We start from the raw sequence: 43,934 nt of genomic DNA, 5'->3' as shown, positions 1-43,934 counted from the left end.
AAAGCCGCCGTGTCAGCGTATAGGCGTCACTCCTTTGTCGAGGGCATAGGGAACGGCGGCCTTGATGTTACTCAAAACCGCCGCAGTACCCTGAAAATCCATTATGGGCGCACGAAGCTACCTGCCCTGCAACGGTTTTTTTCTTTCCCCGTCTGGCGGGGCAGGATAGCTTGGCTTATTCGGTTTATTCTTGCTCTTGTGCGGCTGCCTCTTTCAGCCGCGAAAAGCTCTCATCGCTGATGATGTGTTCAATTCGACAGGCATCGGCCTCTGCAATCCTGGGGTCAACGCCTGCGGCGATAAGCTGCTCGGTAAAGAAGCAATGGCGCTCGTAGATTTTTTCGGCAACCTCACGGCCTACATCGGTCAGATGGAGAAAGTGATCTTCGTCCATTGTGAGAAAGCCGCCGTCCCGCAAGGTAGCCACTGCATGGCACACGCTTGGCTTTGACACCTCCATGTGCCGGGCCACATCTACGGAGCGTACCATACCGAGTTTCTTTTGGAGAACAAGGATGGTTTCCAGATAATCTTCCCCGGACGCATGAAGTTTCATCAGTACCTCCTTATTGCAAGCTAAACACTTAACTTCCAATTTGCAGAAGCCGTCTGCAAATCGACCAGCCTGTGATATAGCCCGTTTTCCTTCATAAGTTCCTCATGGGTTCCATTTTCGACTACAATGCCATCCGACAGCACGACGATGTTATCAGCAGCTTCAACTGTTCTCATTCTATGGGCGATAATAAGAACCGTCTTTCCCTTGACCAGCTTTGAAATTGCATTTTGGATTTCTGTTTCATTGTCTACGTCAAGAGAGGCAGTAGCTTCATCCAGGAGAATAACAGGAGCATCTTTCAAAAGAGCGCGGGCGATAGAAAGGCGCTGGCACTCACCGCCAGATAATGTTGAACCGTTTTCTCCGATCACCGTCTGATAGCCGTCCGGCAATTTTGAAATAAATTCATCACACTGAGCCGCTTTCGCTGCGGCAATCACTTCTTCGTCCGTAGCGTCTTTCTTGCCAACACGAATATTCTCCATGATGGTGTTGTTAAAAAGTACGACATCTTGAAAAACGATAGAGTAATTTTTCATCAGCATGGTTGAATTGAGTGGGGCAATATCGGTTCCGCCTAAAAGTATTCTTCCTCCATCCAGCGGATAGAATTTTGCCGCCAGCTTTGCAACGGTACTTTTGCCTCCACCAGATGGGCCGACTAATGCTGTGACTTGTCCCTGCTTTGCGGTAAACGAAACATCCCGCAGCACTGGTTTGCCTTTTTCGTAAGAAAACCGGACATGGTCGAAAGTAATATCGTATCCGTTTGTACGGATCTCTTTCTCTCCGGTTTCTTCCGGGTAATTTTCAATTTCTTTCAAGCGGTTCACTTGAAGCTGTACGGAAAACAGCTCTGCCATATTTGCCATTGCCCCGGAAAGCGGATCATACAGGCGGGAAGCAGCAATCAAAAACAGGATATAGGTAAACAGGGATGTATCTCCATTTACCACAAGACTGTTACCCACAACAATTACCGTTGCCAAACCGAGCCGCAGGAACATCTGTCCAGTTGTCAGCAGGCTTGCTGTCGTCATTTCAGAGGAAATCTGTGCCTTTTCCGCAGCATCCATCTTCGCATCCAGTTTGCGGAGATAATCTTCCTCCTGATTGCAGGCTTTTATATCCTGTACGGTTTCCAAACATTCCTGAATGCCTTCGGCCAGTTCTAATCTGGCGTTCATGTGTTTTTTGCTAAGTTTTTCCTGACATTTCCGGGACAGGATTACGATTGCAAAGGAAATCGGAGCTACCCAGAGAAGCGCCAGCCCCATCTGCCAGTTGAAGATCAACAGACCAATACAAACAATACCAGTTGAGATAACAGCTCCAAAGAATTGCGGAACTGTATGGGAAAATGCGTGTTCAAAATTTGCACAGTCCCCCATAATGGTGCTTGTCAGATCAGCAAGATCGCGCTGATGGAAAAAGGTCAGCGGAAGAGTACGCAATTTTTCCGCAAGACCAATGCGCCGCCTTGCGCTTTCGTCATAGGTTCCGAGATATGTTGCAGTGTACTGGCAATAGTGGAATATAAAAACAACGGCTAAAATCACTATTCCAATCACCGTATAAACGATGGCGCTGATTTCCGGTGCATTCGTTCCCAAAACAGGCGCAAGAAGTTGATTGAGGACGATGGCCAGAAGAATAACCGGAAACATAAGACTGATATTTGCCAGTACGGAATAAATAATTCCTTTCAGCAGGTCTTTTGCACCCTGATCGCTTAACGCATACTTGTTCTTCAATGCTTTAATCATGCTGTTCGCCCTCCTTTCCGACCTTCCATGCAATCGATGTCTGGTAATCCTTCCACATGGAGGAATAAATTCCATTTAAGTTTAATAGTTCTTCGTGTGTTCCCCTTTCTGCAATCTGTCCATCCTTAAAGACCAGAATGAGATCTGCATCCTGTATCGTAGAAAGCCGGTGGGCTATCATCAGAACAGTTTTATTTTGGGTCAACCGCTCAAAGGCAAGCTGTATCTGATGTTCGTTCTCGGCGTCTGCAAATGCTGTGGCTTCGTCAAGCACGATAATAGGAGCATCTTTTAAGACTGCTCTTGCCAACGCAATCCTCTGGTTTTCGCCGCCTGAAAGATAAGTACCTCCTGTTCCAACGAACGTATCAAGTCCATCCGGGAGCCGGTCAATAATATCTTTGCACTGTGCTTCATTGGCCGCTTTCATCACTTCTTCCCTGGTGGCGTCTGGACGGGCCGCCTTAATATTATTAAGTAAGGTATCTTTGAACAGACGGGTATTCTGAAACACAAAAGCAACTCTTTTCATCAGTTCTCGTTTTTCAATATTGCGGACATCCACGCCGCCAATCGTAACGGAACCTGACTGAACATCATAAAATCGGGGGATGAGGCTTGCCGCCGTACTTTTACCACTGCCAGAAGCTCCAACAAGCGCAACCGTTTTCCCTGCTGGAACCACAAAGCTGATATGGTCTAAGACTTTTTCTTGGGCACCTGGATAGGAAAAAGATACATCCGAAAACACAATCGAAGCGTCTGCCGGAATCATAGGATGCTCCGGCTCCTTTAATGGCTTTTCCTGCAAAATTTCGTCCACTCGGCTGACTGCGCTTTTTGCGGCCATAAGCTGCTCACTGGCAAACATGATACGGTTCATCATAGTTGCACAGACCGGGGTAAACAGACTATAAAACAGGAAATCCAGTACAACATTTTCATAAGCCGCCTGTCCGCTGATCCCAGATAGAATAAACATAACCACCGGAATGAGCAAAACAAATGTGCCGTTCAGCGTTACTGTAAATCCGGTAAGAGGAATACGACATTTCAAAGCATACCCGGAAGCAAATTTCTCATATTCTTCTATCGCTGCATGGAAATTTTTGAAGGAGTAAATTGTCTGCTGAAACACCTTTACAACAGGGATACCGCGAATGTATTCCACGGCCTCTTTGTTCATTGTTTCCAATGCGGTCATATACTTGCCCATAAACTGTGCATTATCTCCACCCATCATCTGTTTCAAAAAGATGACGCTGATCCCCATAGGTATCAGACAGCAAATTCCCAGCCGCCAGTCAAAGAGGAAAATCAAAACAATAACCGCAACCGGCATGACGGCTGCACCGGTCAAATCCGGGAGCTGATGGGCCAGGAACCCTTCTGTAAGTCCTGCATTATCATCAATGATTTTCCGCAGCCGTCCACTGGCATTTTGTCTGAAATAGCCCAACGGCAGTGTCACAATATGGTGAATTGCTGTTTTCCGCATATTGGTCGCTGTACGAAACGCCGCCAGGTGGGTACAGTTCAAAGCGATGAAATAAATTAAAATACTTGCTGCTGCAAACACGACTGCTATCCACGCATAACGAGTACTTTCCGTTGCAAGAGATATATCCCCCGCAGCGAATGCCTGGATCAAATCACGGATAACAAGCCATATACAAACAAAAGGCAGCATAGACAAAATGGTACTAATCCCGGAGAGGACACAGCCCAAAATGGTCAGAACATGGTAATTCCCTGCGTAACTGAACATTCTGGACAGCTCTCCATTTTTTTGCTTATCCATAAGCAAGGCTCCTTTCGCAATAATAGGCGGGTTAGCCTTTTCTAACTCACCTATTATCATAAAATCATTCAGTTGTTTTTGCCACTCCATACAGGGCGCGCCTATCCAATCAGACACATAACTCACTGACACATGAGACAGGAATATAACCGGGGCAGACTTCCTTGCAAGGGAAATGTTTCTGCATGACCTTCATCAATGAAGTGAAGAACTCGATTACAAGTCATAGAGGCAAATTCATAGTCATGGGTAATGATTAAAATTGTCTTTCCTTTTTGAGCCAGTGCCTTCAAATGCTCGGATATTCGCACCATATTTTTGTAATCAAGACCGCTGGTGGGTTCATCTAAAATCAAAATGGGTGTATCTATCCAATCAGATACAGCAAGAGTGAGCCGTTGCTTCTGCCCGCCGGAAAGGGTAGCCGGGTGCCTTTCTTTCCACTCAAACAGACCATACATTTTCAGCAGATCATCCCTCTGCTCCTGCGTACTGCCTTTTCCGTTCAAGAGCAATTCTTCCTCTACGCTGTCCCCAAACAACTGGCAATCTGTATTCTGCATAACAAAATAGGCAAAGTTCTTTCGTTTGCCTTTCGGAACATCTTTCCCGTTATATAAAATCTGTCCTGCTTTTTCTTTTTGCATTCCGCAAAGAATGTTTGACAAAGTGGTTTTTCCTATCCCATTATGGCCTACAATCGCAATCAGATCACCGGCATACGCCTGAAAAGATATATCATGGAAAACCGGATGTTTACGGTAGGAAAAGGCCAGCCCCTTTACTTCCAAAGTCACATCCGTTTCTTTTCTGGAAGGAATGCCTACTTCAATGTGGCGTAAATCCGCTGCCCTTATTCCGATATTTTGTCTTTTTGCCTCCGGCATGGAAAGTAATTCTTCAGGTGTCCATTCTTCTTTTATGCTCCCGTTTTCCATGTAGAGGAAGCGGTCTGCAAGGCCAGTAAGATAATAAAGCCTGTGTTCAGCAACAATGATTGTGTGACCTTCTGATTTCAGCTCACGCATCAGATTTTTCAGCGCCTCAACAGAATACATATCCAGATTGGCCGATGGTTCGTCAAACACATAAATTTCCGGATTAACAGCGTTGACGGAGGCCACCGCTATTTTCTGTTTTTCACCGCTGGACATGGGATAAATTTCTTTCCCGCGTAGCATATCTCCGTTAATGCGTTTGATAGCATTTGAAACCCGCCCATCCAATTCCTCATAAGGAACGCCGTAATTCTCACAACCGAATGCAATTTCATCCTCTGTAATGCTGGCAAAAAACTGGCTCCGGGGATCTTGAAAAATCGAGCCCACTTTTTTCCCGATTTCATACAGAGGATATTCAGATATGCTCTGCCCCAACAATGTGATGCGCCCTTTCATCGTCCCTTCGTAAAATTGTTCAGCTAATCCGTTTATCAGCCGTGTTAGTGTTGTCTTTCCACAGCCACTTCCGCCAGTCAGTACAAGGAACTCGCCTTCTTTTACATCAAGGTCAATATGATGGATACTTTCTGTTTCCGCTCCCGGATATTCAAAAGATACATCTTCAAACTGGATAACGGATCGTCTTGTCTTGAAATTTTCCATTACGCTACCGTCCTTTCCAGCACAAAATAGAGCGCTGTTACGCAAACAGCAATCACGCACATAATCCAATCCTGTTTTTGAAATTCTATCTTTCTGCGGCAGGTATGTTTCCCCGGATTGGATATTCCTCTGCTTTCGGCAGAAGCAGCAAGTTCTTCTGCTATTCTGGACGAGCGGAAAATAACAGGTGTAACAATATACTCCATCGCGTCCAGAGGGTGTTTCCATGACAGTAGTTTCCGCAGCCGAAGGGCGGCAAAAACATCGGAAAACTCGCTACGGACGGTGGGAAAGAAGCGCAGCATAAAAGTCACGGGTAAAGCAATTCCATCGGGAGCATGGATTTTCTTGAAAACGGCCACTACTTCTCCTGGTGGCATACCAATCACAGGCTGCGCCGCCATAACCATCATTAAAATACGAAGCACCATGAACAAGAACATTTCCGGCATAAGAATCGTAATGCCTTGTCCTCCTGAAATCAGCCGCAGTACAATAAAAACACCGCAGACGATCAAATATTTTATAGTCTGCCTGCCAAAGCCCTGAATAATCAGATACACACTTAAAACTCCCAAAAGCGTGTATATCAAAATGTCGCTTGTGAGCACCGCCACAAGCGACATAGTGAGAACTATGACAAGCAATTTGGTTCGGAAATCAAATTTCATGTTCATAGCTTATTTAATCGCGCCACTCTTTCTGAAGTGCTTCACAATCAGTTTATTGCTAATCATACAGCCGAGAACGGCCAGAATAGCGGTGACAGCCAGGCTCAAAATAACATACTTCGGATCAGTGTAATACTGGGTCTGAACCTGAACCTGTTGCTCGCTGACACCAGTGGCGAGGAACGCATCTCTGAAAAACCAGATTTCTGACATACCATGTGCAGCACGAACCAACGCTGTGATTACCCACGAAATAGACACACGCTTAATGTCATGGTAAGCATTTTTTCCGCACATGGAAAGTTCTGCAATGATACCGCCGCCCAAAAACCACGGAATCATAAACGGCCCCATCATCAGTCCAGCAATAATCGCCCACATGATATTGTAGACAAGGGCAGGGCCATGCTTGCCGACTTTCATGCACATGTAAACATAAAACGGAGCAAGGATAAGTGCTGCGCCAGCGGCATTGAAAATCATGGAGTAGAACAGAGAAGCGCCGGTCAGGGTTGAGTAAACCATAAATACAACGAACATGACCGCGCAGAAGATACCGATGATAGCCGCATCTTTGACAGTATATTTGTTACCTGTCGATTTTTCATTTCCCATTTGGAAATCCTCCTTTGTCTTTTAGAAAGTTAGCACTATCTAACCAGCTATTCAAAAAATAGGCCAGCTTCAAGCGTTCTTTCTGCTTTTATCTGACAAAGGATAGTTTAATATAGCTCAGACTTCTTCGCCACTCCATATAGACCGCTTCTATCCAAACGGACACTCTTTCTGAACTCTGTTGGAGAGCAGCCATACGTTCCCTTGAAGGCAGAAGTGAATTTGTTCGGATTTTCATATCCAATTTTGCTTGCAATCTCCGTCACTGATAACTCTGTCTCCAGCAGCAGCTTTTGAGCGACTTGAAGCCGGTAGGTACGGAGATAGGAATAAACAGAGGTTCCATAGACACCCCGGAAGCATTTTTTCAGCGATGTTGTAGAAATCTTAAACTTTTGAGAGAGCTGCTCGATCGTGTGGTGTGTCGTTAAATCCTCCGTTATATATGATGCTACTGCCTTAATCAAGGCAACTTGATTTTGGTTGAAATAATCCGTCTGCAAAACTTCTTCTGCCGTATTGAGGTCACTTAAAAACAGGAGCAGTTCCAGCATTTTAATTTTCATGTATCCCGGTTTTCTTTTTTCACGGACATGATAGAGTTCCGAAAAAATATGTTCAATAGACGGGTTAGCCCGCATGATGCAGCAGCGGTTGCCTTCGCATATATATTTTTGTATGTAGTGCAGATCAATATTTAGTAGCTCCATAATTCGCCGCACCTCCGGCAACAGCTCATCCAAATTAATGATAATGGAAATGCCGTGATAGTGGTTCAGCGGAAAACACGAGTTTGACTTTTTCTTCATCATAGAACTGATAGACAGGTCACCTTCCGCCATATAGCAGCAGCTATTTTCGCCAAAACTACACTCAAAGCGCCCGATTAAACAATGGTTGATCTCTATCATGTTTTTTGCGGTAATCTGGTTTTGGTTGCAATATCCTATGTGCATATCGTTGTAGTAAAGCTCAATACCAGGAAAAATCTGATAAACAGTAATTCGTCCATACCCTGTTTCATTCGACAGCCTGAATATTTTACAGTCCTGACGTAATTCATCTTTGGCTTCTTCCGGGGAGCCATATAGTTTCGTCCCTTCAAATTCATCTGGCAATTCCGGCTGTGATAATAGCTCAATCACGCCAGAGAGTGCTTGTTTTTCAAAGGTAAGCACTACCCACGCCTCCTTTTGGTTTGTTGTATCTAACTGTTTTCAGTATAGGCGCGATAAAGAGCGCTGTCAAATGTTTTCCTGCAAAAAGAAATAGATGAGAAATCCTCTGTTTCCGGGTAGGATTAGGTATAAATCAATTCCTGAAAGATAAATCTGGCAAGCAATGCCCCAGGATAGCCACGGCTCCCTGGCGCTGCTTGTTGAGGGATACCCCCAAGCCCCTTTGAACGCAGAATTTCATTCTGCGGCTGCGCGTTCCACGAACGCTTTTGACCATGACCAGCTCATCGCTGGCCGTGGCCTTTTTCCTTTTCGGCATCCTGTTCCGCCTCCATATTTAGAATACGATCCACATTCGCCTTAGCCGTCAAAAGATCCCGCATTTCTTCGCGGGAGCGTCGGTATTCTCCGTAGGCTTTTTTCTTTTCATCCAACAGATGGGCGTACTCCGCTTGCAGGCTTTTGACGGTGGGCAGCTTCTTAACGCCCAGATCATCAAAGGCGTTTTTGGCGGCCTGATGAAGCAGAATGTCCGCCTCATGTTCTTCACGAAATTTCTTTGAGTAACCTGCTTTCCGATAGGCCACATAGGTCTCACGGGTCTTGGCATAGTTTACGATGTGGGTACGCAGTACGGCAATCTCCGCCATGCGCTTTTCCGCTGCCTTGATTTGGGCAGACAGCTCGTTGTGGCGTGCTGTTGCTGCCTCCGCTTTTTCCTCCAGCACAGCATAGTCCAGAAGGTTATGCTCGGTCAGAAAATTCATGGTCTGCGCCATCTGTTTCAGGTTGAACACCTTGGCCCAGCGGGCATATCCGGCACCTTTCCCGGCCTGGAGTTTTGCCTGAATGTCTACCAACAGATTGACCTTCGGTGGGGCGGTTTGCACAGCGGATTTCTTCCGAGGCGTATGCTCTTTCTGACCGGAGAGGACCGCCAGCAGATCGTCCAAAGTGTAGCCTTCACCCAGGCTGTCCAGCCGGGCCACTTTGTCCCAGCCGGACAGCTTTAGCCGGTAAGATTTTCCACGCTTTGATACCTCACATCCATCATCACGAAGCAGCAGAAACAGCGCATCCAGGTCGGCGGGTTTCTGCGCCAGCGCCTGGTCGATAGCCATACGCAGCTGCTCCCGATGGGAGAGCTTCGCCTGATCGCCCAGCCACTTGTTGTAGCTTTTTCCGTGAGGTTTTGGATTCTCCACGATAGACAATCCATTCTCGATACAGATGGTATCGCTCAACCGCCGGACAGCTTTTGTGCTGCCCCAAAAGTTGCGGAATTTCCGATCACAGTCCAGAGTGACGGAACTCCATATTATATGATTGTGGACGTGGGCTTTGTCGATGTGAGTACAGACCACAAAGGCGTGTTTGCCCTTGGTGAACCGCTTGGCAAATTCAACGCCCAACCGGTTGGCTTCTTCCGGGGTGATCTCGCCCGGCACAAAAGACTGCCGCACATGATAGGCAATCACATCATCCTTGCCCCGGACCCGGCCAGTGGCGGCGATGTACTGGCGCTTTGCCAAAAGGAACTCGGCGTCAGCGGTCCAGCCATCGCAGGCAAAACCGGTAATGAGCTTGCCGCCGTCTGTCTTTTGTGGATTTGCCACATAGTCGATGATGTCGCTGATGGCACGGCTCTCCGTGCGGCCTTTGCCAACGTGCAGCGGCATGATGCGGGTCGTAGCCATGTTCATAAACCTCCCTTCAAAAAAAGACAGCCGTTTTTGGCTGTCCGTAAATTTGTGTTTGATTTTTATGTAGCCTTACTGGCCGGTACTTCCTGATAGAGCCAGAAGCAGAACTCTATCTTGCATAGACCAGCGGATGATAGATATATCCACACAGGCATCGTTTGCCGCTAAAAACAGATTAGAAAACACCTTATGGATTGCTCGGTTCCCTAACGAGGGAAGGACAAAGCACCCTGATTCCAGAATGATTTTCCCCAGGGAATTTTCCTTTTCCTCCACGATAATATTGCAGCTGATAGATTCAGCCATCCACAGAGCTTGCTCCGTGATTTTATGAAAGAGTTGTATCTGTTTCTCATCGGGGAGCCGTTTCCATTTGCTGGCGTATTCTTCTCCCTTCCGATAGATTTCCTGCAATTCTTTCCTGGTTTTTAACCTCTCGATTTCCCGTTCCGCTTCTGTACGGCTTTCTTCCTCCTGACGAACTTCCTTTTCAATCTCGTCCCACTGTGCTTTCGCCAGATCGTAAAACCTTTTTTCAATCCTCATAGACATTTTCCTCCTGCTGCAGGCTATAAAAGCTGTCCAGCACTCGGTATGACAAGCGAGAGGATAAGGAGCAGCTTTCCTGCGTACAATGATATTATACGTTATTGTGGATATATCCACAATACTGATTTCAGGCCAGCCACCCTATAATTTACATAGAAAATCTGGGAAAAAGGTGGTGGACTGTTTGATTGATTTCAGCCCGCTTTGGGAAACGATGAGGGAGCGGAATATCACGCAATATTATCTTCTGCAAAACGGGATCGACAATAAAACGCTTGATTCGTTGAAGAAGAACAAAAACATTACATTGCTCACAATGGAGAAGTTGTGTGACATCATCGGATGCACACCGAACGATATTGTCCGTTTCAAAAAATAAGGCTGTCGAGAAAATTGAAGTCCTCGGCAGCCGTTGTTGTCTCCAGAGAAAAATAAGGACAGCCACAGCAGCTGTCCTTACTAATCTGGCTTTTCCGTATTTTGCCGTTCCTTCAGGCGTTCCACCTGTTTTGTGTCCACAAAGTGCGTGGCGTACCGTCTCTCAATCTCCGGGTCTCCGCTTTTACTGAACCGAAGTGGGATTACCGGTTTATGCCCCTGTCCGTTTTTCTTTTTCACGTCCCATCGTTTGTAATAACAGAAAGATGGCTTCAATCCAGTCTTTTGGGCGTAAACCCGCATCTGGTGCATGATAAAAGAGAGCTTGCGCAAATTCACCGTACAGACCCGTTCCAGGTAGTCCACACGCCCGAAGCGCCAGTCCTTATATTTCTGCTTTGGCAGGACGCCGATCTCCATCATTACATCCACTGGAGCCACATAGCCACGGCGTTGGCACTGGTGGTATATGGCGGAGTGTATCTTGCCGATCAGTTCCTTATCATTCATTCTTATCTTTTCCCCCGCTTTCCTTACCATCATATCACGGACTTTCTGAAAAATCAGCCATAAATCAAATCTTGAATGGCAAACTTCAAATCCTGTACCTTTCCCAACAGCCAGATGGCTGCCAGGGGCAGTCCGTAGGGGCTGACCAGAAACGCCAGTACAAGCAGGATAAGTCCGTTCTGCGGCGAGTAGGTAATCAGCACCGCCACACCCAGAAGGCCCAGCACCATGCTGACAAGCCCCAGAACCAGGCCGGAGACATAGACCAGACCGGTGCAGAGCCAGACAAACAGGGTCAGCACCAAAATCACTGGCGCGACAGCTATCTTCAACAACAGCTTCAGTAAAAATAAAACTCCCTTCATTTCGGTTCCCCCTTTCGGTATTGGGCCAGATAGCTCTGGCGCAGCTGCTCCAGTGCGGCCTCATCGCCTCGGTTCGGATCGCGGCGGCCGCCGGTGAGTTGAATTTCCTCAAATCCAAGACAATCTTCCAGCAGCAGATCAAACAGTTCCTCCGGCGTCCGGCAAAGGACGCCATCTACGCAGTAAGGCGAATCCCCGTTCCATGTTACCCGGAGATAGCCCCGCCTGCATTGCAGCACTTCTTCCTCCAGGTCACAGTCCAGGTAATCCCGGAAGATCTCTAACACCTTCTCAAAGGTCTGCATGGATTTCTCACTCCTTTGCGGCAGTCTCTTTTCTGGAATCTATTATCATGCAAGCGCACACAAATCGCAAGGATACGGGGTAGAGTAGGTTAGAGGGCTTTGGCCCTCTTTCCCCTCATCAAACCGTGCATGAGGTTCTCCCTCACACGGCTTTCCGACATTCTTCTTTCTACAGCATTACGTCATGCTCTAGCCATTTTCTTTAATCCTTTTTCGTAAATGCTATTTCTAACAAATCCCACCTTTGACATATGGTTACGCCTTTGGTGTTTCTTGTTATACCATCTTGTAAAAGTACAGATAATGTACCAGTCGAGCGTCTGCATCCACCTTTCGTTTGTCTTGGTAGAATAGTAATTCTTCCACCCTGTGATTTTCGGGTTCAGATTCTTTATTAAATCTTCCTCTTTTGCTACCAGCAGACTTCGGCTGTTTACATTCCTTTTGATTTCTGCTTTCATTTTCTTCATGGCTTTTCTGCTTGGATACTGATATGTTTCCTTATACAGTTGTCCTTTGCTTGTTTCCGTTGTCATTCTTCTGTGATGCATTCCGAGAAAATCAAATCCCTCTTTTCCATCCCACATGCTGACAATCTTCGTCTTCTTTGGATGCAGCTTTAAGTCCAGTTTTGCCATGATGTAACGCAATAAGTTCAGTGCATGGTTTGCACTTTTCTTATTTTTGCAAATGATTACTGTATCGTCTGCGTACCTCACAAGAATACCGTGGGTGAGTCCATACTTTTCCCACAATCTGTCCAGTGTGTTCAGGTAGATATTTGCCAGTAACGGAGATATAACTGATCCCTGACTTGTGCCCAGTTCAGAGATTGTCAGTATATTCCCGTATAATACTCCTGATTTCAGCCATTGCCTTATCAGCTTTTGTATTCTCCGGTCTGATATTCTCTGTTCTACTAACACCATCAGCTTGTCCTGGTTTACATTGTCAAAGAATTTCTCAATATCTGCATCTACTACATAGTAGCCTTTGTTGTTACATGCTTTTCTGACTTTTTCAAGCGCCTGCTTAGCACTTCTTTTGGGTCTGAAGCCATAGGAGCAGTCTCTAAAATCTGCTTCAAAAACTGGCTCTATAGCTATCTTTGCAGCCATCTGCACGATTCTGTCTTTGACCGTTGGTATTCCAAGGGGTCTTTTACTTCCGTCTGGCTTTGGTATCATCACCCGCTTTACTGGGGACGGTTTGTATCTGCCGTCCGCCAGTTCTGCTTTTATATCTGTCAGATATTTCTCAATTCCTATCGCTTCAATATCCTCAATTCCGATACCATCCACTCCACTGGAACCCTTATCAGCTTTTACCCGTTTCCATGCCTCGAAAAGTACATCATCCCGGTATACTTTATCGTATAGTGCATGAAATCTTCGGCTAGCACATTTCTTGGCTGTTAGATATAGTTTGTTTTGAAGTTGTCGAACTTTTTCCTTGGAGTTATTAGTCTGCATGACATTCTCTCACTCTTACCCTCTCTACAAACATGAATGAAGTAAGGAACCTTCCCATAGACTGCGTTTTCTTGCACAGCCATTATCGGTACTATGTTCCTCTCCGACTCCCTCCCATCAGAAATACGATTTCGCCAAGCTTATACGCTTTCTCTTTACCCTTCGGTGATGGGTAGGGTCTCTCCAGTTCCGAACCACACTTTTCATACATACCGCTTCCTCTATACCGAGAGATTCTTCCGTGCTGCTTTCCAGTTTCTTCACACGTTCCATGGTTTTCGCCCATATTCGCAGGACTCAACTTCTCTTTGCTCTCTTTCGAGACCTTTTTAACGATACGGCAGAATTCACTTTATGTTACGGTCTGCATGATTGCTCGCTCCTCTTATCGAGGCTACTTTATCCACTCGCTTAGTACCCTGCATTACTGCAACGCACCGAGTTTAGCTACACAGCTCACTGGCGATTACTGTGACCGGACTTGCACCGGCTAGTGTGGTCCAGCTTTGCTGGACACACCGCAATAGAAAAGCGGCTGCTTACCAGCCGCCGTACATATCGTGGTTGACCTGCGCCGTGTAGTGGTTGCTGATGGTAGTGGGAGCATTGAACAGCACCGTCAGCAGGTACTGCTTCATGTTGCGGACCTCCGTGGTGTTCTTACGCATACACTCCATGACAAACTCAATGTGTCCGCTGTCCAGCTTCAAAAAGCGGGAGCGTACCACCTCATGGGGGAAGTCCGCACCGGCGATCCGGGTGGTTTTCCGTTTGGCGCAGACCGTCTCAACGATCAGCTCCACGATCTCGTCCAGGTCCTCCCGGTAGGTGGCGAACTGGCTGCGCAGGTAGTCGTACTCGATGTTCTCCAGAATCAATTCCCTATAATTCTGCATTTCCTCCATCGACATCGCATCCCGTCCTTTCCGTTCCGGCGGGTTTCCCGCCGCAGTTTCCCGGAAGGGAATGGAATCGGTACTTGATCCCTGAGTATTTGATTTTTGAGTATTTGATTTCTCTATATTTAATTCTGCGGGCTTTTCCGTATCCGGTTTATCCAGATACGGGTTTTCCGTACCTGGTGAATCCGTATCTGGTGCAGCCGTATCCGGTGAAGGAATATCCGGCGCTTTGGGCTGTGGCTGTTCATAGATCACATACTCAGTGTCGCTGATGCGCCCCTGGGCGTCCCTCAGCTGATGGCGAACGATGTAGCCCTCCCGTTCCAGTTCCCGCAGCGCCCCGCCAATAGCGTCCACGCCCTCCTTGCAGATTTTCGCCAGGCCACGGGTGGTATAGTTCCAGTCATCCGGCAGGGACAGCATCATGGATAAAAGCCCCTTGGATTTCAACGACAGCGCCTTATTGCGCAGGTGATGATTGCTCATTACGGTATAATCTCTGGTCCGTTCAATGCGAAATACGGCCATTAGCTTCACTCCTTCCTGTTCTCAGGGCATGAAAAAAGCCGCAATCCAAAACGAATTGCGGCGGTCAGTTGCTGCGGGTCCGCTTTCTACGGCCATAAGGCGGCTTGGGCAACGGCGGTGCGTCAAACAGGCTTTTCTCCTTGAAAAACGGAAGGTTATCAACAATCTGGTCAATTTCAATAGGCTCCATATCGTGCTGGGACTGGCAGCACTCCCGGATGGCATCCTGGATGCTTTTTATTGTACACATATTCATTCCTTTCTTTCCTGGGTGCTTGTTTACGAGTGACGGCGGTGTTTTTTCGGTTTGAAGCCGAGGATATGCCCCTCGATAATGTGGGCGTACCGCTTAATCTTGATTTCCCGGCGCTGCTGGCTCAAAAGAGCGGCCTGATAGCCATCCTCAGTCAAAAACAGGCGCATCTCATCGCCGGGGCTGCCATAGGCGGCGCGGGGAGAGCGGACGGAGAACTCGATCATCCATCGGGTCTCATCCCGAAATCGCTCTACGGCGAGAATGTTATGTCCTTTCAGCTCCCTGGCTGAAATATCCCTCATAGGCAACTCCTTTCTCAGCGGTCGTGTTGCTGCTGGCGTCGGCGCTGCCACTGTTCCAGCAGTTTGATAATCGTCTCCTGCATCCTGGCTGGCGTGTAGCTCTTGGGGAAATACTTCCGCAGGGTATCACTGGTGAAGGTGACTTTATCCAGGTCGCTTTTCTTTTCCTCACTCATGATGGCCCGCATCACGTCGATGTTGAGGCGGCCTTCCTGGCTGAATTTTTTCAGCCGCTGGGCCTGGGAGAGAGAAGGGGTGGCCTGCTCACTATCCATCGCGTCCAGAAGCTGCGTCTGTTCCTCTTTTTTGAGAAAGGACAACTCATAAGCCGGATTGAAGGCAATTTTCTTCTCGTCCACCATGTCCAGCAGTCCGGGAATCAGCTCAGTCAGGCGGATAAATCTTTTGATTTGAGATTTACTGTCAGGGCTGTTCTCTGCGATTTTCTCTGCTGCGGTCAACTTCGGCCCAACTTGGGCCGAAGTTAAATCTGTTCTGGCTCCCTGATGTTTAATGGCCTCCAGCTTCATCTTATAAGCAAAAGCCCTCTCACTGGGGAGAAGGCTTTCTCTCTGAAGATTGCTGTCTACCATAATGATGGTGGCCTGGTCGTCGTCCAGGTCCCGAACAATCACCGGCATGGTCTCTTTGCCCGCCAGTTCGCTGGCCCGGTGCCGCCGGTGTCCGGCTACCAGTTCATAGCCTCCGTTTGGGTCTGGCCGTGCAATAGCAGGAACCAGAACGCCATATTGCCGGATGCTGTCGGCGGTCTCCATCATGGCATCGTCATCCTTGACTTTGAAGGGATGATCCTTGAAAGGGTGCAATTCAGACAGCGGTATCTCCATAACCTTTTCACGCTGGGCATCGGCGCGGCTTTCCTCGGTGGAAAATAGGTCATCGACCGATGCCAGCTCTACTTTTTTCGCGCTGCTTTTCAAGTTTCAACACCTCCTTCGTCAGATTTTTGTACCCCTCGGCCACCTTGCCGCCGGGGTCGTGAGCATAAATGCTCTTGCCCTCGGCGCTGGTCTCCTTGGCCCGGACCGAATGGGGTATCTCGGTGCCGAACACCTTGATCTTGCTGCCGTAGGTCTCCCGCAGTAGGGCAGCGATCTCCCTGGCGAAGTTGGTACGGTTGTCCACCATCGTCAGCAGAATGCCGTCAATCTGGAGTTTGGGGTTCAGCTGCCGCTTGACTTTGTTGATGGTAGACAGCAGCTGCTCCAGGCCCTTGGCGGGCAGATACTCTGCCTGAACGGGGACTATGATCCTGTTGGCGGCGGCCAGCGCGTTGACCGTGAGCATACCCAGGGACGGCTGGCAGTCAATCAGGATATGGGAATACTGTCCCTTCACAGTTTCCAGATACTGCCGCAGGATGGTCTCTCGGCTCATGGCGTTCACCAGCGACACTTCCATGCCGGAGAGCTGGATGTCAGCAGGCATCAGGTCCACGCCCTCTGGGTGGTGCAGGATGCCCTCACCGGGTTTGATCGGCTCATCCATCAGGATGCGGCCCATCGCGTCCGAGAGGGTGAAGGGCAGCTTGTCCGGCTGCGGGTTACCCAGGCTGATGGTCAGGCTGGCCTGCGGGTCAGCATCCACCAGCAGAACTTTCTTCCCGGCCTGGGCCAGCCCGATGCCTAAGTTGGCACAGGTCGTTGTCTTGCCGACGCCGCCCTTCTGGTTGGCAACGGCGATGATTTGAGTATTCAAAGATCAATTCCTCCTTAAAACAGAAAAAGCCACTCAAGTTTCCTTGAATGGCCTTAGTAAGTTAAAAAGCCGCCTATTTCAAAAAATAAGCGGCTTTATTGCATTATTCAGTTTTATTTAGCAGTTGTGACCGTCTTTTAGCTCACACATGGGCCAGAATCCCCATACAGATGCGCTTTTTATTTTTTATTTCTGATTGGTTATTTTTATTTTCAGACGTATCTCCCATAGAAATACCCCTTTCTGTTCTATAGTCGTACATTCCTAATCATAGCACAGAAAGGGGTATAAGTCGATGATTCATTCAATCACATAATTTCATATCGACGTCCTTTATTCTTACCTTTTGCCTTTATTTTTCCTGCATTTACAAGTTTGTTTACCAGTACTCTGGCCCGTGATTCTTTTACACCAATAAATTCTGCTATTTCGCTCGTTCTGTATTCTTCACCGGCATGCATGTTTTTGAGAATATTCTCCAGCTGCTGTTCTGTCTTTTTTGTCATTTTCTTTTTATCGCCACTTTTTATCGCCGCTTTTTTATCGCCATTTTTTATCGCCACTTTTTTTACAAACGATAATTTTAAAATAGTTCGATCCGGTCCATATTTTTCTACAATTTCGGGCTGTCTCCACCCCTGCTGTTCCCACACACTGTATATATCCGGCACGCCGCTACCGGCTCTCTCGCCAATGCCGATCAGATTAAACATTTTCATCAATGCTTTATTTCGTGGATCTGATATACCTCCTTTGAGCATCTGCTCTTTCCCTGTCCTGATGCTTCCCGGATTCTCCATCACGATAGACTCTGCATCTTTCCGTATCACAATCCCTCTCGGGAAATAAAAATCTGTATTTACGATACAGTTTGCCAGGGCTTCTCTCAATGCTTTGTGTACAGGTGTATCATCTACACGGGTTATTCCATCCAGCTTAAACGGAATCTTCAAATCTTTCACAAGCTTCCCGTAAACTCTGAAGAAAAAATCAAATAAATTTCCCGTCCAGTCACCGGAACTGGACTGCAGTCTGTCTGTCCAGCGGATTGTCGGATCAAGAATTTCCCGATAATCCAGAAAATATTCCGGAAATTCATACAAGATTTTATATTCTTCTCCAAACATCAAAAGGCCAGCCGCAGTAGGATGCAAAACGTTATCTTTGGCAGACAACTTTGCAGCACCTATCCTCTCCAAATATTCTTCATCACCGAGCCGCTCCCACACATGTTCCGTTCTGTAAGCCATATGCCGGTTACGATAAGCACGCACAGTCTCTGAATTAAGTACTGCCAGAGGCATATCCTGCAGGACTTTCATATCAGCGGTTTCTTCCGGCTGATCCCGAAGCATTGCAAGCACTTCGCTGCGGTCACAATGATAATCCCCCTCCCAGTTTCTGCGAAAAGTTCCATTAAATATATCTCCATTTATATATACCGGTTTCTGCTCCCTTTTTGCTTTTGGAACATAAATGACCATTATGACATCATCATTTTCTTCGTATATCTCCACATCATTATCTGTCAGAAGGTTCACTGAGACCTTATTTTTATTATTGATTGTATTCCAGAAGTCTTTTTGCAACTTATCCGCATTGTCAAGACCAGTCATACTCCAGCTTCCATCTCTGTTCTCTTTTACACCGAGAATAATCACTCCTCCATAACAATTGGCAAAAGCTGAATATGTCTCCCACACCGAAACCGGAAGACCGCCTTTCGCTTTTTTCACCTCCCGGCGATTATCTTCACGGTAAGAATCAAATTGAGATATATCAAAATTCAAATATTTCACCTCACCATCCGGAATATACCATAAAGCAATAGCGGCACAGCTCTCACAAGCCATGCCGCCGGTACGGAAATGGAGGGATTCGAACCCTCGCGCCGGTTGCCCGACCTACCGCATTTCGAGTGCGGACCCTTCAACCACTTGGGTACATCTCCAAAAATACAGGAAAGCAGATGTTATCTGCCTTCCTGTCTGTAAATTGTGCTCTACTATTTTATCAGACCTTATTCTAAATTGCAAGAATTAATTAGTGTCTGTACATGGAGAAAGAATCCAGATCCACTTCGGACAGATTCTCCAGAATGTTTCTGCCATCTGCTTCCTTGATCAGCTTATCACGGAAACGCTTGGTCTCCATCTCGGATTTGTGCTTGCTCGGACCGCCGACACAGCCGCCCACGCATGCCATACCTTCGATAAAGTCTGTTTTTAACTTGCCGGCCTGCAGCATGAGGAGTGCTTTCTTACACTCAGCCGCGCCATTACATACAGTTACAGTCACATCGGCATTCTCATTCTCTTCTTTGAGGGATTCCAGTACGGCGTTGGTCACACCGCCGCTGTTGCCAAAACGTTTTCCGAATACGGAAGCCTGCTGGTAATCGTTCTCTGCCTGCTCCAGCTCCACATCTTTAGCCTTCATCATAGCGCGGAACTCACCGATGGTCAGAACATAGTCGGCGTTGCCTTCGATACCGGAATCAGCAGCCTCGCTCTTCTTAGCCACACAAGGACCCACAAATACAGTGACAGCATCCGGATCTTTTGCCTTAACCATACGGGAAACGGCACACATCGGAGATACTGTGGTGGAAACGTGATCCGCAATCTTCGGGAAATGTTTCTTTACCATATTAACAAAGCCCGGACAGCAGGATGTGGTGAGCTGTTTGCCTTCTTTGTAGGCCTCGGCCCACTCTCTTGCCTCAAAAAGCGCCGTCAGATCGCCGCCCAGACCCAGCTCGATCATATCGGTAAATCCAAGCTCTTTTGCCGCTTTTTTCAGGCTGGCCATTGTAATCTTATCACCGAACTGACCTTCCAGTGCCGGAGCAACCATGGCGTAAACCTTCTTGCCTTCACGCATGGCGTTGATGATATCCACAATATATGTGACAGAGCCGATGGCGCCAAACGGACAGCTGTGGATACACTGACCACAGGAAATACATTTCTCATCGTCGATCATAGCGATGCCTGTGTCCGGATCCACCTGCAGAGCATCTACCGGACAGCTCTTACGGCAAGGGCGCATCAGGTCTGCGATAGCGTTATATGGACAGGCTGCAGCACATTTACCGCACTCTTTACATTTGGAAGGGTCTATGTACGCCTGGTTCATACCGATGGTGATGGCGCCAAAGTTACAGGAATTATAACATGCCTTGCCCATACAGTTCTGACAGTTATTGGTAACTGTATATCTTGCGATCGGACATTCTTCACAGGCCGCCGGAATGACGTAAACAATCTTATGTCCCTTGGAATGATCCGGCTTCTCACCCATCGGCGTTTTGCCCTCCGCCAGATTCACTCTCTGTCTGATGACCTCTCTCTCCTTGTAAATACAGCATCTGAACTGCGCTTTTGGTCCCGGAATCATTTCATAAGGAATCTTTTCTCGTTCCTCCTCAAACTTTCCTTCATAAGCCAGCTTTGCAACTCGATACAGTACTTCATGTTTGATTTTCAAAATTGTAGCATCATTCGTAACCATAAATAATCCTCCTAAATCCTCGTGAATGACTGAAGCCCGCATGCGAACGGCGCATAAAAAGGGCTCGTAAAATACCGTATACTACTAAAGGTTAATTTGTTTATAGTTTAACATTCATAGTCCCATAACGCAAACGCTTTTTAAGAAATATTCTCAATGTATTAAAAAAAATCCACAGTTTATGCCATTCTGTTTTCTTTATTAAAAACAGCATATTCCCACCATTCATTTTTCCGTATCATTTCCCTGTTCCCGCATCTCTTTCAGCACACGAAACGCACCTGCCAGTTCTTTCTTCACCAGACGGTTTTTTTTCTCAAACTGTTCCCGGTAAAAGACATGTTTAATCCTGTCCGGCGCATATTCCTTCCTAATATGAAGATTTCCGAGAAGCGCCTCTTTGATATCCGATACGTCGCCCACCGCATATGCCCCGAACAAACAGTTGGTCATGACGGCTCCCGCCGCATTTTCCAGAGTAATAGTCCGGCTGTCAAGCATGTCTGCCTTCATCTGATTCCACAGGGCGTCCCGGCTGCCGCCTTCTGTGATGGTGATGCGGCTTAAATCAATGCCCGCCGCGCGATACTGATCTGTGATTTCCATATAATCATAGCCTATTGCCTCCAGCACCGCCCGCCAGAGCACCGCCTGGTCTGTGTCCATGGTCATATTGAGAAAACAGCCGGAAGCGTCCGGGATCTCGTTCATGCCGCCGGTAAGATACGGCAGAAACAGCACGCCGCCCGCTCCCGCCGGTACACATTCCGCCTGCCGGCTGAGAGTCTGATAATAATCTCCGTCTTTCTCCTGTCCGCATACATTGTCTTTAAACCACCGCAGCGCCAGACCGCCGGTACGAATATATCCCCAGTAAAAATAAGTATCGGGCAGCGTTCCGCTGTTGAAAATCAGTCCGGCTCCCCGGCGGCTCAGCTCCGGGATAATCCCGCTGGTGGACACGCAGAACATGGAACAGGTTCCGGCCACATCCACCGCCTGTCCCGGCTGCATATTGCCGCTGCCGATCATGGACTGCATGGTATCCCCCGCTCCGGCACAAACGGGAATTCCCGCCGGAAATCCGGTCTTTTCAGCCATTTCCTCTGTGAGATACCCCACGATATCCCACGGCTTCACGATCTTCGGCATCATGGACTCCGGTATGCCAAGAAGTGAAAGCTGCTCTGCAGACCAGCATTTATCCTCCACCTTATATCCAAGACCCCAGCCGGACATGGTTCCCCAGTCGATAAACATATCTTCCGCACCAAGACCAGCCAGGTGAGCCAGAACATACGGAGCGTCGTGTACGAACTTCACGCCCTTTTCCTGAAACTCTTTGGAATTTTTCAGAAACCACCGGGCAAAGAGCGCCGGAAACATACAGTTTGCCTCAGGATTACCAGTCTCCTTTCCCCAGATATCAAGATTCCAGCTGTTAATCTTCTCAGCATCCTCTTTCGTCCGGGAATCCAGATAATTGATATACGGCGTCACCGCATTGCCGTCGGCGTCCACGCCGCAGATACCGCATATGATCCCGTCTCCCATGATGGCCCGGACATCTCCGGGCTCCAGATGCTTCTCCTGCATGATGCGGGCACACTCCCGCATTCCCTGAATCGTCAGCTCCAGATACTCATCGCAGTCCATACTCACCCACCCCGGATGAGGATAGGTGAGAGTCGTCGGCGCACTGGATGACGCCACACAGTTCATTTTCTCATCATAGACTGCCACCTTCACACTCTGGGTACCCGCATCAAAACCAAGATAGTATTTCGCCATTTTTTTCTTCCTTTCCCTTGTCCTTTTATGTTCTTAATTGAATAATTCTGTCTGCAGCAGCCGTCCCTTCTTCCACATTGGGAAACCCCTGCTCTGCAGTGACACAGCTCGCCGTCCAGGACAATACGCCGGAAGAAAAAAGAAAAGCTCTGAAATCAACTGCCGCGCAGTCAATCTCAGAGCGTGATTGTAAATCTATTATACACAGCCGCCCCTTCCATGTACAATCAAATGTACAGGAGCGCCTGCTCTCTCATCTTCTACCATCCGGACTATACCGTCGGCTCCGGAATCTCACCGGAATCCTGCCTTTCGGCTCGCGGGCTCGCACAGACTCACGGCGCTTCGCGCCGCCCTGTGATTACCGCCGGTGGGGACTTGCACCCCGCCCTGAAGATCTGTGTTTGTTTTCTTGCTTATTATACCCTTTTATGTAAAGGTTTTCAAGATACATTTCTTAATATCTGAAATCCAGATCCAGAATAGACTTCCAGTTCTCTTTCAGTTTCGGATAGAGGTTGTCAAACTCCTGATATACCTTGTCATAGATGAACGCCATCTCTTCATCCGGCTGATATACTTCTTTACGCATCTTGATGATCTTATCACAGGCATCCACAACGCTCTGGTACTCGCCGGTTCCCACAGCGGCCAGAATGGCAACACCCAGAGCAGCGCTGTTCTCGGAGTTCATATCCGGCAGAGTGACAGGCATGTTGTAGATATCCGCCATCAGCTGACGCCAGAACGGGCTCTTGGAGCCGCCGCCGCACATCCGCATGGTTTCCGGGCGGACGCCGCAGTTGCGGATTCCGGTGAGGATATCACGGAGAGCGTATGTCGCGCCTTCCATGACCGCTCTTGTCATGTCCGCTTTCGTGTGGATGGCTGCCAGTCCCACGAAGGAACCGCGGCAGTTCAGGTTGAAATGCGGTGACTGCTCGCCATTTAAGTATGGAAGATAAATCAGACGGTTGGCGCTCGGTGCGGATGACGCCGCATCCTTATTGATCTGCTCGTATTCCAGATCGTCCGGATAGAAATTATTTCTCCACCATTTGAGAGACGCGCCGCAGGAGTTCACGCTTCCCATGAAATGCCATGCGCCCGGCACCGGCATACAGAAAGTGTACACGGATTTGTTCACATCAAGAACCGGCTTCTCAGAAAACGCAAATACCGTTCCACTGGTACCGATGGTGGTCATGGCCCGTCCCGGAGCCACCACGCCGGTGCCCACACCGCCGGCGGAGTTATCGCTGGCGCCGCCCACAACGGCGGACTGGCAGACAGCCTCTATATCGATGCGCCAACGGCGCGGGAAGTATTGAAACAGTAAAATTAAAGCTCCGAGAGCTTATCGCAGATGGTCCGAAAATCCGCCTCCGTCTCCGGCAGCTTTGCCTCATCTCTGAGAATCGCCGAGGGATGATACACGGCGGTGAGCCAGACGCCCTTCCTGAGCAGAAAGTTTCCATGCTCTCTCGTAATCCGAAAGTCCGGACGGATGATCCGCTGCGCCGCCACCCGTCCCAGACACACGATGATCTTCGGCTTCAGCAGCCATGTCTCATATTTCAGATACGGCATACAGGCCTTCTGCTCCTCCGGCCTCGGATTCCGGTTCCCCGGCGGATGACATTTGATAATATTGGTAATATAGATGTCTTCCCGCGACAGCCCGATTCCTGACAGCAGCCGGTCAAACACCTGGCCGGACTGTCCGGTAAACGGAATCCCGTCCCGGTCTTCATTTCTTCCCGGTCCTTCCGCGATAAACAGAATGGGCGCCTGCAGGTTTCCTCTCCCCATCACTGCCCTGTGGCGGGTCGCAGCCAGCGGACAGCGCCGGCAGTGATCTACAAAATGTTTCAATTCCTCATAAGTATACATATTTTCCTTCCCCTTGACGGCAATCCTGCCTTTTTGGCATACATTTTTTCTTATATAGTTCTATTACATTCCAAAGACATTTTCCTCAGTATACCACCGGAAAAATCCCCCCGCAAGCGGCATGTTAACTTTTGTTGCTTGCCTTTAAACCTCTGATGGATATAATCAGGACTATCAAATGTGTTCGCCGGCACAAAAAACGCGCACGATGCGATGCCTGCGAACAACAAAGGGAGGTCATACTATGATTGAAGAAAATATCCGCCGCCTGCGGAAAAATGCAAAGATGAGCCAGGAAGATCTGGCGGAAAAGCTTTCTGTCGTAAGACAGACAGTTTCGAAATGGGAACGGGGTCTGTCTGTTCCCGATGCGGAGATGGTGATAAAAATAGCCGCTTTATTTAACGTTCCTGTCAGTGAACTGCTGGGTATGGAGACACAGGCTGACGACAGCGCCGCACCACATTCTGCCACAGTCTCAGATATTTCCATTAAAGAACTAACCGAGGAACTGGCAAGACTCAACGCAGAACTGGCAGAAAAAAACAAAGCAGAGCGCCGGATGAAGCTTGTCAGTCAAAAACGGGGCGTCATCCTTCTACTCTGCTTTGCTGCCGTTATTTTTTCTGCCAATATACAGAATCAGACATTGGCAGCCTGTGCGGTCGGCGTATGTTCCACCGCCGCCCTGCTGATTCTTTATAAAAATCTCGCTCTCTTCACCGATACAGTTGCGGATGAAATGCACACCCGCGCGTTGACGATCACTACTTTTTTTAATATCGGTATGATTCTTGTGGTGATCACCGTGACGATGCTGACAGAATCCGGTGTTCTCACCCTCTCTGCCAGTGGAGAAAAAATCTTCGCCACAGCCGTCGTCGCCGTCATCATCATTTTTTCGGGAATGATTTCCCCACGACTGCCCTTTAACCGGCATACCGGCCTTCGTCTGCCATGGACCGTACGTGATGAAGCAACATGGAACGTAGCGCACCGCATCCTTGGCATTACGGCACTGCCTGTGGCGCTGTTCTACATTGCCGCCGCCATCGTGGCGGATGACCATATGAAAACCATCACCCTCTGTGCCGTGGCCTTCTGGATTGGTATACCGGCAGCGGTTTCCTACATATATTATCAGAGGAAAATGCACGGACGCGCTTAGGACTCATCCTTGCTGCCAGCCATCAGCAGCACCGCCACATCATTGACGTTGGTACCGGTGGGACCGGTTATAATGAGACCACCGCAAGTCTTCAGCGCCTCATAGGCATTGTTATCTTCAAGCACCTGATAAATATCAATGCCGCATTCTTCCAGACGCTGTTTCGTACCGCCGTCCACATAGCCGCCGGCAGCATCAGTCGGCCCGTCTGTCCCGTCGCTGCCGATACTGAACAAAGCGGCGTTATCTATGCCGGAAAGTCCCAGGGCGGCGGAAAGAGCTATTTCCTGATTTCGTCCGCCCTTTCCTTTTCCTTTCAGATGAACTACCGTTTCTCCTCCGGCAATAAAGGCGAGGGACTCGCTGGTATTCCGATGGGTTTTGGCGATAGACGCGAGAAAGCTGCCGGCTTCTCTTGCCTCGCAGTCCAGCTGGTCAGTCAGAATCACCGGCGTATAACCAAGCCGGCGGCATTCCGTTTCCGCCGCCTGGCAGAGCTCTGTAACACTGCCGCTGATGACGGACTCCACATTGTCAAGACTCTTCGGCGTCTCTGTTTCCAGACATTTACGGGCCGCTTCACTGATATTCAGGTGATACTTTTCCACCAGATGAAGCGCCTGCCGGCAGGTACTGGAGTCCGGACTTGCCGGGCCGGACGCAATCATATCCAGCGGGTCGCCGAGAATATCGCTCAAAACAATACTGAACACCTCTGCAGGAGCGCAGTGAAGCGCGAATTTTCCGCCCTTCACCGCCGACAGCCGCTTACGGATCGTATTCATTTCCACAATATCCGCTCCGCATGCGAGGAGCTGCGCCGTGATGTCCGACAGCTCCTCTTCCGGAATCAACGGTTTTTCGAACAAAGCAGAACCGCCTCCGGATAAAAGGAACAAAACAGTATCCTCCGGATGCAGACTCCCAGTCATGGAAAGTACTGCCTCCGTCCCTCGGAAAGAACCGGCGTCAGGAACCGGATGTCCTGCCTCATAACAGACTACTCCGGGAATCTCTCCCTGCACATGTCCGTATTTGGTGAGTACAATTCCTCCAGTCAGCCGCTGTCCCAGAACACTCTGCGCTGACGCCGCCATCTGCCACGCCGCCTTTCCCACAGCGACAAGATATATATTTCCACTTGCAAATGTTTTCTCTTCCAGCGTTCGTTTTACCGCCTCATCCGGAAGCACCCGGCAAAGTGACTCCTTTATAATCTGCTCTGCATCCTTCCGTAATGTCATCTTCATTCCCTGCCTTTATATTATCAACTACTTCTCCCTGATTTAATGCTGCTGCACAAACTCTGCAACTACCTGATTGAACTTATCCGGCTCCTCCCAGAACAGCATATGTCCCGACTCCTCAAAGAAGACGGTCTTTGCACCCGGAATATTTTCTCCTACCCACGCGCTGCCGTGCCAGTCAAAAACATTGCTGTTTCTTGCCACGCACACAAGCGTCGGCAGCTTGATATTCGGAATAAAATCTCTCCAGTCCAGATTCGTGTGGTCGCGCATATCCATGGCAATAACCTTGCAGCCTTTTGACAGCTCCTCCACATTTTTCTGCCAGAACTTTGTAGTACAGGTCCAGCCCGGGAGCAGAAACAGCGGACGTCCCTCTCCTCTCACCTCATAATAAATCTCCACATTATCATTTGTTTTAAAAACAGCCATCTCGTAACCTCCTCTTTTTTCAACGTTTTGTCAAAATGTGATATTCCATATCTTACAACAAACGAACAGAAAAATATATATTACAAAGAATGGGGTTTATCGCAATTAAATGTTTTTTATAACAAATAATTATTATTTCATTGTGGCTTTATGTGGTTTATGACAAATCTGACCGCCCTCTTTACTGCATGTAATGGTGAAACTTCCATGCCATATAGTACACCGCCGTATCTGATGGCTGATTTTCTCCGCCGCCGCCGTCATATGCGCAGTGGCGCACCATGGAAGAATACATATCTGCCGGGATGGTTCTCTTAAGTACAATATTTTCTGCCGTTCCGTCTCATGTCGTATAGAAGCCTCCATCTGCTCCAGCAGACGCTGTCCCTCAAATGTATCCGACAACTCCTGATATTCTTTAAACAGAAGAATCATCACCCGGTGAGGCGTTGTAACATCAATGCCCATTTTTGCCGCTCTCTTCTGAAAATCCATATTGCGGGAAATACCCGGATTATCCAGCCATTCCTCCAGGAGATAATACCTCTGCCTTCTTTCATATCGCTTCGCATCTTTCTGGATACTGTCCGCAATGAGAATCTCGGTCATACGCCGCACAATATTTCCGTAGCCGTACACCTTCTCCCGGTCTCCGGTGATGCCCACGACTCCCACCACATTTTCATCCACCACCAGCGGCAGATTGATCCCTTTTTTCGTCATGGCATTTTCCATTTCCCTCGTGATATAAAGCTCCGGCAGATGATTTTGTATAATGCGTCTTGCCCCCTCATGCAGATTGCCGATTCTGGAAGCGTCGGTACTTGCTATGATATATCCCCGCTCATCCATAAGATTGATGTGCGCTCCTATTTCCCCTCCGATTTCCTCCACGATTTCCTGTGCCGTCTCTCTGGAAATGTACATGCTTTCCCTCCTTTTTTTCTTAAATTATAACACCTTTATTTTTTCCTTGACACCCTTTCCTCACCGTGATATATTCTGTACAAGCAATGAAAAGGGAGTAGCGAAACGTTTCGGAAGAAACGGGTTTGAAATCGTCATCCGATGCCGGAAGGCATCCGTATCAAATGAGAAAGCAAGACTTTTATTGTGGCAAAGGTCATGATAAGGGTCTTTTTTAATATCTGTAACCCGGCGACCAACGAGACAGCACTTTTTCATCGCTGTATCCTTATCAGCCTAAGCCCAATGGTCTGCGTACAGGAAAGAGAGGATATATTTATGAGTAACGAAATAATGAGACAGGAAGTACAGGAAGCGATCCGGGCAGGAGAAAATGCACTCCAGAGCCTGTATGCCGCAAAAGATCAGTTAAACAGCGCAAAGAACTGGGGACTTTTTGATATGTTCGGCGGCGGTTTTTTCACCAGTATGATAAAACACTCCAAACTCGACGGAGCCGCCGCTTCTCTGGAAGAAGCCAGATATAATCTGCAGATTTTTCAACGGGAACTTTCCGATGTTCACATCCCACAGGATCTGCATATCAATGTCAACGGTTTTCTTTCTTTTGCAGATTTTTTCCTTGACGGCCTCATAGCCGACTATCTGGTACAGAGCCGCATCAACGACGCCAGGGAGCAGGTGGATGACGCCATCGGAAGAGTGGAGACTCTGCTTAACGATTTACAATCATATGTGTACTGATTCGATGTATAATCCCGGGAATATTCCCGGATATCAGATTACAGATCTGGTCCCGGCTTAAGCCGGGACCTTTTCTTTGTCTTGCGATTGGTTCGAAAATATACTATGATAATACAGTGTTATACAAGAACTGGAACGGAGGAGACATAAATATGACTGACATATGTACATCTGCCGGGAAAAGATCCCGGTCTTCTAATTATAAATTATTTTTCAGTTTCGTTATCCCTTCCATTCTGGCATTCGCTCTTTCCGGTGTATATGCCATTGTCGATGGATTTTTTGTGGGAAACAGCGTGGGAGATATCGGCATATCAACCATCAATGTGGCATACCCCATTATTGCCCTGATTCTGGCCGTGGGTACAGGCATCGGCATGGGAGGCGCCGTCTATTTTTCCATCTTTCAGGCGGAAGGAAAACCAAAAGAAGCCGGAGAATTTGTGGCGGGAACACTGTGGCTCCTTCTGGCTGCCAGCATCGTCATGACAGCGCTGGTACTTCTTTTGGCTACTCCTCTTCTGAAGCTGCTGGGCGCTCAGGGCGAGCTGCTCACTCTGGGACAGGATTACATTTACATCATGGCGCTGGGCTCCGTCCTGCAGATATTCGGAACTGGCCTGATTCCTCTGATCCGGAACAACGGAGGCGCCATTTTTGCCATGATCACCATGTGTTCCGGATTCCTGACCAATATCATACTTGACTATCTGTTTGTGTGGGTTTTTCATCTGGGCGTATCAGGCGCCGCCTGGGCTACCATCATTGGGGAAGGCGTCGCCATGGCCGGCGGCGTAGGATATCTTCTATATAAAAAGCAGATGCATTTTGCCATATCCCGGGAAGCCATGAAACGGGTCACAAAGTCCATTGTGCGCATCGGCCTTGCCCCTTTCGGTCTTGCTCTGACGCCGAATTTTTCCCTGATCCTCATCAATCGGTTTTCGGCTTCCTACGGCGGGGAACCGGCTATCGCAGTATACGCCTGCGTTTCCTATATCCTGACCATAGTATATCTGGTACTGCAGGGCGTCGGCGACGGCATTCAGCCGCTGATGAGTCAGTTTTACGGTGCAAAAAAAGAAAAGGATCTGCGGCAGGCCAATGCATTTGCTTACGGCTTTGCCCTGCTGCTGTCCTTCCTCAGTATCGTATTATTATATGTATTCCGCGGCAACATCGGCGTCATCTTCGGCGCCTCCGCCGCAGTCACACAGGAAGTGGCCGAGACACTGCTCATCTTCCTCATTGCCATCCCGTTTATCGCCGTCAACCGGGTGACCACAGCCAGCTTCTACGCCACAGAAAAAAGTACCTTCGCCTACATGCTTACCTACATCGAACCGGTTGCCATGCTGGTGTTCATGCTGATTCTGCCCCCGCTCTTTGGCGGTCAGATCATAATCTGGTGGAGCGCCACCTGCGCGAGAATCGTCTCAGCAGTGCTGGCAGTGATCCTAAAATGGTATGTAAAAAAACAATAATTTACCTGAATATTTTGGTTTTATTTCATCTCCCAAAATGGTATAATACTATTAACTGAGATGATGTGTCATCCATATTTAATCGGAGGTGATTCCATTGGAGAAAGATGCAGTCAAATTAACACGGCAGATCGCAGCCACCATGGCCATGGAAAACATGGCTCTCAGCGAGTCTGAATACGACGTTCTGCTGCGATGCGCTGCCGGAGAACAGTCCATCACCCTGACCATTCAGGAGATGATCGCGCGGTATACGGAACATTAATCCAAAATGAAAGATTATTATTATGAATTCGAACAGGACAGCATCTATTGCTATCCTGATTCTTTTGTCCTGAAAAATAAACTGAACATCACGGACGGAGATCTGCTGGAGGAAGCGGAGCGCAACATCACCGCCCTGCGCATCCTCGCGCTGCGCAAAAATCCGCCGGCGGGCGTCATGGATTTCCGGTATCTGCGGCGCCTCCACAAATACATTTTCGGGGATATCTACGACTGGGCAGGCGAAGTCCGCAACGTGAACATCAACAAAGGAACCATGTTCTGCAGTCATCTGTTCATTTCCCAGCAGGCAGAATACATCTTCGGCCAGCTGAAAAAAGAACAGTATCTCACAAAATGTACAGACGAAGAGATGCCTCTTCGTCTTGCCTATTATCTCTCAGAGATCAATGCGTTACATCCTTTCCGGGAAGGCAACGGCAGGACCCAGCGGCTCTTCATCGAGATTCTTGCAGAACGAACCGGATACGAGGTGGATTTCTCCGAGGTGTCCGCCGAAGAGATGATCCAGGCCAGCGCCGACTCATTTTTATTAAAATACGAACAAATGAACCGGCTCATGCAGCGGATTGTGCGGAAAATGGGATAAAAATTTGGGAGCGGTGCAAGACCGCTCCATTTTCTATGGTTACTTATGCTTCAATATCTTTCTGTGTATCTTCCTTTAACTCCTTGACCAAAGCAAGGGCTTTATCATTTTCGCCGTTTTCCAGATGTTTTTCAATTTTTTCAATGACTCGTAAAAGTTTTCTGCAAAAGCTGACGAATTCTTTTGTGTTATCCATTCTCTGCTCCTTTCTCCGGTTTCCCAGGTATTGTCTTGAAAAGACAGATATATTATATCATATCTATACAATATTTTCAATTATTATAGTATATTTTATTTCTTTTTTCATATAATATATATTTTACCATATATGCGAGCAAAATAACAGAACAGATTTTATATTTTAAATAGCCTATCTATAGAAAAATTAATTGATGTCGCGGACTTGTTTCACACAAGCCTCGATTATCTTATCCGTGGAAAAATCATTTCCGATCAATACAGCGAATTATTTCCGGCTGTTTTGCTTGAATCTTTGGATTCTGACGATGAATCCCAGATTGATTTATTTCAACGTTTTCTCCAGCTCTACGGCGAGCTTCTAAGCTCTCAAAAAACAAAGGATTGATATCTTACAAATGTTGATATCAATCCTTTTTGCATACAGCCTGCTGCATAAAAAATGCAATGGCTCCTTATCTTTTCTTTTTCGTTTCCCGCAGATACTCTGCGATATAATGCATCAGCTCCAGGTCGCTCCGATAATACAGGGAGCCTGTCTTCGTTGTCTTCATCACTCCCTGCCAGCTTCCGTGGCGCCGGAACAGCGTCTCCGCATAGGCCCATCTTTTGCTGGAAATGTACAGTTTCTTGAAGTCTTCAAAGCAGCTGTCCTCGAAGTTCCATCTGTCTGTGTTCTCCAGGACGGTTCCCTTCCAGTTTGTCTTTTTCAGGTTACGCATCTCAAACTCTGCCTGTGGGCGATCCAGAAGATTGTAAATGCGCTCCATTTTCATAAACAGATCTCCGTATCCCCGGTAGCTGATTCCATATGGAATATGTACATTGTAGATCATGCCTTCCGGCTCCTCGCTCTGCACGTCGTCCTGTACGTTCTCAAAGGTAATCAGAAGCCCGGTCTGAATAACGTTCTTCTCCACAAAGTTCAGTTTCTTTCTTTTTGTTTTCTCTGCTATCTTTCCCATATCTCCATCCCCTGTATTGTCGGCCTGTCCTCGCCGGGTACGTCTCGACAGTCATCCGTCTGGATTCAGGCAAGAAACCGCATAATTTGTATTATGTGGTAAAAGCAATCTACGTATATTGTACATAATGTATTTATTATTGCTTTTAGTACCATAAAAATTGAAAAAGAGTCATTTTCTTTTGATTTCTGCTTCATTATATACATACTTGTATAAACCCTCATTTATTTTTTTATTAAAAGAGGGTTTTTTGTTGTACCTTTTTTTCTAATAATGGTATAGTCACATGTCATATCATTTTTCTTTTCTTTTATCATGCAAAAAAAAGTTGAAATAAGAGTCAATTTTTCCTGCATTTTTTTCCATATCAGAAATTTCATTGACGGTAAAACGGGATTATGCTATAGTGAAAACAAATGATATATAATGATATGATATAAGTCGGTTATGTTTACCACATAATACAAATTATGTAGACATCTTTCAAAACAGCTTCTCATTTTTACATTTTCTTTTTATATGACCAGTCCCATAGCGTCCATGCATCTCTGGTGCTCTTTCCCTGTAGAAATAATATAGATTCTTGTGGTGTTAATATTGCTGTGTCCCAGCACATCTGCCAGCTTCACAATATCTTTGTTGGTTTTATAAAATGTTCTGGCAAACAGGTGGCGAAGATTGTGCGGAAAAACCTTTTGTGGATTCACCCTGGCGCTGTGGCATAGTTTTTTCATCATTTTCCAGATATTGCTGCGGTCCATTGGCTTTCCATTTTTTGTCACAAAGAGCGGGCCGCGGGAAATCCCCTGTCTGTCCATATATTTTTTTAAAATGCGACGCAGTTTTTTCCCCATTAAAATCACCCTGTTTTTCCCTTTTAATTGAACAGCTGCCTCTCCATCACGCACGGCCTGCGCTGTGATAAATGGAAGTTCTGAAATTCGTATGCCCATTCCGCAGATCGTCTGCAGAATAGTCCACAGTTTATCCTGGCCCTGGTTTTTTGCGGATTGCAGCAGACGGGTGTATTCCGCTTTCGTCAATTCTCTGTCGCTGGAACAATAAGGCTTTCTCTGAATCTTCAGCTGTTTTACCCGATATTCTCCATAACCGGCAAAAGACAGAAAACCGTTGACTGCTGCCAGTTTTGTATTTACGCTGACGGGCTGATATTGATCCATAAGCTCTTTTTTATATTGAATCACCAACTCCTTCGTAATCTTTTTTTCTGAAACAAAAGCAAGAAAACGCAGAATCTCTCTGCGGTACTGTTTTTGTGTGGAGACACTTTTTTCTTCCTGCAGCAAATGGCTTTCATATTGTTTCATAAGTGTGACGGTCAGAATATTTTTCATGATAATATTGTCCTTTCTTTTCTGCTTTTTAACTATATTCTTACCCGTAAATTATAGATTTTATTTAAACAATCCTTCTTATTCCTCTCAATTATATATCGCTTTTATATAAACGCATATCCCGGCAGTCGAATTTCGCAAATTATCCTGACTGAGCCAAAACGAAAGGCATCTGCCGGAATTATTTCTGGCAAATGCCCTTCTATATATTATGGATTGAAAATATCAGCTGCTATCCTCTATTTTTCGATTGCCTTAAATGCCGCTGCCTGTGCGGTCATTCCTCTCTCAGACGCAAGTCTTTCAATGGAAGATGCGCCGAAGAAGCCGTCGATTTCCGGAACCTGTCCGATAACATAAGCAGCGTCTTCCGGGTCAGCGATTGGGCCGCCATGGCAGATTACCATGATATCCGGATTTACTTCCCGGCCTGCTGCGATAATTTCACGGATTTTTACCACGCAGTCGTCGAGGGTCAGGGCAGTTTCCGCTCCGATGGAGCCCTTGGTTGTCAGTCCCATGTGTGCCACAAGGATGTCCGCGCCTGCTTCCGCCATGGCTCTTGCCTGATCCGGATCAAATACATATGGGCAGGTAAGCATGTCAAGCTTGTGTGCCTCGCGGATCATATCTACTTCCAGGTCGTATCCCATGCCTGTCTCCTCCAGGTTGGCACGGAACTTTCCGTCGATAAGGCCTACAGTCGGGAAGTTCTGTACGCCGTTAAAGCCCTGATCTTTTAACTGTTTTAAGAAAATGTCCATAACGCGGAACGGGTCTGTGCCGCACACGCCGGCAAGAACCGGAGTCTTCTTTACAATCGGAAGCACTTCCTGTCCCATTTCCTGCACGATGGCGTTGGCGTCGCCATAGGAAAGGAGTCCTGAAAGGGAGCCGCGTCCTGCCATTCTGAAACGGCCGGAGTTATAGATGATGAGCATATCCACGTCTGCTTTCTCACTGCATTTTGCGGTGATGCCGGTGCCGGCGCCCACGCCCACAAGAATCTTTCCCTGCGCTACCTGTTCTCTGAAATCCTTCAAAATCTCACTTCTTGATTTTCTTAACATTTCCATTACCTCCTGATATGATTTGTTTTTGCGTCAACAGTTTCCACTCTTCTTACGTTTCTTTGCGGGCAGATAAACAAACATTTCCTGAGCGGGCAGCCTCTCCTCCTTATGCCGCCTTTCATCGCCCTCTGTATTTCACCATACCCCTTTACTAATCAGCCATCAGTTCAAGGAGCGTTTTTGCCGCTGTCAGAGCAAAGTGTTCATCGTTGATGTTATTATCCAGCTCAACAATTTCCACATTATCGTTGCGAATTTCTTTTTTCAATGTTTCAAATAATGTCTTCCGTTCTTCCGGTCCGTCAAAAGGCTGTCCCTCCGCATCTATCATGGAGACTCCTTTTTTCGGCAGAAGCAGAACCATCTTACGCCGGGCTCCGTTCCACTTCTCCGCTAGACGGTGTGCAATCTCCACATTTTCTTCCACAGTAGTACGCATCAGTGTTACGGCCGGGTTATGTTTATAAAGATTCCTTCCTCTGAACTGTTCCGGCACGGAATCCATCTCACCGAAATTCACCATATCGCAGGCGCCCACAGAAACAACCTGCGGTACCTTCTGACGGATAGCTGCCCCGCATCGATCCGGGCCTGCCGCGAGGATTCCTCCCACAACCTCGTCGCAGTATTCTGTGGTTGTCAGGTCCAGGACACCGGCAAAGAATCCTGCGTCAATGAGAGCTTCCATTGTTTTGCCGCCGGTTCCCGTGGCATGGAAAACCATCACTTCATAACCTTTCTCTTCCAGATATACTTTTGCCTGCTCAATACAAGGCGTGGTCACGCCAAACATGGTAGCAGCGATGAGCGGTTTTTGCTCTGTCGTGTCGTTCTTTAGCTTATCGCCGCAGGATACCATCCCGGCCATAGCGAGCACTGCATTTTTAAAGATCATTTTGGAGATCTTGTTCAGTCCCGCCACGTCCACAATAGATGGCATCATGATGATATCACTTGTTCCTACATACCTTTCCACATCTCCGGACGCCATGGTGGAAACCATCAGCTTCGGCACACCAATCGGCAGAGCACGCATGGCCGCTGTCGCCAGAGAGGTTCCTCCGGAACCACCCAACGACAAAATCCCGTCAAACTTTCCATCAGCATAAAGTTTCGGCACAATAGTCTCCATGCCCTTTGCCAGCGCTTCCATGGCAAGAGAACGGTCTTTTTTCGCTGCAATCTCTTCGAGATTATAACCAGCTGCGGCTGCCACTTCCCCGTTGGAAACATCCGGCTCAAACATCGGTTCAAAGACGCCGGTATGAATGGTGTACGCCCGTAACCCCAATTCTTCCACCAATCCTTTGATATACTGATATTCCGCCCCCTTGGAATCAAAGGTTCCGGCAATTGCTATGGTTCTCAAAATATCCTCCTTTCAAAAAAAGTAGAATCAACGATGCTGCATATCTTGATTCTACTCTTCTTTTTCTTTTATAGAAATGTGTTTATATTCTCTTTTCTTGTGGTTATATTTTCATTTTCTAGTTTTTATCTTATTTTTTTATGTGTTTATATTAACTGTCAAGTCTGGCGACTAATGTGTATACGCCGACACATGAATTTTGGCATCCCGGCAGCTTTCCTGATATGCGCGAGGAGACATACCGTTGTATTTCTTAAAAATCTTGGAAAAGTGCGCATAGTCGAAGTATCCTACTTTCTCGGCAATCTCCCGGCAGCGCATATTGCTCTCTTTTAACAGCTCCTCAGCCTTGTTGATCCGGAACCGTACCAGATACTCCGTGAAATTCATTCCGGTCTCTTTTTTGAAACGGGTACTCAGATAAGAGGCCGACACATGTGCCACAATGGCGATATCGGAAAGCTGGATATTTTCCATATAATGCTCTTCAATGTACTTACAGGTAAAATTCACGTAATCCCCGGTCTTCCAGTCCCCGTGCAGCATTTTCGTCATAGGATCATTCCGGTCGAAATTCCCGTAGCTTTTGAACGCTTTCGTAGTGTTGAGAATGGCTCTCTCGGTAGGAATCCTGTCAAAAGTCGATCCGCCGATATATCCCTGACACCGGGTTGTCTGATAAAAATACTGCATGTCGATAGGCGTGTTGGCCGGTCCCGCATAAATCATTTTTATCACATCCGGCCGGATTTCATCACAGAGTTTGAAAATCTTCTCCGTCAGCTGTCTCGCCTCGTCAATGGAAATGTATTTTTTTGCTCCCAGATATCCCCCTTTTGTAAGTCCCAGATGCACGCACAGGACGTCTGTCCCGGCCTCCATCATCCACCGCGCCTCCTCGATATTAGTCACAAAAGCTACTGTAAACATATCCATATAATGAGCAAGTTTGATAGCTTCCACCTCCTGCTCGTAGGTGTTGCCCTCCTCTTCCAGTCCCTCCCGGAACTGTCCGTCGATCATGGCAAGCGTCGGGTAGTTGACAATGCCGGAAAATCCCGCCTCCCTGATCTCCTTCAGATAATCATAAAGATGGATAAACGGATCGCTGGCCAGCAGGCCGAACAACACCGGTGTGTCCCTGATGATCGGCAGCAATTCCCGTTTGCCCATCTCCATGACCGACTCATTATTGTTGTCGTAACAGAAGAAGGTTGCCATGGAACTCCTGCCCATCACCCGATATTTTCCTGCGCTGAGCGCCAGCAGCAGATCAGCTCCGCCAAGCGATGCATATTTCGCCGCCATGCCCGAACCGATGGCCGCCCCGATGATATGGCCGTTAATGTGTATCCTTGCATGCAAAGTCTTTAAAATCGTCTTTCTGTCCATATGTCACCCCCAAGATTTCCTCAATATCCCCTGATAAATATTATATCACAGGTCCGCCTGTTTTACCGGAACCAATCTTGACATTTCTCATACGTCTTCCTATAATAGACATTGCAAATAGTTATAATTCAAACTATTTCAATTATAATTATTTTCATTCGTAAAAGGAGGAAGTATTTTGAATTCTTCATTTCATTATCTGGTCATGGCGGAACAGGCCATGGTCCAAAGGGCTCTGCTGGCCCGCATCAAAGGTTCCGGCCTTACTCTCGGTCAGCCTAAGGTTCTCGATTACCTGAAAGACCACAACGGCTCCAGCCAGAAAGAGATTGCCAGAGGCTGCCACATTGAAGCCGGTTCTCTGACATCCATCCTGAACCGCATGGAAGAAAAAGGACTGGTGGAACGCAGAATGCTTCACGGGAACCGGCGCAATTCCTATGTTTTCCTGACCGAAAAGGGGGAAGAACTTCGGAATCTCGTCACCGAAAGCTTTGAAAGTATCGAGAACGAGGCTTTTCGGGGCATATCGGAGGCGGACAGACAGCAGTTTATGAAAACATTTTCCAGAATTTATGAGAATTTGACATCAAAGGAGGACTAGATTTCTATGGAAAAAGTAAAACGTTATATTATTTTCCTGATCGGACTGTTCATCAATTCACTGGGAGTCAGCCTGATCACCAAGGCAGACCTGGGTACCTCGCCCATCTCTTCGATTCCCTATGTACTCAGTCTGAATTTTCCCATGACTCTCGGACAGTTCACCATCATTTTCAGTATTCTTTTAATTATTATCCAGCTTTTCATACTGAGGAAAAACTTTAAAGCCGAGCATCTGCTTCAGATTCCCATCTCCATTCTGTTCGGCTACTTCATTGACCTGACCATGGTTCTGCTGGGCTTTGTTCATCCTGGGGCATATGGACTCAAGATTATCTATCTGTTAATCGGATGTGTGATTCTGGGCTTCGGTGTCTATATGGAAGTGCTGGCAAATGTGGCAATGCTTCCCGGAGAATCCTTTGTCCGGGCGGTTTCCACCACCTGGAACACCAATTTCGGCAACACAAAGGTGGCATTTGACGTCTCCCTCACGGTCATTGCCGCTGCGTTGTCGTTCCTTTTCGTCCATCGCCTGGAAGGCGTCCGGGAGGGAACCATCATTGCTGCTCTGCTGGTGGGTTTCACCGCCCGACTTTTGGGCAGATACCTGGCCTTCCTGAAGCCGATTTTATTTCCATCAATGCCAGCTTTCCGATGACTGGCGAAATTCTTTAAATCATTCTTATTTTTTTCAGCTCTTCCCTGCATTCTATATAGTCTGGAAAATACTTTTCCACCTCTTTCCAGAAAGCGGAGGAATGGTTCATGTGCCGGCGGTGCGCCAGCTCGTGAACCACCACATAATCCAGCAGCTCGTCAGGCAGATAGTAGAGCTGATAATTAAAGTTCACATTGCCTTTTGCGCTGCAGCTTCCCCACCGGGTCTTCTGATTACGGATGGTGATTCGTCCGACAGTCACGCCCATGACCCGGCAGTAATGGCACACCCTCCCGGCAATCTTCTCCCTGATTCTTTCCTTCTCTGCGGCGTCCAGCTCCTGTACCGGCACAGCGCCGGTCGTCTTCCTGGTTCCGGCCGACCGTCTGGCCAGCAATACCTTTTGCAGCACCCACTGGCGGTGCGCCTCCAGAAACTCTCTCAGTTCCCGTTCCGAAAACCGGTCGGGAATCCGCGCCAGCACCTCCCCGCTCTCCTTCACCTGAAGACCGATGCTCTTCCGAGACGAACGGATAATTTGAACCGGAACATTTTCCTCTCCGCCGTCTGTTTCTCTTCTATTATAATGTAATATATATTCCCGAAGCATTGATTGCTTCCCTCCTGCCTCATATTATTTTTTAATACAATTACAGCTGCAGCAGACACAAAATCAATATAATCTGCGCGATCAGAATGAGCGGCACGCCGACGGTAAACTTTCTGTGCAGCGTCTTGTGATGAAAGCCGTACATTCCTGCCAGAGCTCCGATACTGCCGCCAATCAACGCCGCCAGCAGCAGAACCGCCTCGGATATTCTCCATCGATGGCGGGCCGCCTTCCATTTATCAATGCCGTAAAGAAAAAATGTGATAAGATTAGTCACAACTAAATAATAGATAAATAATTTCATATGCTGTTCCTTTCTGTTCCACGATTGTATATCGCAATGCTGTTTCAGGCAGAAAACGACATTTCCCGGTATTGTTTCAGTTTAATGCACAATCTCCGTTAGATATCATTATAACAATGATTTCGTCACAGGGCATCTCCTCTGGCAGATTTCACTAAATTTTAACATTCACGTTTATTTTTCTCCACTTTTTTTCATAATCTTTACGATTTTATTAATTCGACATAGACAGACAGAAATTGATTTGTTATGATAGGTAAGTCGTTTAAAAATACTATGTACTAAAAACAAAGGAAGGCAGTTGATATCATGCAAACAAATACTTCATCCAGCAGTGAGCTGTTTCAGCTCAATGGTAAGCCTACCTTCGGACAGGCTTTTCCACAGGCAATGCAGCACGTTCTGGCTATGCTCGTCGGCAACATCACTCCGCCAATGCTCATCGCCAGCACACTTTCCCTCTCCGCTGCAGATCAGATCATGCTCACACAGGCAGCAATGCTGATCGGCGGTATTACTACTCTGCTCCAGCTTTTCCCGGTTCTGGGCTTCGGTATGGGGCTTCCAAGCGTTATGGGCGTTGCCTTTGCCTACATGCCAATTCTGACCATGATCGGAACGCAGTACGGTATTGCGGCTATCTTCGGTTCCCAATTAGTGGCAGGTTTTGTCTCTATTTTTATTGGTATGTTTATGGGCAAGATTCGCCGCTTTTTCCCTCCTATCGTCAGCGGTACGGTAGTGCTGAGTATCGGTCTTTCCCTGTATGAAACCGCCATCACTTACATGGGCGGCGGTTCTGCCACCCAGAGCGCAGGAACCTTTGGTTCTCCGCAATTCTGGATTCTCGCAGTTGTCACTTTAGTTGTGACTCTGGCTTGCAGCCTCTTTGGCAAAGGATATCTGAAAGTATCCGGTATGCTTATCGGTATCGTTGTCGGTTATGTGATCGCTTTATTTATGGGAGATATCGTTGATTTCTCCACCTTTAATGATGCCGGTCTGATTTCTGTTCCGATTCCGTTCCATTTTGGACTGGAATTCCATGCAGATGCCATCATCATGATGATTCTTATGTATGTGGTACAGGCTGTGCAGACGATTGGAGACGTTTCCTCCACCGCCATGGGAGGATTCGGACGTGAGGCAACCGACAAAGAACTGGGCGGCGCCATCAAAGGGCAGTCCATCTGTGGTATGATCGGCGCTATCATCGGCGGTCTGCCGACCGACCCGTACAGCCAGAACGTAGGCTTGATCTGTACCACCAAGGTTGTTGCCAAACGAGTATTCCTCATTGTCGGCGTTATCATGCTCGCCGCAGGTTTCTGTCCGAAGTTCGGCGCACTGATGACCACTATCCCGCAGCCGGTTCTTGGCGGCGCGACCGTAACCGTATTTGCCGCCATCACCATGTCTGGTATCCAGCTTCTCGGCGAGCAGCCGATGAACTACCGAAATAAACTGATCGTCGGTATTGCTCTTGCTATCGGCGTCGGCATTGACGCCGTACCGGATGTGCTGCAGTTCTGTCCGCAGCTTGCAAAGAACATCCTCGGAAGCTCACTGATGGTGTCCTTCCTTATCGTATTCATTCTTAATATCATTGTGCCGGAAGATAATTCACCGGCAGATTAATGACCCGGAGGAGCTGAATATACCGCTCCTTTTTCGCCCCTGTCCGTTCACTCAGACAGGGGTATTTTTTATCTTTTACCTGGCAATGATTGTGGCTACATTTTCTGACTATATAAAAATGCTCAATAGTGTTTTTTCTTTCTCCGAAATGTGGTATACTTAGAGAAAATCTTCTCTATAATTTTTAATATTTTTCATTGTTATTATATTGATTTATTTTTAATGATATATTGTATTATTATTGTCTTTATTAGACAATAACCACTTCGGTGGGGAAAGGAGGAGTTATGGAAGAATTGGATAAAAAAGAAATTAAAGAAGTCATCGAATGGTGTGACGAAAGAGGACACAGCGAGCACGAAATTCTTGATCTGATACGAAGAATTGTCGGGGCAAAACCGCGGGAAGAAGACCCGCATGCATCCTCACAGCAGATAAAAGATTAAAAATACAACAACGGGGCAGCTCACTGCCGCCCCGCTATTTTCTTTTCTCTACTTTGCTTTCTATTCACTGACCCTGTAATGGGCCACCAGATCATCTCTTTTTTCCAGGATATCTTCCTCATAGGCGGCCTGAAACGGACTGTTGTGATGAATCACATAGGCGACACCGTCATCATTTCTTTTATCGGAAACGATGCCGATATGTTTATCAAAGATAACGATATCCCCACCCTGCCACTGCTCGATGTCGTGGACATCTGTGGTGAGCGGAATTGCCGTATGTTCAAAATATACTTTCAGATTTTTCACCCGGCGGAAGTCAATATTGATATCCGGCTCCTCGATATCATAATCCTGCAGATTGGCAAGAATGTCCGCGTTAACCAGCTCCATCAGGTCGTAGCCTGCGCTCCGGAGCGCATTTGCCACCACATCCGTGCATACGCCGTATTCATCGTCGGGATATCCTGTGTAGTAATACTGGCTCTTGTACTTTGGATTAGTGGAAATGTATTCTCTCGCTCCCTGCAGAATATCCGCCTGGTCATCGACGCCGTCGCCGTCCCGGTCCACGGAACTGTGAATATCTTCAATACTAAAATCCGCATTGGTCCTGGCGTCCACCGGCGCACTGCTTGTTCCCGTAAAATAATGCCGGAAATGCCAGAGACATACCGCTGCTACAACGAGGACAACTATCGCTGCTGCCAGAAAAATTTTCTTTTTTGACATATACTCTCCCCTTTTTTATTTTTATCCAGATTGATTTCATATTACTGATAGGTAATGCCTGTACATTTCCTGCGAGGTCTGTAATCACACACCTACACACTGGATATATATATTATACCAGATAAATATCAAATCAGAGCTGTCAAATCAGAAACAATTTTCTGACCTTTCCTATAATATTTTATAAAAAAGTATAGCATTTTTAAACTTTTTATGATAACATAAAATTGTAATTGATGCAGGAAGTCTTGTAAGGGTTTCCTCCTGTTTTACGAGATATCTGGGAAGGGAGGGATATTATGGGACAAAAAGATTTATCTGAAAAAATACTTGCAGATTACAATGATGTGTTTGCAGATATCGTTAACGTTCTTGTTCTGGAAGGAAGACAGCGGATCGATCCGGATGATCTGACCGCTACAGCTGTTCATTCACAGTATAAAGCAGATGATGGCGTTCTTCACGAGCAGGAAAGGGATGTCTCCAAATATTGGGAGAAACAAAAGATCCACATGTCGTTGTTTGGGATAGAGAACCAGACAGACATTGAAAAGAATATGCCGTTTCGTGTCATCGGATATGACGGAGCGGCATACCGTCAACAGCTGTTACAAAAGAGAAAGCCCGTTCCGGTCATTACTTTGGTGCTGCATTTTGGAACGAAGGAAAGATGGAACGAACCATGTTCCATCAAAGAACTGTTGGATATCCCGGAGGATCTGGACAAATATGTCAGTGATTACAGCATGCACGTGTTTGATATTGCATGGCTGACGGACGAACAGCTGGCTATGTTTGAGAGTGATTTTGGTATTGTGGCGAATTTTTTCGTCCAAAAGAGAAAAAATAAAGACTATGTACCCGATGATAAACGTATAATTCAACATGTGGATGAAGTACTGAAGCTGTTGTCTGTAATGACAGGTGATAACAGATATGCCAGTATTTTATCTTTTGAGAAAGAGGAGGTGATCACTATGTGTGATGTCGCGGAGAGATTAGAACAAAGAGGAATAATGCGCGGCATTGAGCAGGGAATTGAGCGCGGCGTACAAATGGGAAAGATGCATTTATATCGCCTGGTCGCCAGCGGCAAGCTGTCAGTTTTGGATGCTTCTCAGGAGTTGGAACAGACAGAGGAAGAATTCCTCGATGATATGAGGAAAGCTGGTTATGGGCAAGAGTATTGGAAGGAAAGGAAAAATAAATAAAAGAGGGCGTAAAATTTTCTGTGTCTATGGGAAAAATTCTTCTTTGATAAGAAACAGATATGTATAATTGCCTTGTCGGAACTTCTGCTTTTTGGCTGTCGAATTACTTATCTGTTTATAG

General features: G+C 47.2%; 47 protein-coding genes, 1 tRNA gene and 1 riboswitch. Of the genes, 11 read left to right on the top strand and 37 right to left on the bottom strand.

The window, feature by feature from the left end:
- Positions 1-184 precede the first annotated feature (184 nt).
- The 9 genes from B5F87_RS16850 to B5F87_RS16805 all read right to left on the bottom strand — a co-directional run bounded on the left by B5F87_RS16850 (position 185) and on the right by B5F87_RS16805 (position 10,443).
- Positions 185-556 (bottom strand): metal-dependent transcriptional regulator, encoded by a 372-nt coding sequence (locus B5F87_RS16850; RefSeq protein ID WP_073261157.1) that lies wholly within the window; start codon positions 554-556, stop codon positions 185-187.
- A gap of 20 nt (positions 557-576) precedes the next feature.
- Positions 577-2,325, bottom strand: a complete 1,749-nt coding sequence (locus B5F87_RS16845; RefSeq protein ID WP_087283127.1) for an ABC transporter ATP-binding protein — start codon at positions 2,323-2,325, stop codon at positions 577-579.
- Positions 2,318-4,126, bottom strand: coding sequence for an ABC transporter ATP-binding protein (locus tag B5F87_RS16840; RefSeq protein WP_087283125.1), 1,809 nt, complete (start codon positions 4,124-4,126; stop codon positions 2,318-2,320). Before B5F87_RS16840 ends, B5F87_RS16845 begins: the two co-directional genes overlap by 8 nt.
- A gap of 122 nt (positions 4,127-4,248) precedes the next feature.
- On the bottom strand, positions 4,249-5,730 hold the full coding sequence (locus tag B5F87_RS16835) for an energy-coupling factor ABC transporter ATP-binding protein (RefSeq protein ID WP_087283123.1): 1,482 nt from the start codon (positions 5,728-5,730) through the stop codon (positions 4,249-4,251).
- Complete coding sequence (locus tag B5F87_RS16830; protein ID WP_275532342.1) at positions 5,730-6,401, bottom strand: energy-coupling factor transporter transmembrane component T; 672 nt, start codon at positions 6,399-6,401, stop codon at positions 5,730-5,732. Before B5F87_RS16830 ends, B5F87_RS16835 begins: the two co-directional genes overlap by 1 nt.
- A 9-nt stretch (positions 6,402-6,410) precedes the next feature.
- Complete coding sequence (locus B5F87_RS16825; RefSeq protein WP_087283120.1) at positions 6,411-7,016, bottom strand: MptD family putative ECF transporter S component; 606 nt, start codon at positions 7,014-7,016, stop codon at positions 6,411-6,413.
- Positions 7,017-7,123: 107 nt separating this feature from the next.
- Positions 7,124-8,194, bottom strand: a complete 1,071-nt coding sequence (locus B5F87_RS16820; protein WP_087283118.1) for an AraC family transcriptional regulator — start codon at positions 8,192-8,194, stop codon at positions 7,124-7,126.
- A 284-nt stretch (positions 8,195-8,478) separates the two neighbouring features.
- Positions 8,479-9,891 carry a relaxase/mobilization nuclease domain-containing protein gene (locus tag B5F87_RS16810; protein WP_087283112.1) on the bottom strand — a complete coding sequence of 471 codons (1,413 nt, stop codon included), beginning with the start codon at positions 9,889-9,891 and terminating at the stop codon, positions 8,479-8,481.
- A gap of 75 nt (positions 9,892-9,966) precedes the next feature.
- Positions 9,967-10,443: a hypothetical protein gene (locus B5F87_RS16805; protein ID WP_087283110.1), complete on the bottom strand. Its 477-nt coding sequence runs from the start codon at positions 10,441-10,443 to the stop codon at positions 9,967-9,969.
- A 178-nt stretch (positions 10,444-10,621) separates the two neighbouring features.
- Here B5F87_RS16805 and B5F87_RS16800 point away from each other — a divergent pair, with 178 nt between their 5' ends.
- Positions 10,622-10,825, top strand: coding sequence for a helix-turn-helix domain-containing protein (locus tag B5F87_RS16800; protein ID WP_242964544.1), 204 nt, complete (start codon positions 10,622-10,624; stop codon positions 10,823-10,825).
- Positions 10,826-10,905: 80 nt separating this feature from the next.
- Here B5F87_RS16800 and B5F87_RS16795 read toward each other — a convergent pair whose 3' ends face one another.
- From B5F87_RS16795 to B5F87_RS16720, 16 genes are all read right to left on the bottom strand, one after another.
- Complete coding sequence (locus tag B5F87_RS16795) at positions 10,906-11,334, bottom strand: hypothetical protein (protein WP_044992668.1); 429 nt, start codon at positions 11,332-11,334, stop codon at positions 10,906-10,908.
- Positions 11,335-11,387: 53 nt separating this feature from the next.
- Positions 11,388-11,699, bottom strand: a complete 312-nt coding sequence (locus B5F87_RS16790; RefSeq protein WP_021659634.1) for a CD1845 family protein — start codon at positions 11,697-11,699, stop codon at positions 11,388-11,390.
- Positions 11,696-12,004, bottom strand: a complete 309-nt coding sequence (locus B5F87_RS16785; protein WP_021659633.1) for a hypothetical protein — start codon at positions 12,002-12,004, stop codon at positions 11,696-11,698. Before B5F87_RS16785 ends, B5F87_RS16790 begins: the two co-directional genes overlap by 4 nt.
- Before the next feature lie 182 nt (positions 12,005-12,186).
- Positions 12,187-13,476, bottom strand: coding sequence for a group II intron reverse transcriptase/maturase (gene ltrA, locus B5F87_RS16780; RefSeq protein WP_087283108.1), 1,290 nt, complete (start codon positions 13,474-13,476; stop codon positions 12,187-12,189).
- A 91-nt stretch (positions 13,477-13,567) separates the two neighbouring features.
- Positions 13,568-13,813 carry an NUMOD3 domain-containing DNA-binding protein gene (locus tag B5F87_RS21600; RefSeq protein WP_219718878.1) on the bottom strand — a complete coding sequence of 82 codons (246 nt, stop codon included), beginning with the start codon at positions 13,811-13,813 and terminating at the stop codon, positions 13,568-13,570.
- 202 nt (positions 13,814-14,015) lie between these two features.
- On the bottom strand, positions 14,016-14,906 hold the full coding sequence (locus B5F87_RS16770; protein ID WP_087283104.1) for a DUF6017 domain-containing protein: 891 nt from the start codon (positions 14,904-14,906) through the stop codon (positions 14,016-14,018).
- 64 nt (positions 14,907-14,970) lie between these two features.
- Positions 14,971-15,162 (bottom strand): hypothetical protein, encoded by a 192-nt coding sequence (locus tag B5F87_RS16765; RefSeq protein ID WP_087283102.1) that lies wholly within the window; start codon positions 15,160-15,162, stop codon positions 14,971-14,973.
- A gap of 23 nt (positions 15,163-15,185) precedes the next feature.
- Entirely contained in the window at positions 15,186-15,464 is a 279-nt protein-coding gene (locus B5F87_RS16760) for a DUF5720 family protein (RefSeq protein WP_087283100.1), read from the bottom strand.
- 14 nt (positions 15,465-15,478) lie between these two features.
- On the bottom strand, positions 15,479-16,405 hold the full coding sequence (locus B5F87_RS16755) for a ParB/RepB/Spo0J family partition protein (protein WP_087283098.1): 927 nt from the start codon (positions 16,403-16,405) through the stop codon (positions 15,479-15,481).
- Positions 16,362-17,183, bottom strand: a complete 822-nt coding sequence (locus tag B5F87_RS16750; RefSeq protein WP_087283096.1) for a ParA family protein — start codon at positions 17,181-17,183, stop codon at positions 16,362-16,364. The genes B5F87_RS16755 and B5F87_RS16750 overlap by 44 nt, the downstream gene beginning before the upstream one ends.
- 308 nt (positions 17,184-17,491) lie before the next feature.
- Positions 17,492-18,973, bottom strand: a complete 1,482-nt coding sequence (locus B5F87_RS16745) for an RNA-binding domain-containing protein (RefSeq protein WP_087283131.1) — start codon at positions 18,971-18,973, stop codon at positions 17,492-17,494.
- A gap of 73 nt (positions 18,974-19,046) precedes the next feature.
- Positions 19,047-19,134 (bottom strand) — tRNA-Ser (locus tag B5F87_RS16740).
- Positions 19,135-19,226: 92 nt separating this feature from the next.
- Positions 19,227-20,696, bottom strand: a complete 1,470-nt coding sequence (locus B5F87_RS16735) for a 4Fe-4S dicluster domain-containing protein (protein ID WP_087283094.1) — start codon at positions 20,694-20,696, stop codon at positions 19,227-19,229.
- Between the two features lie 225 nt (positions 20,697-20,921).
- On the bottom strand, positions 20,922-22,487 hold the full coding sequence (locus B5F87_RS16730) for an FGGY-family carbohydrate kinase (protein WP_087283092.1): 1,566 nt from the start codon (positions 22,485-22,487) through the stop codon (positions 20,922-20,924).
- 251 nt (positions 22,488-22,738) lie between these two features.
- Positions 22,739-22,889, bottom strand: a riboswitch (FMN riboswitch).
- Between the two features lie 55 nt (positions 22,890-22,944).
- Positions 22,945-23,760, bottom strand: a complete 816-nt coding sequence (locus B5F87_RS16725) for an FGGY-family carbohydrate kinase (protein ID WP_242964541.1) — start codon at positions 23,758-23,760, stop codon at positions 22,945-22,947.
- A 68-nt stretch (positions 23,761-23,828) separates the two neighbouring features.
- Positions 23,829-24,380, bottom strand: coding sequence for a uracil-DNA glycosylase (locus B5F87_RS16720; protein ID WP_087283090.1), 552 nt, complete (start codon positions 24,378-24,380; stop codon positions 23,829-23,831).
- 244 nt (positions 24,381-24,624) lie between these two features.
- Between B5F87_RS16720 and B5F87_RS16715 the strand changes: the two genes are divergently transcribed.
- Entirely contained in the window at positions 24,625-25,548 is a 924-nt protein-coding gene (locus tag B5F87_RS16715) for an XRE family transcriptional regulator (protein ID WP_087283088.1), read from the top strand.
- On the opposite strand, the gene B5F87_RS16710 is transcribed toward B5F87_RS16715, so the two are convergent.
- The 3 genes from B5F87_RS16710 to B5F87_RS16700 all read right to left on the bottom strand — a co-directional run bounded on the left by B5F87_RS16710 (position 25,545) and on the right by B5F87_RS16700 (position 28,154).
- On the bottom strand, positions 25,545-26,798 hold the full coding sequence (locus B5F87_RS16710) for a glycerate kinase (RefSeq protein WP_087283086.1): 1,254 nt from the start codon (positions 26,796-26,798) through the stop codon (positions 25,545-25,547). The genes B5F87_RS16715 and B5F87_RS16710 overlap by 4 nt on opposite strands.
- Positions 26,799-26,834: 36 nt before the next feature.
- A complete protein-coding gene (locus tag B5F87_RS16705) occupies positions 26,835-27,227 on the bottom strand; it encodes a hypothetical protein (protein ID WP_087283085.1) in 393 nt (130 codons plus the stop codon).
- A 132-nt stretch (positions 27,228-27,359) separates the two neighbouring features.
- On the bottom strand, positions 27,360-28,154 hold the full coding sequence (locus B5F87_RS16700) for a sugar diacid recognition domain-containing protein (protein WP_087283083.1): 795 nt from the start codon (positions 28,152-28,154) through the stop codon (positions 27,360-27,362).
- A gap of 318 nt (positions 28,155-28,472) precedes the next feature.
- Between B5F87_RS16700 and B5F87_RS16695 the strand changes: the two genes are divergently transcribed.
- From B5F87_RS16695 to B5F87_RS16685, 4 genes are all read left to right on the top strand, one after another.
- Positions 28,473-28,898 carry a hypothetical protein gene (locus B5F87_RS16695; RefSeq protein WP_087283081.1) on the top strand — a complete coding sequence of 142 codons (426 nt, stop codon included), beginning with the start codon at positions 28,473-28,475 and terminating at the stop codon, positions 28,896-28,898.
- A 152-nt stretch (positions 28,899-29,050) separates the two neighbouring features.
- Positions 29,051-30,382, top strand: a complete 1,332-nt coding sequence (locus B5F87_RS16690; RefSeq protein WP_087283080.1) for an MATE family efflux transporter — start codon at positions 29,051-29,053, stop codon at positions 30,380-30,382.
- Between the two features lie 97 nt (positions 30,383-30,479).
- A complete protein-coding gene (locus B5F87_RS21070) occupies positions 30,480-30,647 on the top strand; it encodes a hypothetical protein (RefSeq protein ID WP_158097082.1) in 168 nt (55 codons plus the stop codon).
- 6 nt (positions 30,648-30,653) lie between these two features.
- On the top strand, positions 30,654-31,256 hold the full coding sequence (locus B5F87_RS16685; protein WP_087283078.1) for a Fic family protein: 603 nt from the start codon (positions 30,654-30,656) through the stop codon (positions 31,254-31,256).
- Between the two features lie 43 nt (positions 31,257-31,299).
- Here B5F87_RS16685 and B5F87_RS21245 read toward each other — a convergent pair whose 3' ends face one another.
- From B5F87_RS21245 to B5F87_RS16660, 6 genes are all read right to left on the bottom strand, one after another.
- On the bottom strand, positions 31,300-31,452 hold the full coding sequence (locus tag B5F87_RS21245; protein ID WP_171900630.1) for a hypothetical protein: 153 nt from the start codon (positions 31,450-31,452) through the stop codon (positions 31,300-31,302).
- 457 nt (positions 31,453-31,909) lie between these two features.
- Positions 31,910-32,419 (bottom strand): hypothetical protein, encoded by a 510-nt coding sequence (locus B5F87_RS16680; protein ID WP_087283076.1) that lies wholly within the window; start codon positions 32,417-32,419, stop codon positions 31,910-31,912.
- 515 nt (positions 32,420-32,934) lie between these two features.
- A complete protein-coding gene (locus B5F87_RS16675; RefSeq protein WP_087283074.1) occupies positions 32,935-33,774 on the bottom strand; it encodes a tyrosine-type recombinase/integrase in 840 nt (279 codons plus the stop codon).
- A 239-nt stretch (positions 33,775-34,013) separates the two neighbouring features.
- Positions 34,014-34,844, bottom strand: coding sequence for a phosphoenolpyruvate hydrolase family protein (locus tag B5F87_RS16670; protein ID WP_087283072.1), 831 nt, complete (start codon positions 34,842-34,844; stop codon positions 34,014-34,016).
- Between the two features lie 154 nt (positions 34,845-34,998).
- Complete coding sequence (locus B5F87_RS16665; RefSeq protein ID WP_087283071.1) at positions 34,999-36,216, bottom strand: Tm-1-like ATP-binding domain-containing protein; 1,218 nt, start codon at positions 36,214-36,216, stop codon at positions 34,999-35,001.
- 171 nt (positions 36,217-36,387) lie between these two features.
- Positions 36,388-37,608 (bottom strand): phosphoenolpyruvate hydrolase family protein, encoded by a 1,221-nt coding sequence (locus B5F87_RS16660; protein ID WP_087283069.1) that lies wholly within the window; start codon positions 37,606-37,608, stop codon positions 36,388-36,390.
- Positions 37,609-37,786: 178 nt separating this feature from the next.
- On the opposite strand from B5F87_RS16660, the gene B5F87_RS16655 reads away from it, so the two are divergent.
- Together B5F87_RS16655 and B5F87_RS16650 are read left to right on the top strand one after the other, a co-directional pair.
- Positions 37,787-38,212 carry a MarR family transcriptional regulator gene (locus tag B5F87_RS16655; RefSeq protein ID WP_087283067.1) on the top strand — a complete coding sequence of 142 codons (426 nt, stop codon included), beginning with the start codon at positions 37,787-37,789 and terminating at the stop codon, positions 38,210-38,212.
- 6 nt (positions 38,213-38,218) lie between these two features.
- Positions 38,219-38,872, top strand: coding sequence for a DUF6198 family protein (locus B5F87_RS16650; RefSeq protein WP_087283065.1), 654 nt, complete (start codon positions 38,219-38,221; stop codon positions 38,870-38,872).
- A 13-nt stretch (positions 38,873-38,885) separates the two neighbouring features.
- On the opposite strand, the gene B5F87_RS16645 is transcribed toward B5F87_RS16650, so the two are convergent.
- Together B5F87_RS16645 and B5F87_RS16640 are read right to left on the bottom strand one after the other, a co-directional pair.
- Positions 38,886-39,482: a M48 family metallopeptidase gene (locus B5F87_RS16645; protein WP_087283063.1), complete on the bottom strand. Its 597-nt coding sequence runs from the start codon at positions 39,480-39,482 to the stop codon at positions 38,886-38,888.
- A gap of 40 nt (positions 39,483-39,522) precedes the next feature.
- Positions 39,523-39,786 carry a DUF1294 domain-containing protein gene (locus B5F87_RS16640; RefSeq protein WP_087283061.1) on the bottom strand — a complete coding sequence of 88 codons (264 nt, stop codon included), beginning with the start codon at positions 39,784-39,786 and terminating at the stop codon, positions 39,523-39,525.
- A gap of 309 nt (positions 39,787-40,095) precedes the next feature.
- Here B5F87_RS16640 and B5F87_RS16635 point away from each other — a divergent pair, with 309 nt between their 5' ends.
- Both B5F87_RS16635 and B5F87_RS21065 read left to right on the top strand, forming a co-directional pair.
- The gene (locus B5F87_RS16635) at positions 40,096-41,424 is read left to right on the top strand and encodes a nucleobase:cation symporter-2 family protein (protein WP_087283059.1); all 1,329 of its coding nucleotides are present in this window, start codon (positions 40,096-40,098) and stop codon (positions 41,422-41,424) included.
- A gap of 287 nt (positions 41,425-41,711) precedes the next feature.
- Positions 41,712-41,870 (top strand): hypothetical protein, encoded by a 159-nt coding sequence (locus tag B5F87_RS21065; RefSeq protein ID WP_158097081.1) that lies wholly within the window; start codon positions 41,712-41,714, stop codon positions 41,868-41,870.
- Positions 41,871-41,930: 60 nt separating this feature from the next.
- Here B5F87_RS21065 and B5F87_RS16630 read toward each other — a convergent pair whose 3' ends face one another.
- Positions 41,931-42,602 (bottom strand): DUF1287 domain-containing protein, encoded by a 672-nt coding sequence (locus B5F87_RS16630; protein ID WP_087283057.1) that lies wholly within the window; start codon positions 42,600-42,602, stop codon positions 41,931-41,933.
- A 299-nt stretch (positions 42,603-42,901) separates the two neighbouring features.
- On the opposite strand from B5F87_RS16630, the gene B5F87_RS16625 reads away from it, so the two are divergent.
- Positions 42,902-43,813 (top strand): Rpn family recombination-promoting nuclease/putative transposase, encoded by a 912-nt coding sequence (locus B5F87_RS16625; RefSeq protein WP_087283055.1) that lies wholly within the window; start codon positions 42,902-42,904, stop codon positions 43,811-43,813.
- Positions 43,814-43,934 lie beyond the last annotated feature (121 nt).

The organism is Eubacterium sp. An3, from assembly GCF_002159465.1.
In the GTDB taxonomy this organism is placed as follows: domain Bacteria; phylum Bacillota; class Clostridia; order Lachnospirales; family Lachnospiraceae; genus Anaerobutyricum; species Anaerobutyricum stercoris.
This window is presented reverse-complemented; position numbering and strand designations above follow the sequence as displayed.

What these genes read in the sequence shown, in the direction of transcription:
- B5F87_RS16850 (WP_073261157.1), bottom strand. Translation starts at nt 556, where the DNA reads ATGAAACTTCATGCGTCCGGGGAAGATTATCTGGAAACCATCCTTGTT.
- B5F87_RS16845 (WP_087283127.1), bottom strand. Translation starts at nt 2,325, where the DNA reads ATGATTAAAGCATTGAAGAACAAGTATGCGTTAAGCGATCAGGGTGCA.
- B5F87_RS16840 (WP_087283125.1), bottom strand. Translation starts at nt 4,126, where the DNA reads ATGGATAAGCAAAAAAATGGAGAGCTGTCCAGAATGTTCAGTTACGCA.
- B5F87_RS16835 (WP_087283123.1), bottom strand. Translation starts at nt 5,730, where the DNA reads ATGGAAAATTTCAAGACAAGACGATCCGTTATCCAGTTTGAAGATGTA.
- B5F87_RS16830 (WP_275532342.1), bottom strand. Translation starts at nt 6,401, where the DNA reads ATGAAATTTGATTTCCGAACCAAATTGCTTGTCATAGTTCTCACTATG.
- B5F87_RS16825 (WP_087283120.1), bottom strand. Translation starts at nt 7,016, where the DNA reads ATGGGAAATGAAAAATCGACAGGTAACAAATATACTGTCAAAGATGCG.
- B5F87_RS16810 (WP_087283112.1), bottom strand. Translation starts at nt 9,891, where the DNA reads ATGGCTACGACCCGCATCATGCCGCTGCACGTTGGCAAAGGCCGCACG.
- B5F87_RS16805 (WP_087283110.1), bottom strand. Translation starts at nt 10,443, where the DNA reads ATGAGGATTGAAAAAAGGTTTTACGATCTGGCGAAAGCACAGTGGGAC.
- B5F87_RS16795 (WP_044992668.1), bottom strand. Translation starts at nt 11,334, where the DNA reads ATGAATGATAAGGAACTGATCGGCAAGATACACTCCGCCATATACCAC.
- B5F87_RS16790 (WP_021659634.1), bottom strand. Translation starts at nt 11,699, where the DNA reads ATGAAGGGAGTTTTATTTTTACTGAAGCTGTTGTTGAAGATAGCTGTC.
- B5F87_RS16785 (WP_021659633.1), bottom strand. Translation starts at nt 12,004, where the DNA reads ATGCAGACCTTTGAGAAGGTGTTAGAGATCTTCCGGGATTACCTGGAC.
- ltrA (WP_087283108.1), bottom strand. Translation starts at nt 13,476, where the DNA reads ATGCAGACTAATAACTCCAAGGAAAAAGTTCGACAACTTCAAAACAAA.
- B5F87_RS16770 (WP_087283104.1), bottom strand. Translation starts at nt 14,906, where the DNA reads ATGGCCGTATTTCGCATTGAACGGACCAGAGATTATACCGTAATGAGC.
- B5F87_RS16765 (WP_087283102.1), bottom strand. Translation starts at nt 15,162, where the DNA reads ATGAATATGTGTACAATAAAAAGCATCCAGGATGCCATCCGGGAGTGC.
- B5F87_RS16760 (WP_087283100.1), bottom strand. Translation starts at nt 15,464, where the DNA reads ATGAGGGATATTTCAGCCAGGGAGCTGAAAGGACATAACATTCTCGCC.
- B5F87_RS16735 (WP_087283094.1), bottom strand. Translation starts at nt 20,696, where the DNA reads ATGGTTACGAATGATGCTACAATTTTGAAAATCAAACATGAAGTACTG.
- B5F87_RS16730 (WP_087283092.1), bottom strand. Translation starts at nt 22,487, where the DNA reads ATGGCGAAATACTATCTTGGTTTTGATGCGGGTACCCAGAGTGTGAAG.
- B5F87_RS16720 (WP_087283090.1), bottom strand. Translation starts at nt 24,380, where the DNA reads ATGTATACTTATGAGGAATTGAAACATTTTGTAGATCACTGCCGGCGC.
- B5F87_RS16715 (WP_087283088.1), top strand. Translation starts at nt 24,625, where the DNA reads ATGATTGAAGAAAATATCCGCCGCCTGCGGAAAAATGCAAAGATGAGC.
- B5F87_RS16710 (WP_087283086.1), bottom strand. Translation starts at nt 26,798, where the DNA reads ATGAAGATGACATTACGGAAGGATGCAGAGCAGATTATAAAGGAGTCA.
- B5F87_RS16705 (WP_087283085.1), bottom strand. Translation starts at nt 27,227, where the DNA reads ATGGCTGTTTTTAAAACAAATGATAATGTGGAGATTTATTATGAGGTG.
- B5F87_RS16700 (WP_087283083.1), bottom strand. Translation starts at nt 28,154, where the DNA reads ATGTACATTTCCAGAGAGACGGCACAGGAAATCGTGGAGGAAATCGGA.
- B5F87_RS16695 (WP_087283081.1), top strand. Translation starts at nt 28,473, where the DNA reads ATGAGTAACGAAATAATGAGACAGGAAGTACAGGAAGCGATCCGGGCA.
- B5F87_RS16690 (WP_087283080.1), top strand. Translation starts at nt 29,051, where the DNA reads ATGACTGACATATGTACATCTGCCGGGAAAAGATCCCGGTCTTCTAAT.
- B5F87_RS16685 (WP_087283078.1), top strand. Translation starts at nt 30,654, where the DNA reads ATGAAAGATTATTATTATGAATTCGAACAGGACAGCATCTATTGCTAT.
- B5F87_RS21245 (WP_171900630.1), bottom strand. Translation starts at nt 31,452, where the DNA reads ATGGATAACACAAAAGAATTCGTCAGCTTTTGCAGAAAACTTTTACGA.
- B5F87_RS16680 (WP_087283076.1), bottom strand. Translation starts at nt 32,419, where the DNA reads ATGGGAAAGATAGCAGAGAAAACAAAAAGAAAGAAACTGAACTTTGTG.
- B5F87_RS16675 (WP_087283074.1), bottom strand. Translation starts at nt 33,774, where the DNA reads ATGAAAAATATTCTGACCGTCACACTTATGAAACAATATGAAAGCCAT.
- B5F87_RS16670 (WP_087283072.1), bottom strand. Translation starts at nt 34,844, where the DNA reads ATGTTAAGAAAATCAAGAAGTGAGATTTTGAAGGATTTCAGAGAACAG.
- B5F87_RS16660 (WP_087283069.1), bottom strand. Translation starts at nt 37,608, where the DNA reads ATGGACAGAAAGACGATTTTAAAGACTTTGCATGCAAGGATACACATT.
- B5F87_RS16650 (WP_087283065.1), top strand. Translation starts at nt 38,219, where the DNA reads ATGGAAAAAGTAAAACGTTATATTATTTTCCTGATCGGACTGTTCATC.
- B5F87_RS16645 (WP_087283063.1), bottom strand. Translation starts at nt 39,482, where the DNA reads ATGCTTCGGGAATATATATTACATTATAATAGAAGAGAAACAGACGGC.
- B5F87_RS16640 (WP_087283061.1), bottom strand. Translation starts at nt 39,786, where the DNA reads ATGAAATTATTTATCTATTATTTAGTTGTGACTAATCTTATCACATTT.
- B5F87_RS16635 (WP_087283059.1), top strand. Translation starts at nt 40,096, where the DNA reads ATGCAAACAAATACTTCATCCAGCAGTGAGCTGTTTCAGCTCAATGGT.
- B5F87_RS21065 (WP_158097081.1), top strand. Translation starts at nt 41,712, where the DNA reads ATGGAAGAATTGGATAAAAAAGAAATTAAAGAAGTCATCGAATGGTGT.
- B5F87_RS16630 (WP_087283057.1), bottom strand. Translation starts at nt 42,602, where the DNA reads ATGTCAAAAAAGAAAATTTTTCTGGCAGCAGCGATAGTTGTCCTCGTT.
- B5F87_RS16625 (WP_087283055.1), top strand. Translation starts at nt 42,902, where the DNA reads ATGGGACAAAAAGATTTATCTGAAAAAATACTTGCAGATTACAATGAT.